General features: G+C 61.6%; 52 protein-coding genes (1 of these 52 cut by a window edge). 21 read left to right on the top strand and 31 right to left on the bottom strand.

Features of this window, described 5'->3' with window-relative positions:
* A protein-coding gene (gene mdoH, locus AC0L21_RS11270) for a glucans biosynthesis glucosyltransferase MdoH (RefSeq protein ID WP_473261269.1) crosses the window boundary here: on the top strand, window positions 1–1,420 show its 3' portion. Its footprint begins 725 nt before the window's first position; only the last 1,420 of its 2,145 coding nucleotides appear in the window; the start codon falls outside the window, past its left edge; its stop codon occupies window positions 1,418–1,420.
* Window positions 1,421–1,509: 89 nt separating this feature from the next.
* On the opposite strand, the gene AC0L21_RS11265 is transcribed toward mdoH, so the two are convergent.
* Window positions 1,510–2,706, bottom strand: coding sequence for a M24 family metallopeptidase (locus tag AC0L21_RS11265; protein ID WP_473261267.1), 1,197 nt, complete (start codon window positions 2,704–2,706; stop codon window positions 1,510–1,512).
* 456 nt (window positions 2,707–3,162) lie between these two features.
* On the opposite strand from AC0L21_RS11265, the gene AC0L21_RS11260 reads away from it, so the two are divergent.
* The 5 genes from AC0L21_RS11260 (at window position 3,163) to AC0L21_RS11240 (ending at window position 10,412) form a co-directional block, all read left to right on the top strand.
* Window positions 3,163–4,182 carry a TRAP transporter substrate-binding protein gene (locus tag AC0L21_RS11260; RefSeq protein ID WP_473261265.1) on the top strand — a complete coding sequence of 340 codons (1,020 nt, stop codon included), beginning with the start codon at window positions 3,163–3,165 and terminating at the stop codon, window positions 4,180–4,182.
* Between the two features lie 15 nt (window positions 4,183–4,197).
* The gene (locus tag AC0L21_RS11255) at window positions 4,198–6,087 is read left to right on the top strand and encodes a TRAP transporter large permease (protein WP_473261263.1); all 1,890 of its coding nucleotides are present in this window, start codon (window positions 4,198–4,200) and stop codon (window positions 6,085–6,087) included.
* A gap of 23 nt (window positions 6,088–6,110) precedes the next feature.
* Window positions 6,111–7,760: an acyl-CoA synthetase gene (locus AC0L21_RS11250; protein ID WP_473261261.1), complete on the top strand. Its 1,650-nt coding sequence runs from the start codon at window positions 6,111–6,113 to the stop codon at window positions 7,758–7,760.
* A gap of 165 nt (window positions 7,761–7,925) precedes the next feature.
* Window positions 7,926–8,618, top strand: coding sequence for a TetR family transcriptional regulator C-terminal domain-containing protein (locus AC0L21_RS11245; RefSeq protein ID WP_473261259.1), 693 nt, complete (start codon window positions 7,926–7,928; stop codon window positions 8,616–8,618).
* Window positions 8,619–9,062: 444 nt separating this feature from the next.
* Complete coding sequence (locus AC0L21_RS11240; protein ID WP_473261257.1) at window positions 9,063–10,412, top strand: NCS1 family nucleobase:cation symporter-1; 1,350 nt, start codon at window positions 9,063–9,065, stop codon at window positions 10,410–10,412.
* 121 nt (window positions 10,413–10,533) lie between these two features.
* On the opposite strand, the gene AC0L21_RS11235 is transcribed toward AC0L21_RS11240, so the two are convergent.
* Entirely contained in the window at window positions 10,534–11,100 is a 567-nt protein-coding gene (locus AC0L21_RS11235; protein ID WP_473261255.1) for a hypothetical protein, read from the bottom strand.
* Window positions 11,101–11,238: 138 nt separating this feature from the next.
* Between AC0L21_RS11235 and AC0L21_RS11230 the strand changes: the two genes are divergently transcribed.
* Entirely contained in the window at window positions 11,239–12,144 is a 906-nt protein-coding gene (locus AC0L21_RS11230) for an AraC family transcriptional regulator (protein ID WP_473261253.1), read from the top strand.
* 193 nt (window positions 12,145–12,337) lie between these two features.
* On the opposite strand, the gene AC0L21_RS11225 is transcribed toward AC0L21_RS11230, so the two are convergent.
* The 9 genes from AC0L21_RS11225 to AC0L21_RS11185 form a co-directional block, all read right to left on the bottom strand.
* A complete protein-coding gene (locus tag AC0L21_RS11225; protein WP_473261251.1) occupies window positions 12,338–13,315 on the bottom strand; it encodes a TRAP transporter substrate-binding protein in 978 nt (325 codons plus the stop codon).
* Window positions 13,316–13,352: 37 nt separating this feature from the next.
* A complete protein-coding gene (locus AC0L21_RS11220; RefSeq protein WP_473261249.1) occupies window positions 13,353–14,666 on the bottom strand; it encodes a TRAP transporter large permease in 1,314 nt (437 codons plus the stop codon).
* 2 nt (window positions 14,667–14,668) lie between these two features.
* Window positions 14,669–15,262, bottom strand: coding sequence for a TRAP transporter small permease (locus tag AC0L21_RS11215; RefSeq protein WP_473261247.1), 594 nt, complete (start codon window positions 15,260–15,262; stop codon window positions 14,669–14,671).
* A 166-nt stretch (window positions 15,263–15,428) separates the two neighbouring features.
* Entirely contained in the window at window positions 15,429–16,226 is a 798-nt protein-coding gene (locus AC0L21_RS11210) for an MBL fold metallo-hydrolase (RefSeq protein ID WP_027517964.1), read from the bottom strand.
* Between the two features lie 13 nt (window positions 16,227–16,239).
* A complete protein-coding gene (locus tag AC0L21_RS11205) occupies window positions 16,240–17,016 on the bottom strand; it encodes a TatD family hydrolase (RefSeq protein ID WP_473261245.1) in 777 nt (258 codons plus the stop codon).
* Window positions 17,017–17,028: 12 nt separating this feature from the next.
* Window positions 17,029–19,068 (bottom strand): methionine--tRNA ligase, encoded by a 2,040-nt coding sequence (metG, locus tag AC0L21_RS11200; RefSeq protein ID WP_473261243.1) that lies wholly within the window; start codon window positions 19,066–19,068, stop codon window positions 17,029–17,031.
* 110 nt (window positions 19,069–19,178) lie between these two features.
* A complete protein-coding gene (locus AC0L21_RS11195; protein WP_473261241.1) occupies window positions 19,179–20,225 on the bottom strand; it encodes a DNA polymerase III subunit delta' in 1,047 nt (348 codons plus the stop codon).
* Window positions 20,222–20,908, bottom strand: coding sequence for a dTMP kinase (gene tmk / locus AC0L21_RS11190; protein ID WP_473261239.1), 687 nt, complete (start codon window positions 20,906–20,908; stop codon window positions 20,222–20,224). Before tmk ends, AC0L21_RS11195 begins: the two co-directional genes overlap by 4 nt.
* Before the next feature lie 2 nt (window positions 20,909–20,910).
* Window positions 20,911–22,173 carry a D-alanyl-D-alanine carboxypeptidase family protein gene (locus AC0L21_RS11185; protein ID WP_473261237.1) on the bottom strand — a complete coding sequence of 421 codons (1,263 nt, stop codon included), beginning with the start codon at window positions 22,171–22,173 and terminating at the stop codon, window positions 20,911–20,913.
* Window positions 22,174–22,324: 151 nt separating this feature from the next.
* Between AC0L21_RS11185 and AC0L21_RS11180 the strand changes: the two genes are divergently transcribed.
* Entirely contained in the window at window positions 22,325–23,281 is a 957-nt protein-coding gene (locus AC0L21_RS11180) for an alpha/beta fold hydrolase (RefSeq protein ID WP_473261235.1), read from the top strand.
* Here the strand turns inward: AC0L21_RS11180 and AC0L21_RS11175 are convergent.
* The 3 genes from AC0L21_RS11175 to AC0L21_RS11165 all read right to left on the bottom strand — a co-directional run bounded on the left by AC0L21_RS11175 (window position 23,275) and on the right by AC0L21_RS11165 (window position 25,573).
* The gene (locus AC0L21_RS11175; RefSeq protein ID WP_473261233.1) at window positions 23,275–24,210 is read right to left on the bottom strand and encodes a septal ring lytic transglycosylase RlpA family protein; all 936 of its coding nucleotides are present in this window, start codon (window positions 24,208–24,210) and stop codon (window positions 23,275–23,277) included. The two genes, AC0L21_RS11180 and AC0L21_RS11175, sit on opposite strands and share 7 nt — an antisense overlap.
* 689 nt (window positions 24,211–24,899) lie before the next feature.
* Entirely contained in the window at window positions 24,900–25,214 is a 315-nt protein-coding gene (locus AC0L21_RS11170) for a hypothetical protein (protein ID WP_473261231.1), read from the bottom strand.
* A gap of 41 nt (window positions 25,215–25,255) precedes the next feature.
* Window positions 25,256–25,573, bottom strand: a complete 318-nt coding sequence (locus AC0L21_RS11165; protein ID WP_473261229.1) for a DUF1476 domain-containing protein — start codon at window positions 25,571–25,573, stop codon at window positions 25,256–25,258.
* 249 nt (window positions 25,574–25,822) lie between these two features.
* On the opposite strand from AC0L21_RS11165, the gene AC0L21_RS11160 reads away from it, so the two are divergent.
* Window positions 25,823–26,047 (top strand): hypothetical protein, encoded by a 225-nt coding sequence (locus tag AC0L21_RS11160; protein ID WP_473261226.1) that lies wholly within the window; start codon window positions 25,823–25,825, stop codon window positions 26,045–26,047.
* A 50-nt stretch (window positions 26,048–26,097) separates the two neighbouring features.
* On the opposite strand, the gene AC0L21_RS11155 is transcribed toward AC0L21_RS11160, so the two are convergent.
* The 4 genes from AC0L21_RS11155 to AC0L21_RS11140 all read right to left on the bottom strand — a co-directional run bounded on the left by AC0L21_RS11155 (window position 26,098) and on the right by AC0L21_RS11140 (window position 29,631).
* A complete protein-coding gene (locus AC0L21_RS11155) occupies window positions 26,098–26,289 on the bottom strand; it encodes a hypothetical protein (RefSeq protein WP_007591059.1) in 192 nt (63 codons plus the stop codon).
* Window positions 26,290–26,418: 129 nt separating this feature from the next.
* On the bottom strand, window positions 26,419–27,114 hold the full coding sequence (locus AC0L21_RS11150) for an endonuclease/exonuclease/phosphatase family protein (protein ID WP_473261224.1): 696 nt from the start codon (window positions 27,112–27,114) through the stop codon (window positions 26,419–26,421).
* Window positions 27,114–29,249 carry a VTT domain-containing protein gene (locus tag AC0L21_RS11145; RefSeq protein ID WP_473261222.1) on the bottom strand — a complete coding sequence of 712 codons (2,136 nt, stop codon included), beginning with the start codon at window positions 29,247–29,249 and terminating at the stop codon, window positions 27,114–27,116. Before AC0L21_RS11145 ends, AC0L21_RS11150 begins: the two co-directional genes overlap by 1 nt.
* Window positions 29,250–29,334: 85 nt before the next feature.
* Complete coding sequence (locus AC0L21_RS11140; protein ID WP_473261219.1) at window positions 29,335–29,631, bottom strand: hypothetical protein; 297 nt, start codon at window positions 29,629–29,631, stop codon at window positions 29,335–29,337.
* A gap of 315 nt (window positions 29,632–29,946) precedes the next feature.
* Between AC0L21_RS11140 and AC0L21_RS11135 the strand changes: the two genes are divergently transcribed.
* A complete protein-coding gene (locus AC0L21_RS11135) occupies window positions 29,947–30,153 on the top strand; it encodes a hypothetical protein (RefSeq protein ID WP_473261216.1) in 207 nt (68 codons plus the stop codon).
* 41 nt (window positions 30,154–30,194) lie between these two features.
* On the opposite strand, the gene AC0L21_RS11130 is transcribed toward AC0L21_RS11135, so the two are convergent.
* Entirely contained in the window at window positions 30,195–30,938 is a 744-nt protein-coding gene (locus tag AC0L21_RS11130) for a DUF7168 domain-containing protein (RefSeq protein ID WP_473261213.1), read from the bottom strand.
* 507 nt (window positions 30,939–31,445) lie between these two features.
* On the opposite strand from AC0L21_RS11130, the gene AC0L21_RS11125 reads away from it, so the two are divergent.
* Entirely contained in the window at window positions 31,446–31,625 is a 180-nt protein-coding gene (locus AC0L21_RS11125) for a hypothetical protein (RefSeq protein WP_456764339.1), read from the top strand.
* Between the two features lie 14 nt (window positions 31,626–31,639).
* The gene (locus AC0L21_RS11120) at window positions 31,640–31,888 is read left to right on the top strand and encodes a hypothetical protein (RefSeq protein ID WP_473261209.1); all 249 of its coding nucleotides are present in this window, start codon (window positions 31,640–31,642) and stop codon (window positions 31,886–31,888) included.
* A 568-nt stretch (window positions 31,889–32,456) separates the two neighbouring features.
* On the opposite strand, the gene AC0L21_RS11115 is transcribed toward AC0L21_RS11120, so the two are convergent.
* Window positions 32,457–32,792: a hypothetical protein gene (locus AC0L21_RS11115; protein ID WP_473261207.1), complete on the bottom strand. Its 336-nt coding sequence runs from the start codon at window positions 32,790–32,792 to the stop codon at window positions 32,457–32,459.
* 781 nt (window positions 32,793–33,573) lie between these two features.
* Between AC0L21_RS11115 and AC0L21_RS11110 the strand changes: the two genes are divergently transcribed.
* The 4 genes from AC0L21_RS11110 (at window position 33,574) to AC0L21_RS11095 (ending at window position 35,867) form a co-directional block, all read left to right on the top strand.
* Entirely contained in the window at window positions 33,574–34,227 is a 654-nt protein-coding gene (locus AC0L21_RS11110; RefSeq protein ID WP_473261205.1) for an acyltransferase family protein, read from the top strand.
* A 39-nt stretch (window positions 34,228–34,266) separates the two neighbouring features.
* On the top strand, window positions 34,267–34,584 hold the full coding sequence (locus tag AC0L21_RS11105; protein ID WP_473261203.1) for a hypothetical protein: 318 nt from the start codon (window positions 34,267–34,269) through the stop codon (window positions 34,582–34,584).
* 655 nt (window positions 34,585–35,239) lie between these two features.
* Complete coding sequence (locus tag AC0L21_RS11100) at window positions 35,240–35,506, top strand: hypothetical protein (protein ID WP_473261200.1); 267 nt, start codon at window positions 35,240–35,242, stop codon at window positions 35,504–35,506.
* A 181-nt stretch (window positions 35,507–35,687) separates the two neighbouring features.
* Window positions 35,688–35,867, top strand: a complete 180-nt coding sequence (locus AC0L21_RS11095; RefSeq protein ID WP_473261198.1) for a hypothetical protein — start codon at window positions 35,688–35,690, stop codon at window positions 35,865–35,867.
* Between the two features lie 965 nt (window positions 35,868–36,832).
* Here AC0L21_RS11095 and AC0L21_RS11090 read toward each other — a convergent pair.
* Complete coding sequence (locus tag AC0L21_RS11090; protein WP_473261196.1) at window positions 36,833–37,474, bottom strand: class I SAM-dependent methyltransferase; 642 nt, start codon at window positions 37,472–37,474, stop codon at window positions 36,833–36,835.
* Window positions 37,475–37,764: 290 nt separating this feature from the next.
* Between AC0L21_RS11090 and AC0L21_RS11085 the strand changes: the two genes are divergently transcribed.
* Window positions 37,765–37,971, top strand: a complete 207-nt coding sequence (locus tag AC0L21_RS11085) for a hypothetical protein (protein WP_473261194.1) — start codon at window positions 37,765–37,767, stop codon at window positions 37,969–37,971.
* 151 nt (window positions 37,972–38,122) lie between these two features.
* On the opposite strand, the gene AC0L21_RS11080 is transcribed toward AC0L21_RS11085, so the two are convergent.
* The 6 genes from AC0L21_RS11080 to AC0L21_RS11055 form a co-directional block, all read right to left on the bottom strand.
* Window positions 38,123–39,133 (bottom strand): M23 family metallopeptidase, encoded by a 1,011-nt coding sequence (locus AC0L21_RS11080; protein WP_473261191.1) that lies wholly within the window; start codon window positions 39,131–39,133, stop codon window positions 38,123–38,125.
* 17 nt (window positions 39,134–39,150) lie between these two features.
* Complete coding sequence (locus AC0L21_RS11075; RefSeq protein ID WP_473261186.1) at window positions 39,151–40,233, bottom strand: helix-turn-helix transcriptional regulator; 1,083 nt, start codon at window positions 40,231–40,233, stop codon at window positions 39,151–39,153.
* Window positions 40,234–40,411: 178 nt separating this feature from the next.
* Entirely contained in the window at window positions 40,412–41,776 is a 1,365-nt protein-coding gene (locus tag AC0L21_RS11070; RefSeq protein WP_473261181.1) for an HlyD family type I secretion periplasmic adaptor subunit, read from the bottom strand.
* Entirely contained in the window at window positions 41,773–43,488 is a 1,716-nt protein-coding gene (locus AC0L21_RS11065; protein WP_473261178.1) for a type I secretion system permease/ATPase, read from the bottom strand. The genes AC0L21_RS11070 and AC0L21_RS11065 overlap by 4 nt, the downstream gene beginning before the upstream one ends.
* A 128-nt stretch (window positions 43,489–43,616) precedes the next feature.
* A complete protein-coding gene (locus AC0L21_RS11060) occupies window positions 43,617–44,918 on the bottom strand; it encodes a calcium-binding protein (RefSeq protein WP_473261174.1) in 1,302 nt (433 codons plus the stop codon).
* Window positions 44,919–45,602: 684 nt separating this feature from the next.
* Window positions 45,603–45,770 carry a hypothetical protein gene (locus AC0L21_RS11055; protein ID WP_473261172.1) on the bottom strand — a complete coding sequence of 56 codons (168 nt, stop codon included), beginning with the start codon at window positions 45,768–45,770 and terminating at the stop codon, window positions 45,603–45,605.
* A gap of 510 nt (window positions 45,771–46,280) precedes the next feature.
* On the opposite strand from AC0L21_RS11055, the gene AC0L21_RS11050 reads away from it, so the two are divergent.
* The 3 genes from AC0L21_RS11050 to AC0L21_RS11040 all read left to right on the top strand — a co-directional run bounded on the left by AC0L21_RS11050 (window position 46,281) and on the right by AC0L21_RS11040 (window position 49,638).
* Window positions 46,281–46,493 (top strand): hypothetical protein, encoded by a 213-nt coding sequence (locus AC0L21_RS11050; protein ID WP_247482871.1) that lies wholly within the window; start codon window positions 46,281–46,283, stop codon window positions 46,491–46,493.
* Window positions 46,494–47,647: 1,154 nt separating this feature from the next.
* Window positions 47,648–49,177, top strand: a complete 1,530-nt coding sequence (locus AC0L21_RS11045; protein ID WP_473261640.1) for an SUMF1/EgtB/PvdO family nonheme iron enzyme — start codon at window positions 47,648–47,650, stop codon at window positions 49,175–49,177.
* Between the two features lie 17 nt (window positions 49,178–49,194).
* A complete protein-coding gene (locus AC0L21_RS11040; RefSeq protein ID WP_473261169.1) occupies window positions 49,195–49,638 on the top strand; it encodes a DUF4399 domain-containing protein in 444 nt (147 codons plus the stop codon).
* Between the two features lie 1,151 nt (window positions 49,639–50,789).
* Here AC0L21_RS11040 and AC0L21_RS11035 read toward each other — a convergent pair.
* Entirely contained in the window at window positions 50,790–51,038 is a 249-nt protein-coding gene (locus AC0L21_RS11035) for a hypothetical protein (RefSeq protein ID WP_473261167.1), read from the bottom strand.
* Between the two features lie 251 nt (window positions 51,039–51,289).
* On the opposite strand from AC0L21_RS11035, the gene AC0L21_RS11030 reads away from it, so the two are divergent.
* Window positions 51,290–51,715 (top strand): hypothetical protein, encoded by a 426-nt coding sequence (locus AC0L21_RS11030; protein WP_473261165.1) that lies wholly within the window; start codon window positions 51,290–51,292, stop codon window positions 51,713–51,715.
* 35 nt (window positions 51,716–51,750) lie between these two features.
* On the opposite strand, the gene AC0L21_RS11025 is transcribed toward AC0L21_RS11030, so the two are convergent.
* The 3 genes from AC0L21_RS11025 to AC0L21_RS11015 form a co-directional block, all read right to left on the bottom strand.
* Entirely contained in the window at window positions 51,751–51,975 is a 225-nt protein-coding gene (locus AC0L21_RS11025; RefSeq protein ID WP_473261163.1) for a hypothetical protein, read from the bottom strand.
* Between the two features lie 1,442 nt (window positions 51,976–53,417).
* Window positions 53,418–53,783: a hypothetical protein gene (locus tag AC0L21_RS11020; RefSeq protein WP_473261161.1), complete on the bottom strand. Its 366-nt coding sequence runs from the start codon at window positions 53,781–53,783 to the stop codon at window positions 53,418–53,420.
* Between the two features lie 757 nt (window positions 53,784–54,540).
* The gene (locus tag AC0L21_RS11015) at window positions 54,541–54,666 is read right to left on the bottom strand and encodes a hypothetical protein (RefSeq protein ID WP_473261159.1); all 126 of its coding nucleotides are present in this window, start codon (window positions 54,664–54,666) and stop codon (window positions 54,541–54,543) included.
* Window positions 54,667–56,050: the final 1,384 nt, after the last annotated feature.

Genomic DNA, 56,050 nt, shown 5'->3' with positions numbered 1-56,050 from the left:
CGGAGAGACCATCGTTCGGCTGGTGGGCGCGATGGAGACGAATCTGCAGGCCGCGCTGATTCAGACGCTTCCGATCGTCGTCAATGCGCGAACCCTGATCAGCCGGCTTCAGCAGTTCTCGGGTCGTTTGTACGGCCCGCTGATCGCGGCCGGGAACGCCTGGTGGCACGCCTCTGAGGGCAACTACTGGGGACATAATGCCATCATCCGGGTACAGGCTTTTGCGCAAGAGGCGGGCTTGCCCGAATTGCGCGGGAGAAAGCCTTTTGGTGGCCATATCCTCAGCCACGATTTTGTCGAAGCCGCTCTGATGCGGCGGGCGGGGTGGGGGATTTTCATGGCTCCAGGTCTCGGCGGGAGTTTCGAGGAGGTGCCACCGTCGCTGCTGGATTTCGCGGCGCGTGACCGCCGCTGGTGTCAGGGCAATCTCCAGCACCTTGCCGTTCTGCCGGCGCGAGGCCTGCACTGGGTCTCCAGGCTTCACCTGTTGACTGGGATCGGCTCCTATCTCACCGCGCCCCTGTGGCTGCTGTTTCTATTGCTCGGAATCCTGATCTCCTTGCAGGCCTATTTCGTCAAGCCGGAGTACTTTCCCAAGGGCTTCTCGTTGTTTCCAACGTGGCCCGCACAGGACCCCGTGCTCGCGGCCTGGGTCTTTGCCGCGACAATGGGGCTGCTCATCGTGCCCAAATTGCTGGCCTACCTCGTTCTGCTCACCAGGCGTGCGGAACGGCAGGCATTCGGCGGCGGATTTCGCGTGCTGCTGGCGGTCGTCGCCGAGAGCCTGCTTGCCGCCTTGATCGCCCCATCCATGATGATCTTTCAATCCACCGCCGTGGCGGAGATCCTGCTGGGGCGTGATGCGGGCTGGCAAGTGCAACGGCGAAGCGATGGCAGGATCACGCGCGATGAAGTCTATCGCAAGTTCACGGTGCCGACCCTCTGCGGTCTGGCCATGGCGGCAAGCGCCTACGCCGTGTCGCTTCCGCTGCTGCTCTGGATGTCACCGGTGATCATCGGCCTGGTTTGCGCCATTCCGATCGGTCTCCTCACGTCGACGGCGCCGCGAATGGCGCACCTGTTTGCGACCCCCGAGGACAATCGCGCGCCGGCACTGCTGCAGCGGGCGAGAGAGCTTGCCAGTCAGGATCGGATCCAGGCACGCGCGGCTCTGATTGAACTTAGACAGAACCCCGCGTTGCTCGGACCGCACATGCAGTCACTCCAAACGCCGCCTCGCAAATCGGGCCAGATCGACATAGATCTCGCGATCGGCCGGGCCAAGATCGAGCAGAGCGACGATTTCGAGGAAGTCGTCTCCAGCCTCAGCGCGCGCGAGACCCTTGCCGTGCTGAAGCACCGACACGCGCTCGAGCAAGTCATGCGAATGCCGCGAGCTACCGCTTCCGCGGAAGGCTAGGTCATCGCGGTGGAGGTGAGGGCGTTGACGATCCGGTGGTGCTCGGGCAGAGGGCGAATGTTGCTTTAAGCGCCACGGGTGGTGCCGGCCTACAGCGCACTGCCCCCCAAATTCCACCCGCGACCACCCTCGCCAAAGATCTCATACCCCGTCGCCGTCACCGCGACCGTATCCTCGAGCTTGATGAATCCGCGTTTCGGATGCTTCATCGTGGTCTCGATCGACACCACCATGCCTGTTTCGAGCGGCAGGCGGGCGTCGGTGTCGTCGTAGGGGATCGGGCCCTTGGCGGTCAGGCGAGGGGCCTCGTGGCTGACGAGGCCCATGCCATGGGCCAAAAACTCCGTGCAGTCGCGCTGGCTGATCTTTGCGAGCTGCCGCTCGGCCGCGACGTAGATGTCGCCGCCCATGGCGCCGGGCCGGACCGCGGCGAAGGCAGCGCGCTGGACTGCCTCGATCTCGGCCAGACAGTCCTTCAGCTCGGCATCGGGATCGCCGAGCACGGCCATGCGCGCGAGGTCGCCGATATAGCCGTGATAATTGCCGCCGGAGTCGAGCGACAGCACCTCACCTTGCTCCCAGCGCTGCGCCGACGGCGCCCGGTTGTGGCTGCTGCCGCAGGCCAGCAGGCAGTATTCGAAGGTCAGCCCGCGATTGGCTTCGGCGATCCGCAAGGCGTCCGACAATTGCTGCTTGGTCGTGCCCGGCCCGTGCCCGACGATCACCGCCAGCATCGAGGCGATCACCAGTTCGGACGCCGTCTTGAGTTTCGCCAGCTCGTCCACCGACTTCACCGCCCGCAGCCGTTCCAGCACCAGCAGCGCGTCCTTGAGCTCGGCACCGGGCAGGGCGTCACTGAGCGCCCGACCCGCATCCATCGGCAGGAACGCCATCTCGACCCCGACCCGCTTCAGGGGCACGCCGGCGCCGCAGATCAGGCTTACGGCCCGCGTGCTGGCGTCGACCGAGCCGTTGGACTCGGTCCGGACCTGCGCTACCCATGGCGGCACAACAGCGCGCTGGTGGGTCTCCAGCCGGTGCCCGACATAGACCGCGTGCTCCGGTGCGCCCTTGGGATAGACCAGAACGGGCAGATAGCGGCTGACGCCCAGCGCATCCATGTAATCGAAGAAGATCGCGCGCTCGGCACCGAGCAGGTACTGCACATTGTGCTTGGAGGTCGCGACCAGGACGTCGAGGCCGGCAGCCTCCATCAGGCGGTCGAGCTTGGCGGCATCGAATGGAATGGCGCGCGAGCGGTCTGCGCGGGCGACGTTCTCCTGCATGACGAACCTCCCATGGTGACGTGAGCATCAACCGCTGCGTCGGTTTGCCCGGGCTTGCTTGGCACCAAGTGTGAGCCGAGAGAGGGGTTCTGGGTAGCTGCGGAATGATCTGGCCTGATCTGTAAAGCCATATCCATGATTCGCATAAGGTATATTATGGAATATATTTATATACAATCAGATCAAATATTTAGCTGGAATTCCTCTCACTGCACCTTCGTTCCTCGTTCTTTTCCGGTCCGGCCGTGGCACGTCGCCCCAGCTTTTGACGGCTACTGTGCATGGGGTTGTTTTCGCGTTTTTGAATCCGACCCATACCTCCGAAAGCCGATATTGCCGCGACGATGTCCGGCTGCAATAAGCGAAGCTTCGCGAGATCGCAGATGACCTTCTGACTTTCCGTCCGTATAGGTTTGCATCTCAGAACAACAACAAACTTTCCGAGGAAGCAGACCCATGAGCTTTTCCCGCCGCACGCTTCTCAAGGCCTCCGCCGCGACCGCGGTCCTGGGCGGCCTCAGTGCGCCCCATGTGGCCCGCGCCCAGAGCGCCGAGTTCACCTACAAATACGCCAACAACCTGCCGGACACCCATCCGCTGAATGTGCGCGCCAAGGAGATGGCGGCGGCGATCAAGGCCGAGACCGGCGGCAAGTTCGACCTCCAGATCTTCCCGAATAACCAGCTCGGGTCTGACACAGACATGCTGAGCCAGATCCGGTCCGGCGGCGTCGAATTCTTCACGCTGTCCGGCCTGATCCTGTCGACCCTGGTACCGGCGGCGTCCATCAACGGCATCGGCTTCGCGTTCCCGGACTACGGCACGGTCTGGAAGGCCATGGACGGCGATCTCGGCGCCTTTGTCCGCGGCGAGATCAAGAAGGCCGGGCTCGAGGTCATGGACAAGATCTGGGACAACGGCTTCCGCCAGACCACGTCGTCGAGCAAGCCGATCACCGGCCCGGACGATCTCAAGGGCTTCAAGATCCGCGTGCCGGTGTCGCCGCTGTGGACCTCGATGTTCAAGGCGTTCGATGCGGCGCCCGCCTCGATCAATTTCGCCGAGGTCTATTCCGCGCTGCAGACCAGGATCGTCGAGGGCCAGGAAAACCCGCTGGCGATCATCTCGACCGCCAAGCTCTACGAGGTGCAGAAATACTGCTCGCTGACCAACCACATGTGGGACGGCTTCTGGTTCCTGGCCAACCGCAAAGCGTGGAGCAGCCTGCCCGAGGATGTGCGCACCATCGTCGCCAAGAACATCAATGCCGCAGCGATCAAGGAACGCGAGGACACCGCCAAGCTCAATGCCAATCTCCAGCAGGAACTCGCGGGCAAGGGCCTGACCTTCAACCAGCCAACCGTCGCGCCGTTCCGCGACAAGCTGCGGTCCGCCGGCTTCTATGCCGAGTGGAAGGGCAAATATGGCGACCAGGCCTGGGACCTGCTCGAAAAAGCCGTCGGCAAGCTGTCGTAACGCGTTGGAGCCGTCATGGCTCATATCGAGGTCGACGTGAGCGGAGTGGCGGGCGAGGCGGCTGTGCAGTCCCCTCGCCGACCTTCGTTGCTGGCCTCGACGGAGCACGCACTCGGCCTCCTCGTCGAAATCCCGGCGGCCATTTTGGTGGTCGCCGAGATCGCGATCCTGTTTGCCGGCGTGGTCGCGCGCTACGGCCTGCACCGGCCGTTGATCTGGTCGGACGAGCTCGCCTCGATCCTGTTCCTGTGGCTTGCCATGCTCGGCGCGGCGGTCGCGTTCCGCCGCTCCGAGCACATGCGCATGACTGCGGTCGTCGGCAGCGCAAAGCCGGCCACGCGGGCCTGGCTCGATCTCGTCGCGACCTGCGCGGCGCTGGCCTTCCTGGCGCTGATCGTCTGGCCGTCCTGGGACTACGCCTACGAGGAAAGCTTCATCACCACGCCGGCGCTGCAGATCTCCAATATGTGGCGCGCCGCGGCGCTGCCGGCCGGCATCTGCCTGATGGCGGTGTTCGCGCTGTTGCGGCTGCTGCGCGCAGCCGATTACCGCATGATGCTGACGGCCGTGGTGTCCGTTGCCGTCGTCGTCGGCTTGTTCTGGCTGGCGCAGCCATATCTGCGGCCGCTTGGCAACCTCAACCTCGTCATCTTCTTCGTGGGCGTCGCCGGCTTCTGCGTCTTTGCCGGCGTTCCCATCGCGTTCGGCTTCGGGCTCGCCATCTTCGGCTATCTGGCACTGACCACGCGCACGCCGGTCATGGTGCTGGTCGGACGGATGGACGAGGGCATGAGCCATCTCATTTTGCTCTCGGTGCCGCTGTTCGTATTTTTGGGGCTCCTGATTGAAATGACCGGCATGGCACGGGCCATGGTGGCGTTCCTGGCGAGCCTGCTCGGCCATGTCCGCGGCGGGCTGCATTACGTTCTTGTCGGCGCCATGTACCTGGTCTCCGGCATCTCAGGCGCCAAGGCGGCCGACATGGCGGCGGTCGCGCCCGTGCTGTTCCCGGAGATGAAGCAGCGCGGCGCCAAGCCCGGCGATCTCGTCGCGCTTCTTGCGGCCACCGGCGCGCAGACCGAAACCATTCCGCCGAGCCTCGTGCTGATCACGATCGGATCGGTCACCGGCGTCTCGATCGCCGCGCTGTTCACCGGCGGCCTCCTGCCCGGCGTGGTGCTCGCGATCACGCTGTGCATGCTGGTGTGGTGGCGCTACCGCCACGAGGACATGAGCCATGTCCGACGCGCCACAGGCGGCGAGATCGGCAAGACCTTCGTCATCGCCCTGCCCGCGCTCGCGCTGCCCTTCGTGATCCGCTACGCCGTGGTCGAAGGCATCGCGACCGCCACCGAAGTCTCCACCATCGGCATCGTCTATGGCGCCCTGGTCGGCCTCCTCGTCTACCGCCGCTTCGACTGGCGGCGGCTGTTCCCGATGCTGGTCGAGACCGCTGCGCTGTCGGGCGCGATCCTGCTGATCATCGGCACGGCCACCGGCATGGCCTGGGGCCTGACGCAATCAGGCTTCTCGCGCTCACTGGCGTCCGCCATGACCGGATTGCCGGGCGGCGCGGCGACCTTCATCGCCGTCTCGATCCTGGCCTTCACCGTCCTCGGCAGCGTGCTGGAGGGCATTCCGGCGATCGTGCTGTTCGGGCCGCTGTTGTTTCCGATCGCGCGTGCGGTCGGCGTGCACGAGGTGCACTATGCCATGGTGATCATTCTCGCGATGGGTATCGGGCTATTCGCCCCACCCTTCGGGGTCGGCTATTATGCCGCCTGCGCCATCGGACGCGTCGATCCGGCCGAAGGCATCAGGCCGATCTGGGGCTATCTGCTGGCGCTGCTGGTAGGATTGATCGTCGTCGCCGTCTTTCCGTGGATCTCGATCGGATTCCTGTAGGCCGGCGCGTAAGGGAGGTGTCGATGAGCGAGCGGCAGAACCAATACAATATCGGCCTCGAGAAGACGCCCGCCAACTACGTGCCGCTGAGCCCGTTGAGCTTCCTTGCGCGCAGCGCCGCAGTCTATCCCGATCACGTTAGCACGGTCTACGAGGGGCGCAGCTTCACCTGGCGCGAGACCCATGAGCGCTGCAAGCGCTTTGCCTCATATCTTGCCGGCAAGGGCATCGGCGTCGGCGACACCGTCGCGGCGATGCTGCCGAACATTCCGGCGATGAACGAGGTGCATTTCGCCGTCCCCATGACAGGTGCGGTGCTCAACGCCCTGAACATCCGGCTCGATGCGCCTTCGATCGCATTTCAGCTCGACCATGGCGGCGCGAAGATCATTCTGGTCGATCCCGAGTTTTCCGGCGTCATCACCGACGCGCTCGCGCAGATGAGTGGCCCAAAACCGTTCGTGATCGACGTCGACGACGACGCCTTCAAGGGCGGCCGGCGCATCGGCGAGATCGAGTACGAGACCGCGCTCGCGCAAGGCGATCCTGATTTCGCGGCGATCCTGCCGGGCGACGAATGGGACGCGATCGCGCTGAGCTATACCTCGGGCACCACGGGGAATCCCAAGGGCGTCGTCACCCATCATCGCGGCGCCTATCTGAATGCCGTCAGCAATATTCTCGCAGGCCAACTCGGCCAGCATCCGGTCTATCTCTGGACGCTGCCGATGTTCCACTGCAACGGCTGGTGCTTCCCCTGGACCATTGCGGCCGCCGCCGGCATCAATGTCTGCCTGCGCAAGGTCGAGCCGACCAAGATCTTCGAGCTGATCAAGCAGCACGGCGTCACCCACATGTGCGGCGCGCCGATCGTCTACAACACGCTGATCAACGCGCCCGACGCACCGAAGGGTGATGCCACGCGCCGCGTCGTCGGCCTGATCGCCGGTGCCGCCCCGCCGGTCGCGGTGCTGGAAGGCGCCGAGAGCATCGGGATCAAGCTGACGCACGTTTACGGCCTGACCGAGGTCTACGGCCCCGCTTCCGTCTGCGCCGAACAGCCTGGCTGGGATGATCTGCCCGCAGCCGAGCGCGCCAGCCTGAAGCGGCGGCAGGGCGTGCCCTACCCGCTCGAGGAAGCCGTCACCGTCATCGATCCGCAGACCATGATGCAGGTGCCGCGCGACGGCGAGACCATCGGCGAGGTCATGTTCCGCGGCAACATCGTGATGAAGGGCTATCTCAAGAACGACAAGGCGACGAAGGAAGCCTTCGAAGGCGGCTGGTTTCACACCGGCGATCTCGGCGTGCTCGACGCGCATGGTTACGTCATCATCAAGGATCGCTCCAAGGACATCATCATCTCCGGTGGCGAGAACATTTCCTCGGTCGAGGTCGAGGACGTCCTCTACAAGCACCCGGCCGTGCTGTTCGCCGCCGTGGTCGCAAAGCCCGATCCGAAATGGGGCGAAGTGCCCTGCGCCTTCGTTGAGCTGAAGGACGGCGCGAGCGCGAGCGAAGCCGACATCATCGCCTTCTGCCGCTCGCACATGAGCGGCTTCAAGACGCCGAAGGCCGTCGTGTTCGGGCCGATCCCGAAAACGTCGACGGGAAAGATCCAGAAATTCCTGCTGCGCAACGAAGCGGGATCGGCGAAGGCGATCTCGGCCTGAGCCGATGCCTTGGGTCTGCCAACGCATTGAGACGTCCCTGCCTTCCTAATTGCTTGATAAAGCTGGACGGGCAAGGCAACGTCCAGCCGGAATCGCCGACAGCAATCCGGCGACCCATCCCGCTCAGCCTTCGCTGGTGAAGGCAAAGCTCCCTATCGAGGCTCTATGGCAGCCATGCCCGCCGACAAGTTGAAGCACTTTCGCATCCGCCGGGCGCCAAAAGGCGGCCGCAAGGCAGCGCCGGGCCCGGACGTCGAAGGAAAAATCCTCGATGCGGCAGAGTTCGTCTTTGGGCATTTCGGCTTTCGCGGAGCGACGACGGCACTGATCGCTAAAAAGGCATCAATCGCGAAACCCCACATTTACTATTATTTCGAAGACAAGGAGGATCTGTACCGCGCGGTGCTGGAACGTGCGATGAACATGTGGGCACGAGACATGGACAGTCTCGACATGACGTCCGATGTCGAGACCATCCTGGTGCGCTACATCAGCAGGAAGGTCGATTTCTCGCGAGATCACCCGCATCTGTCGCGCATCTATGCCAACGAAATCATCAGCGGCGCTCAATTCATCGGCAGCTTCATCGAAAAAGTCTCGACCCCGTTGCTGCTCGACAAGGTCAAGACGCTCGACCAATGGACCGCGAGCGGGGCGATTCGGCCGATCAGCGCTGTCGATCTTTTCTTCTGCATCTGGGCGATGACCCAGGCCTATGCGGATTATTCCAGCCAGATGACCATCATGAAGGGCAAGAGACAGCTCGAAGAGGCCGACTACACCGCGGCCAAGGCGACGATCGTCCAGCTCGTTCTCGGCGGACTTGGCCTTTCAGGCCCTGCCGAAGCTGGCGCCTAGCCTGTTGTTCGGCGGCTCGTTTTTAGCCAGCGCACCTATTTTCCTCATCTCCGCCATTTCGCTCACGCGCAGGACATCCTAGCCAGAACTGCACTGATGTCCGGTCGCAGCGATGCACTTTGCGCCGATAGTCAACGCCGGATCGAAAATTCGTGTTTGTAAAATGATTTTATCGATCGTAAAATCATTTTATCGATCGTTATAAAATGGCATGTCGCTTGCTTCGACCCGACCTACCGCAAAGTGCGAGCACCAATCGCAGGGACCGCGGCCTCCAACGCCGTTGCCCTGCGCCAGCAAATCCGAGGTAGAGGACATGTCATCCAACAGCGGCGACGTTCCCACGCTGATCATCACCGGCGCCCACCCAAAGCTTTACAATCACGACCTCCAACCGCGCCTGAGGGCCGAACCTGGGGTGTCTTCAGCCTGTTTGCGATGTGGATGTCGGACGTCCATTCCGTGGGCGGCTACACCTTCGCGGCGAGCCTGTTCTTTCTCGGCCTGACAGGCTGGCAGGTGCTGATCTCCATGTTGGTTGGTATCACGGCGGTCTACTTCCTGATGAACCTGATCGGACGGCCCTCGCTACGCTACGGCATTCCGTTCCCGGTGGTGGCCCGCATCTCGTTCGGGGTGATGGGCGCCAATCTCGCCGCCATGGTGCGGGGCGTCGTCGGCATTGTCTGGTACGGCGTGCAGACCTACTTCGCCTCGAAGGCGGTGCAAGTCCTGATCGTGACTCTGATGCCCTCGGCCGCCGATCTCACCCACAACAGCATCGCCGGCCTGTCGACGCTCGCATGGTTCAGCTTCCTTTTCATGTGGCTGTTCCAACTTCTCATCTTCCTGAGCGGGATGGAGCGCATCCGCCGCTTCATCGATTTCTGCGGACCCGTAGTCTACGTCGTCATGTTCGCGTTGGCGATCTGGATGTTATGGCAGGCCGGTTTCTCGAGCCTGTCTCTTCAACTCAGCCCGCCGGCCGCCACAACCGCGGCGACGATCGGCGTGATGGCGAATGCCGCGATGCTGATCGTGGCCTACTTCTCGGCGCTCCTGCTCAATTTTGGCGACTTCGCCCGGTTCGGCAAGGATGAGCGAGCCATGAAAACGGGCAATCTGCTCGGGCTTCCCGTCAACTTCCTGGTCTTCTCGATCATTACGGTGATCGTGACGGCCGGTACGCTGAAGGTGTTTGGGGAGGCGATCATGGATCCAGTGCTGATCGTGGAGAAGATCGGCAATCCGTTCGTCGTCATTATCGGATCGATCACGTTCATCGTCGCGACGATGGGCATCAACATCGTCGCGAACTTCGTATCGCCGGCTTACGATATCTCCAACCTGAATCCGCAGCGCATCAATTTCAGGCTGGGAGGCCTGATCACGTCGATCCTGTCGGTCCTCGTCTGCCCCTGGCTGTTCGTGGCCAGCCCATCGGCCATCACGCTGTTCGTCAGCATCTTCGGCTCCGCGCTCGGGCCCATGTTCGGCATCATGATCGCCGACTACTATCTCGTGAAAAAGCAGATCGTCGTGCTGGAGGACCTCTATACGATGTCACCAGCCGGTGAATTTCATTACGACGGCGGCTGGAACTACAAGGCGCTGATTGCACTTGCGGTATCCGGCACTCTGTCGATCGGACTCTCGCTGGCAGGTGCTTATGGGCTGATCTTCAACGTCGGCGACTGGGGATGGCTCATCGGGGCCACTGCCGGCGGATTGATCTACCGAGCCCTCTCGAAGGAGCAAAGGCCGGTTTCCGTCATTGTCGGGGCGGGCGAATGACGTTCGAAGTTGCGGGTCCACCGCCATGTGGGCGGCGGCCGCGCAATATTGTTGGCATGCGCGTTCGGTCGAACGCGCATGCTAGCCAGATACGACGTCGCGATGATCGGTGGCGATATCGTTACCTGCTGCGAGCCCCTTCCCCGGTCTGGACTGGATGCAGGTCTGCAACCGCTTCCTCCAGGATGGTAGCAACCTCCAGCAGCGAGATCACCAAGCGCGGCGTGCGCCTGAGCCTGTCGTCGACCGCGGCGGCGAACAGGTCGTTCCGCTTCCGGCTACCGAGCAAACGCCATCGTCCAAAGGCGATCTTGTGGACGTTCCCGGAAACAAATCCGACCGAGGCCCATAATTGCTCGGATTCCAGCAGGAGCTCGCCTGCCATCCGATCCATCACGGTGACGATCGCGAGCAGATCATCGGTCACGGTCGCCAGACCGAGCGCGCGGCTGCCCGGATTGTCGTCATGTGAACTCCGCTCGATCGAGGGCTTCGATGATTGCCTGGCCTGCAATCCGGCGAGTTTGTCCACAAGCGCAGCGAACCGAGAACGGGCCGCGCGGACGATATCTTCCAGGAAAGACAGATTGGTCTGTGCTGACCCTGACATGACGTGCGGTTTGATCGTCTTAAAATACATCAATGCTCCCGGAGGCAACCAACGTGAAAGCTGAAGTGTTGCCTCCATCTAAGGTCATCCGACCCAAGGTGCTTGAACGTCCTGAGCCGCGATTGATCGAAACCGGCCTGGAAGGAATCAGGCAAGGGCCTCAAAACCGAACGCAGAGTGGGTCGGTCGTGATCGGCCGCGCAGTGGAGACACATCATGAGCGATGATGGCCTCTACGGCGACCGGCTTGCGCAGCTATTTCCAATGATCAGCGAGCCGAGCTCGAGCCTCGTCAAGTCGCTCCAAAAGGGAACGTTCGCCGCGGTGCGGATGGCATATTCCGGACCGGTCGGCGATCCGACGCTGCCGTCGCCTCCGGACGAGGCCCTCGCACTCTGCCTTCGGCTGCAGCATCAGAGAGCCGAGTCGTGGCTGGATGGTCGATACGCACCCAAGGGCGCCTTGAAGGACGAGACCAGCATCTACGATCTGCGATGTGAAACGGTCGTTCATTTCCGCGATCCCTTTGACTTTCTCTACCTGTATCTGCCGCACGGCACGCTAAATGAATTGGCGAACCAGCTTGATCTTGGTCGCGTTGAATATGACGTTGGCGCGGGCGCGAACTTCATGGATCCAGTCATGGCTCATTTGGGTGCTTGCCTTCTGCCGGCGCTCGAAAGACCGCATGAGGCCAACGAGCTTTTCGTGGGCCACGTCGCGATGGCGCTCAACACTCATTTTCTCAAGACCTATGCCATCGGCCAACCTCGCAATCGCTCTCACCGCAGCGGATTGGCGCCATGGCAACTGCGGACGGCGAAGGCGCTCCTTCGCGCAAATCTCGATGGCGAGATCGCGTTGGCCCGAATTGCCGCTGAGTGTGGCGTGTCAGCCGCCCACTTCGCCCGCGCTTTCAGAGTCAGCACAGGAACACCGCCGCATCGATGGTTGATCAATCAGCGGATCGAGCAAAGCAAGAGCCTGCTGGCAAGCTCGCCGCTGTCGCTCACGGAAATTGCCGTCAAATGCGGCTTCGCGGACCAAAGTCATTTTACCAGAGTGTTCTCGGCGGCAACGGGTGCCACGCCAGGACGCTGGCGACTGGTCCGCAAAGCTTAATCCCGGATGACCATGTTCTGAAACGCAGCAGCCGTGTCGCCGGCGCGAGGCTTTCGGCTCGGCGCTCCGTGCGCTCCCACCGGCAAGGCCGTGCTGCGTTACGCCTCGTGATCCTGCCTGGTGGTCAATTGCCGCTGATACGGGAGAGACCTTCCGCCCGCCTCGCGAAGGCGAACGGAAGGTATTGCCGCCCTCACATCTTCTTATAGGCGTCAACCAGAGCCTGGCCGTCGGCTCCCGCCTTCTTGAGCCAGTCGGCGGTGAGCTGTTCGCCGATCTTCTGGAAGCCCGCCTTTAGGGCCGGGCTCGGCGGCTCGACCGTCATGCCTTTGGCCTTGAGCTGATCGATGTACCAGGTGCTTTTGTCCTGCCAGGCCTTCCAGCCGCGGGTTTCCGCGGTCGCGGCGGCTTTGAGGATGGCCTCCTGGGTCGGCTTGTCGAGCGCCTCGAACGCCGCCTTGTTGACGAAGGTGTAGTCCTTCGGGATCCAGGCTTGCACGTCATAGAAGTACTTCAGCGACTCCCATGCCTTCGCATCGTAGCCCGTGCCGCCTGACGACATGAAGGAGTTCACGACGCCGGTGGCAAGCGCCTGCGGCAACTCGGCGGCCTGGATGGTGACCGACTGCGCGCCGACCAGTTCGCCCATGCGCGCAGTACCAACATTATAGGCCCGCCATTTCAGGCCCTTCATGTCTTCGATCGTTGCAAGCGGCTTGTTGACATAGACGCCCTGCGGTGCCCACGGCACGACGAACAGTAGCTTGAGCCCCTGCGCATCGAGCTTCTTGGCAATCAACGGCTTCGACGCCTGATACAGCTTCATGGCGTCCGGAAAGCTGGTCGCCAGAAACGGCACGACGTCGACCCCGAATACCGGATCCTCGTTCTCGTGGATCGACAGCAAGACTTCGCCCATCTGCGCCTGCCCGGTCATCACCGCGCGCTTGATGTCGGGCGCCTTGAACAGCGAGGCGCCGGGATGAACCGTGATCTGGAGCTTGCCTGATGTCGCGGCTTCGACGTCCTTGGCGAACGCGACGAGATTCTCGGAGTGCGGATTGTCGGCCGGATATGCCGCCGGCAGATTCCATTTGGTCTGAGCCAAAGCGGGTGTCGCAGCCAGCACGGCGCCGGCGATCAGGGATGCGCGGATTAAACGAGAGATCATGGGGCTTCTCCTCACAGTCAATTTCAAAACGGTACGCTCAGTCCGGGAAAGCGAGCTTGGGCAAGAACATCACGATCTGCGGATATTCCGTGATGATGAACACGGCCGCGAGCAGCAGGACGAAGAACGGGAACGCCGCCCGCGCGACGGTCAAGGTATCGCGGCCGCTCATGTTCTGGAGCACGAACAGATTGAAACCGACCGGCGGCGTGATCTGCGCCATCTCGACGTGGATGATGAGATAGACGCCGAACCAGACCAGGTCCAGGCCGGCCTGCTTGACCATCGGCAGCACGATCACGGCGGTCAGGACGATCATCGAGATGCCGTCGATCAGGCATCCCAGGATGATATACATGATGCTCAGATACAGCGCGAGCATGCCCGGGGTGAGCTGCTGGCCCTGGACCCAGGTGGCGAGTGCCGCCGGAATTCCCGTATAGGCCATCGCTGCGGTCGTGTAGGCAGCGCCTGCCAGGATCAGCATGATCATGCAGGTCAGGCGCGTCGCGCTCATGATGCTTTCGAGGAAGTTCTTGCGTGTGAGCGTGCGGCTCCACCACGCCAGCAGCAGCGCGCCCGAAACGCCCCAGGCTGCGCATTCGGTTGCGGTCGCAAACCCGAGCACGAGCGAGAGGAAGACCGCCAGGATCAGAAGCAGGCATGGGGCGAGCTTGGCGGATTCTTGCAGCTTCCGGCGAAACGGCATCGGAGGATCGCGCGGCGGAATCTTCTTCGGATTGAGCAGCGACCAGATGATGATGTAGCCGGAATAGAGCACCATCACGAGCACGCCGGGCAGGAAGCCGCCGAGGAACACCTGAAGCACGGAGACGTTCGCGGTGACCGCATAGACCACCATCGGGATCGACGGAGGGATCAGCAGTCCGAGCGTGCCGGAGCCCGCGAGCGAGCCCAGGCTCAAGCCCTTATCGTAGCCCCGCTTGTCCAGTTCAGGCAGCGCGATCTTGCCGATCGTCGCACAGGTCGCCGCCGACGAGCCCGACACCGCCGCGAAGATGCCGCAGCCGATCACGTTGACATGAGTGAGACGCCCCGGGAGCCACTGCACCCAGGGCGACAGGCCCCGGAACATTTCCTCGGACAATTTGGTGCGGAAGAGAATCTCGCCCATCCAGATGAAGAGCGGCAGCGCCGCCAGCGTCCATGACGAGCTTGCGCTCCATGTCGTGGTCGCAAGCACCGAGCCGAGCGGCAGGCTGGTGGTCAGCGCCATCGCCACGAAGCCGACGAGCCCCAGCGAAACCGCGATCCAGATGCCACTTCCCAGCAGCACGATCATGACGCCGAGCAGAATAAACGACAGTTCGATCATGCCGAGATTGGCCATCGTCAACCTCCGCCGCCTTGTGAGATCCGCTCGATGAATTCGTCCGGGGTCTCGTTCGGCGAGCCCTTCTCGTAGCTCGGCCGGTTGCCGCTGATGACACTGACCATTTCATCAATGAGCGCGATCGACAGGATCACGAGTCCGCCGGAAAACCCGAGCTGCGGAATCCAGAGCGGAAGCGCGACGACGCCCTGCGCCACGTCGTTGAAGCGCCAGGAATCGTAGGTCATCTGCACGGCATGCCGGGTGAAATAGAGAATGAAAGCGGCGGCAATACCGAGGGCCACGACCTCCGCAACCTGTTTGGAGCGCCCATGCAGACGCTCCAGCAGCAGGCCGACGCGGATCATCTCGCCGCGCTTAAAGGTGTGAGCGAGGCCGAGGAATGCCATCGCGGCCATGCACCAGGAGGCGAAATCATCGCCGGCGGGAATGTTGACCGCAAACTGGCGCCCGATCGACATGATCATCATGATTGCAAAGATCGCAACCATGAAGGCACCGGCGGCGTAACCCGCACCGAGATAAAGGAGATCCAGCGCGCGTCGCACCGGTCCCCGGCTCGTGACATCGTCCCCTGCCAACGCGATCCCCATCCTCACACGAGGCGATTCAGACGGTCCCGGCGATCGCACGTCGCGCGCCGGTCCTGCATGAATATCGCCCCTGCCCCAGCGCCTGTCTTTCAGACGTTAGATCAACATGATGGGCCCAGCGCAAGCAAGGAGTATGCCGGCTCTCGCCGGAATTTCCACCGCAGGTTCAGCGGGTCTCCAGCCGCAGCCCGTCATACGCGGGCACCACGCCCGCCGGCAGCGACTGCCGGATCACCTCATAATCGACGTCGGCCGTCATGTTGGTGATGACGGCGCGCTTCGGCTTGAAGCGCTCGATCCAGGACAACGCGTCGTTGATGCTGAAATGGCTGACATGGCTGGTGTAGCGCAGGCCATCGACGATCCAGAGATCCAGATTTTCCAGGGCGCCCCAGCTCTCGCGCGGGATGTCGTTGAGATCGGGTGTGTAGGCGGCATCGCCGATGCGATAGCCTAGCGCGGGAATGTTGCCGTGCTGCACCAGGAAGGCGGTCATCGTCACCGCGCCGCCCTTTCCCTGGATGGTCTGGCTTTCACCGGCCTCGATCGACTGCGCCGTCAGGATCGGCGGGTAGTCGCTGCCCGCCGGCGAGACGAAGCAATAGGAAAACCGCGACATGATGTCGTTCGCAGTCGACTGATTGAGATAGGTCGGAATCCGCCGGCGCATGTGCATCACGACCGAACGCAGATCGTCCATGCCGTGGGTCTGATCGGCGTGCTCGTGGGTCAGGAATACTGCATCGATGTGGTCGACATTGGTCGAGAGCAATTGCTCGCGCAGGTCCGGCGAGGTGTCGATCACGATACGCGTGGTGCCCTCGCCCGATGTCTGCTCGACCAGCAGCGAACAGCGGCGACGGCGGTTCTTGGGATTGTTGGGATCGCAGGCACCCCAGCCGAGTGCCGGGCGCGGCACGCCGGCGGAGGAGCCGCAGCCCAGGATCGTCAGCGTCAGCGTCATGCGGCTCCCAGTTCTAAGCTTTCACCCTGGAGAACAGGCGAAAGAAGTTTTCGCTTGTCTGGCGCGAGATCTCGTCAAACGACACGCCGCGTGTTTCGGCGAGCACTTTTGCGACCTCGACCACATAGGCCGGTTCGTTGCGCTTGCCCCGGAACTTGCCCGGCGCAAGGTAGGGCGAGTCTGTTTCAACCAAAATACGGTCGGACGGCAGTTCGGCCGCAAGCGCGCGCAGGGCCTCGGACTTCTTGAAGGTCAGGATGCCCGTGAAGCCGATATAGAGCCCGAGCGAGACCGCCTTCAGCGCCAGCTCGCGCCCGCCGGTGTAACAATGCAACACGGCGCGAAACGATCCTTTGGCGGCTTCCTCTTCAAGGATGCGGCCGCAATCCTGGTCCGCCTCGCGGGTGTGGATCACCAGCGGCAAGCCGGTGAGGCGGGCGGCGGCGATGTGGGCGCGAAAGCCCCTCGCCTGCGCCTCCGGCGAGCCGTTGTCGTAGAAATAATCGAGCCCGGCTTCGCCGAGCGCGACGACCTTGGGATGCTGCGTCAGCGCGATCAGCTCGTCCGGTGCGATGCCGTCTTCCTCATCCGCGTTATGCGGATGGGTGCCGACCGAGCAATAGACGTCGTCGTAGCGCTCGGCGATGGCCAAGAGCTGGTTCAGCCTTTTCACCCGCGTCGAAATCGTGACCATGCGGCCGATGCCGGCCGCTCGCGCCCGCGACACGATCCCGTCGAGATCCTCCGCAAAGTCCGGAAAATCCAGGTGGCAGTGGCTGTCGACCAGCATGGTGCGAGCGCCTTACGCCGCCGGCTCGATGTAGCGCGGGAAAGCGGGCGTCGGCGCCGGCAGCGTCGTACCGGGCGCGATGCGCGTTGCGCCGCCGAGCGCGGCGAAGCTGCGCTCCCCTTCGGGGATCCCGAGGCTGTCCAGCAGCAATCCCGAGGCCGTCGGCATCGCAGGCTGGGCCAGGATCGCGATCTGGCGCACGACTTCGGCGGTGACGTAGAGCACCGTCCTCTGCCTGACAGGATCGGTCTTGGCGAGCGCCCACGGCGCTTCGCCCGCGAAATAACGGTTGGCTTCCGCGACCACAGCCCACACGGCGTTGAGCCAGTGATGGATTTGCTGCGTCGCCATCGCTTCGCGAGACGCCGCGAGCATGCCGTCAGCTTGCGACAGGATCGCCTTGTCGTTGTCGCTGAATTCGCCGGGCTCCGGGAGCACGCCGCCGAGCTGCTTGGCGATCATCGACAGCGAGCGTTGCGCGAGATTGCCGAGATCGTTGGCGAGATCGGCATTGATGCGCGCGACGATGGCCTCGTGATTATAGTTGCCGTCCTGGCCGAACGGGACCTCGCGCAGAAAGAAATAGCGCATCTGGTCGACGCCGTATTGGTCGGCGAGGTTGAAGGGATCGACCACGTTGCCGACCGACTTCGACATCTTCTCGCCCCTGCTGAACAGGAAGCCATGGGCATAGACCCGCTTCGGTAGCGGGATCCCGGCCGACAGCAGGAAAGCCGGCCAGTACACCGCATGGAAGCGGATGATGTCCTTGCCGATGATGTGCACGTCGGCAGGCCAATAACGCCAGTTGTTGTCGCTCTCGTCGGGGAAGCCGACGCCGGTGATGTAGTTGGTGAGCGCGTCGACCCAGACATACATCACGTGCTCTTCGTCCCCGGGCACCTTGACGCCCCAGTCGAACGTCGTGCGCGAAATCGAAAGATCGCGCAGGCCGCCTCGGACGAAGCTCACCACCTCGTTCTTGCGGGAGTCGGGGCCGATGAAATTGGGCTGCGTCTCGTACAGCTTGAGCAGCCTGTCCTGATAGGCCGACAGGCGGAAGAAGTAGCTCTTCTCCTCGACCCATTCGACCGGCGTGCCCTGCGGTCCGAGCCGCACGCCGTCGTCGTTCAGGCGCGTCTCGTCCTCGGCGTAATAGGCTTCGTCGCGCACGGAATACCAGCCGGCATAGATGTCGGCATAGATGTCGCCGTTCGCTTCCATGCGCCGCCAGATCTCCTGGCTGGAGCGGTGATGCTGCTCCTCGGTGGTGCGGATGAAACGGTCGAACGACACGTTGAGGCGCTCGTCCATTTGCTTGAAACGGCCGGCATTGCGGGCCGCGAGCTCCGAGACGGACATTTTTTCGCTGGCCGCGGTCTGAACCATCTTCTGGCCGTGCTCGTCGGTGCCGGTCAGGAAGAACACATCCTTGCCGTCGAGTCGCGCGAAACGCGCCAACGTATCGGTCGCGATCGCCTCATAGGCGTGGCCGATGTGAGGACTGCCATTGGGATAGGCGATCGCGGTCGTGATGTAGAAGACGTTGTCCCGCGCGGGCACGGCCACGGGCGTGGTGGCCTGCGGCGCTGCGACGGACTTCGGTGCGCGCGGGGCCTTGGGCTTCGATGCATTGGGCTTCACAGCCTTCGGCGGCGTGGCGACAGGAGCTAGTGTGGTGGTCACGGCAGGCGCAGCCACCCTCGCCGTCTTGGCTATCTTCTTCGCCGGGGTCTTGTTCTTCGCCGTAGCCTTGTTTTTTGCCGAAGTCTCGTTCTTCGCCGAAGCCTTGGCTGGCTTTTTGGTCGCTGTCTTCACCGTCTTCTTGGCAACGACCTGCTTCTTCGCTGCCTTCTTTGCCGTCTTCGCGGTGCTCTTCTTCCCGGTTTTTTTGGCAGCCGTCTTTTTGGTCTTCGTGGCTTTCTTGACGCTCTTGGGAGCTTTGCGCGCGCGCGCCTTCACGGCCTTCTTCGTGGCTTTCTTGACGGCTTTTGTGGCAGCCTTCTTCTTGCTGCTCTTGCCCTTGGCGGTTTTCTTAGCTCGCGCTGCCACGACGAATTCCTTTACCGGCTTCTCGAAATTTGGAAACGAACCTGCGTTAGTTTATTGTCTTGAGCATGATCCCATCGGGAAAACCGCTGCACACTTTTCCGGATCATGCTCTAGCGTGTTGCGTCCGCCAGCCAGCCAAACACCGAGAAAACCAAGGGCTTCCGCTCCAGATTGTAGGTTTCGGTGTCGCGCGCGGCGCGGACGATCTTTTCCCATACCTCAGCTAGGCGCGCAAGGCGCGGCAGGTTCTGGTTGGCGTCGGCCTCGTCGGTGTGCAGGCGTTCCGCGATCCAGCGATCGATGCCGTCGATGAAGGCGGCAAGCGCAACGCGGTCACTGGTGCCGAGCGATTCGCCGAGCGTATGCAATTCGCGCGGATCGACCTGCGGCAGTCGCGCCAGCAGCGCGGCCGTGCGCTGCTGGAGCTTCAGGGCGTCACCGCCGAGCAGCGTCAGCGCCCGCGCGACGCTGCCCTCGGACGCCTCCGCCGCCTCGCGCAACGCCGGATCGTTCGGGTCGAGATCGGCGGCGGTTGCGGCTGCAGCAATCACGTCGTCGGTTGCGAGCGCGCGCAGGCGCAGCTTGCGGCAGCGCGACTGAATCGTGGCGAGCACGCGCGCCGGCGCGTGGCTCACCAGCAGGAACAGCGATTGCTGCGGTGGTTCCTCGAGAATTTTCAGCAGCGCGTTGGCGGCATTCGGATTGAGCTCGTCGACAGTGTCGACGATGCAGACGCGCCAGCCTTCGGCCGCTGCGGTCGAGCCGAAGAAGCCGATCGTCTCGCGCGTCTCGTCCACGGTGATGACGGTGCGGATGACGCCGCGGTCGTTGGCGGTGCGCTCCAGCGTCAGCAGGCCACCATGCGAGCTCGCCGCAACCTGCCGCGCCACGGCGTCATCAGGATTGATGGCGAGGTCTTCGGCGCGCTGCACCGAGGGTGCCAGCGGCTGGCTGTGAGCGAGCACGAAGCGCGCCATCCGATATGCCAGCGTCGCCTTGCCGATGCCTTGCGGCCCGCCAATCAGCCAGGCATGCGGGATGCGCCCACTGCGATAGGCGGCGAGCAGCGCGGTCTCGGCCTCGCGATGGCCGAACAGAACGCCCGTCTCGCGCGGATGAGACATGGCAGTTTCGCGCTCGGTCTGACGCGGGCTCATATGGACACCACCGATGCCGGCGTCGGAAGCAGGCGATCACGCAGCGCAGTCCAGATGCGTCCGGCAACCGTGTCGGGATCGGAATTGGCGTCGATCAGCACGCAACGCGCGGGATCGTCCGCCGCGATCTTGCGATAGGCCTCGCGCAGGCCCTGGTGGAAACCGAGCTTCTCGGCCTCGAACCTGTCTGGCGTGCCGCTGCCGCGGCGTGCGGCCGCGCGCTGCAAGCCGATCTCGACCGGCAGGTCGAGGATGATGGTGAGGTCCGGCTTGAGATCGCCGATCGTGACCCGCTGCATCGCGTTGATCAGCGCCGCCGGCACCTGGCCGAGGCTGCCCTGATAGGCCCGCGTCGAGTCGGCGAAGCGGTCGCACAGCACCCAGGTGCCCTGGTTGAGCGCGGGCTGGATCAGGGTGCGGACATGGTCATCGCGGGCCGCCGCGAACAGCAGCGTCTCGGCTTCGGGTCCGAGCAGCTTGCCCATGCCTGACAGCACCAGATGCCGCATGATCTCGGCGCCCGGCGAGCCGCCCGGTTCGCGCGTGACGAGGATACGCATCCTCGCCGCCTTGAGGCGATCAGCGAGCTTCTTGATCTGGGTCGACTTGCCCGTGCCCTCGCCGCCTTCAAAGGTGACGAAACGCCCGCGTCCGGACGGCCACTTGACCGCACTTTCACTCATGATCAGAGCTTCTCGGCGCCCGCACGGAACATGCCGATCACAAGCTCGCTGGCGCCGTCGATCGCACGGCGCACGGTCGAGCCGGTGCCGATCGCGTCAGCGGCATAGACCGGCGTCTCCACCGCGATGTTGCCGCTGCGCCAGACCCTGACCAGCCCGACCTTCTGGCCGGCCTCGACCGGCGCGCGCACCGGACCGCTATAGACGACGCGCGCGATCAGCTTGTCGCTGCCGTTCTTGTGCACCATCACTTTCACGGGCGTCTTGGCCACCAGTTTCACCGAGCGGCTCTCGCCGCCGAACACCTTGGCGTAGCCGACGGGCTGATCGGCCGCGATCAGCGTGCGGGTCTCGAAATTGCGAAAACCCCATTCCAGCATCTTCTTGGCTTCGGTCGCGCGATCTTCGGGGTCTTCCAGCCCGTTGATGACGACGATCAGCCGCGTGCCGTTCTGCACCGCTGAGCCGACCATGCCGTAGCCACCTTCCTTGGTGTAGCCGGTCTTCAGACCGTCGGCGCCTTCCATGGAATTGAGCAGCGGATTCCGGTTGGGCTGGCGGATCTTGTTCCAGGTGTATTCCTTCTCGCCGAACAGTTTGTAGAATTCGGGGAAGTCGAGAATGATGTGCCGGGCAAGGATGCCGAGCTCGCGCACCGTCATCTTGTTGGCGGGGTCGGGCAGACCGTTGGAATTGCCGAAGGTCGATTTCGTCAGGCCAAGCTCACGGGCGCGCTTGGTCATGAAGTCGGCGGCGAAAATCCGCTCGTTGCCCGCCATGGCTTCGGCGAGCGCAATGCAGGCGTCGTTGCCGCTCTGGATGATCGCCCCGTGCAGGAGGTCGTCGACTGTGACCTTGCTGTTAATCGCGGCGAACATGGTTGAGCCGCCGGAGGGCGCGCCGCCCCTGCGCCAGGCGTTCTCGCTGATCCGGTATTCGTCGGTCAGCTTGATGTCGCCCTTCTTGATGGCGTTGAAGACGACCTCCGCAGTCATCAGCTTCATCATGCTGGAGGGCGCGCGCAGCTCGTCGGCGTTCTTCTCGAACAGCACGCTGCCGCTGGAGGCCTCGATCAGGATCGCGGTCGGGGCGTCGCCGTCGAAGCCGGAATCATCTGTTTTCTTGGCGCCCTGGACGCTCTGGTTGGCCGCGTAGAGCGCTCCGCCCCAGCCGATGGTCGCCACCAGAGCCGTCGCGATCAGCCCGCGCGCCAGCGCTCCGGCGGTGAGCCGGGTGCGCGCAAACGAGGAAAGATGAAATTCCATGGCCAAGCCCTGAGAGCGGCGTTCTAACAGTTGGAGCCGGTGCGAACAACACGGGGTGGCCGCTTGTCCCGAGATTGCACGATTCTCGTCCGGCCCCTATCGTGGCACCTCAGATTTTCTGACCAAACCCCTGAAACAAGGCGGAAAAGCGATGTCCTCCACCCGCGTGATCAAGGCCAACGGGATCGACCTGTTCATCCGCGAAGCCGGTCAGGGGCCGCTGGTGGTGCTGTGCCACGGCTGGCCGGAACTCTCCTACTCTTGGCGCCACCAGATCCCGGCGCTGGCGCAGGCCGGGTTTCGCGTCGTCGCCCCCGACATGCGCGGCTATGGCCAGAGCTCAGCGCCGCCCGAAGCGACGGCCTATTCGATCTTCGACACGGTCGGCGATATCGTCGGCCTCGTGCAGGCGCTTGGCGAGACCAAGGCCATGGTGGTCGGCCACGACTGGGGTGCACCGGTGGCCTGGCACGCGGCGCTGTTCCGGCCGGACATCTTCACGGCGGTCGCCGGCCTAAGCGTGCCGCCGCCGTTCCGCGGTCGCGGCAAGCCGCTCGACCTTCTGCGCCAGGGCGGCATCACCAATTTCTATTGGCAGTATTTCCAGGCGCCCGGCGTTGCCGAAGCCGAGTTCGAGCGTGACGTCGCGCGCACCATGCGCATCGTGCTCGGCGGGCGCGGCCTTGCCGATCCCTCTGCGGCCATGTTCGTGCAGGAGGGCAAGGGATTCCTCGGCCACGGCAACCCGGAGGAGCCTTTGCCGGCCTGGCTCACCGAGACTGACCTTGCCTACTTCACCGAAACCTTCCGCAAATCCGGTTTTCGCGGCGGGCTGAACTGGTATCGCAACCTCGATCGCAATTGGGAGCTGACGGCGCCGTGGCAGGACGCGCAAATCCACCAGCCCTCGCTCTTCATTGCCGGTTCGAAAGACGCCGTCATCACCGGCCTGATCGGAGCCAAGCGCGTCAACGAGCTCGTGCGCGTGCTGCCCAATTTGAAGCGAAAGCTGATCATCGAGAGCGCCGGCCATTGGGTCCAGCAGGAGCGGCCGGACGAGGTGAATGCGGCGCTGGTGACCTTCCTGAAGGAAAGCGCGGCTCAGTAGAGGCCGCGGCCGCTCAGGATGCCCCGGGCCTCGGCAGCGCCGTCCGAGGCGTAGGCGCCGGACGGTGCGCTCTCGGTCGCATAGCGGCCGTCCCCGTCATAGGACACGGCGTGGGCGTTCTGAAGCGCCCGGCCCCGGTTGCGGCTCGAGGCCGACATTTCCGAGGTCGCACTGAGTGAAGCCATGTCGGCGGAGGTGTTGCCGAGATTATAGGGCCGTCCCTCCGGCGTCGGAACTTCGCCGCGCATGGCGCCGCGGTTCGACGACGGCAGCTCCGGCACGAAGGGTCTCGCGGAGGCGACCCGGACCATCGAGGGTGACGGCGCCGGGGTCCCGGTGCGCAAGGTGGCCATCAACTGGCGGTCGTCGGAGCCTTCCAGCGGCGCCCGGCCGACATATTCGACACGAACCTTGGCAATGCCATTGCCTTTGAATTCAAGCAGTTCGGCGGCCTTGTTCGAGACGTCGATGAGCCGGTTGCCGTGATAGGGCCCGCGGTCATTGACGCGGACGATCAGCGACTTGCCGTTCGAGACGTTGGTCACCCGCGCATAGGACGGCATCGGCAGGGTCGGATGCGCCGCGGTCAGCGAGCCCATGTCGAACACTTCGCCATTGGCGGTCAGGCGGCCGTGGAAGTCGTCGCCGTACCAGGACGCCATGCCCTCGGCACGGTAGTTGACGTCCTCTTCGGGCACATAGGTCCGGCCACCTACCACATAGGGCTTGCCGACGCGGTAGGCGCCGCCGCCCTTCGGGACCGGATCACCCAAAGCCACGACCCGGGGGCTCGAGGACACGCCGTATTTCGGATCGACCCGGCTGGCGAATTTGTTGGAGGACGCGCAATTGGCGAGCGCAAGGCAGGTCGCGACCGCCGCAGCAGCGCGCGCGGCCCGCAAAACCGAATCTGAACGTCGGATCCCCATTCGCCCCAAATACCACTTTGCCGGAGGCGTACCTAACCCGCTTTGGCTACGGGGCAGCGCTATCCGGTCCTTTGCTCCGAGGCGGCCCACCACCGCATCGGAAGTGGTAACGATAACGCAACCCGAACACGGCGGAAATGGGGAGCGCACAGCGTTCACGCCGGGATGGTAAACGGGGCGTATGCGTTCGCCCCGTTGAACTACGGGGCGCGGGCGCCCTGCTCCGTGCCACGGCCGGACATTCTGTTGCGCCAAATCCTCACTCCACCCCCATTGTCGCGCCGCTCACTGGAATTCTTTTGACTGTGCAAGGCCGCCCGCGTTTTCTCGCGTGCAGGGCGGAATGGAATGAGACGATGATCGAGACGGTTTCGGCACTAATGGGTTTGGTAAGCGCGGGGATCTTCCTGGCCCATGCGTTTGAAGGTTACCGCACGAGGGCCTGAGGCACTCGCGCGGACGGCAAGCATCACCCTTTCAAGACGGCGCGTTCGGACATTTTTAATCGATCCGATCGAGCATCGCAGACGAGAGCGGCAGGTGTCCCATGCGCAACCATGACCTCGTATCCCATGACCTCGTATCCGGCGGCTTCCTGGCATTGACCGCCGGCGGTTTGGTCCTGCTGTGCTCCAGCCTCGTGGCATTGGCCTTCGCCTGAGCAGCCCGGCACTTCCCGACAAATACGCTTACCGCAGTCCAAGCAGCGAGCGCCGATAGAGACTGTCACGGGCTTCGCTCAGGCAGACGAAGCTGCCGTCAAAACCCTGGCCGTACCGTTTCTGGCCTTTGCCGTAGTAGATGCCTTTTCTGAAATCGAGCCAGACCACCCGGTCGTGCGGGCAATGACGCTGCGCCTGCGCCTCGTAGCGAAATGGCGTCAGCGGCGTGGCCGATACCTCAGCGGCGCTGCAGCCGACCAGGATCGCAGCAGCGAGCGCGATCACGCCGGGCCATTTGCCGAGGCTGCTGCAAGATACTCCGCAGGATAGTCCGCAAGCCACCACCCGCCTCCCGATCCCAGCCGTCGAGGGCCGGCTTTGTTTCACTTATCCGCTTCGAGCTGCTGTAACACGTGGTGCATGCATTCCTGAAGCTTGGCTGCGACCTGGTCGCGCGCGACGCCTTTGGCGGCAAGATCGCCTGCCACCTTGTCGAGGATCTCGTCCATCGACTGGTTCTCGAGATGGTCCGTCACCAGCGCCGTCGCGTAGCCGGCTGCGGCATCGCCGCCGAGGCCGAGCTGGGTTGCGGCCCAGAGCCCGAGCAGCTTGTTGGACCGGGCCGTCGCCTTGAACATGAGCTCCTCGTCGTGGACGAATTTGGCCTCGAAGCCCTGCTCGCGCTTGTCGAACGTGGTCATGGTCAGCTCCATTGTCGTTTTCGCTGATCGGGATCGGACTGGCTGGAAGCGAACGTCTCCGCGGTTCAAATCAGGATCATGTGAAGCTTCCGGCGGAAGCCAAATGCCGTCAAGCCCGCTGGGCGTGCCGACCGGGCGTGCGCAGGACACAGACCAGCTCCACGCCAGCCAGTTCTGCCAGGCAGGGATGTTTACCGTTCATTAAGCAGACTCAGCGCCGCATGGCCGGGGGACATCGAGAGCTGACGCATGAACAAAGAACTGCGGGAGTTTCGACGGCTTGAACGGGTCTGCCTGGAGCAGGCAGCCCTCTCCACCATGGACCTCGCGCGAAGCGGGTTGCTCAAGGTCGCTGACGATTGTCGCGTCGCAGCCGAAGCGATTGAGGCGCAATCGCCTCGCAGACCTTTCGCAACTGCCGTTCAGGCGCTGAAGCAGGCGTTGAGCGTGACGCGCGTCCCTCACCGGCACTAAGGACAGCGCTCGCGGGCAAGGACATCTTTGAGGGGGGCGACCGCGTGCGGTCAGCCCTTCGCTTCCGTCTGTTCACGTGCCAACCGTTCGGCCCTCAGCCGTTCCTTGTTGGCATAAAACGCCTTCTGCGCCGCCTCATGATCGCGCATGGCTTTTTCGGCTTCGATACGGCGTGTCGCATCGCGCGCCTGCCGCTGTTCGGGGGTCAAGGGCTTGCGCCGGTAGGAAATGTCTTCCGTCATGGGCAGACAACGCGGAGGTCAGGAAAGGGTTCCCCTTGGTCCCGCCGGGCGGCACGTTGGGCCGACTGTACAAATGTGCGAAAACAACCCCATGCACAGTAGCCAAGTGCTTCTGCAGACAGCACTTTTTTATCGCGCTGACGGTGCGTTCGACTCGGCTGGGATCTCGATGTCGGCAATAACAGGTAAATGGTCTGAATAGGCCCTCGCCCCTTCGTCGGTCCAAACCTTCCCGATCGGGCTGTCGGACGTTGCATAAATCCGGTCAAGCCGCAGCAGCGGCAGATGCGACGGGAAAGTTCGCAGCCGCGTACGGTTCGGGCAGACCTGCGCGAGCACGCGCCGCACCGATTTGATCCAGAACCAGTCGTTGAAATCCCCGAGGACGACGGTCCTTGCAGGTTTCACCAGGCTCACCAGCGCCCGAGCTTGCGCGTGGCGCTCGTGGATGCTCAAGCCGAGATGCGTGGCCACCACACGGACATCGCCGACCGGCGTCAGCAGTCCCGCGGCGATCGCTCGGCGCGGCTCGCGCTCACGATACGATACGTCGACGATCTCGGGGGGGCCGGAGAATGGGAAGCGGCTCAGGAGCGTCTGGCCGTATTCGCCATCGGCCGTGACGATCGACTTGGCGTGAACACGGTGATCGCCGACGACACTCGCCAGCTTCGCAAACGGATCGTCCGATCGGGATCGCGAATCCACCTCCTGAAGCGCGACGACATCGGGAGCCCATTTGCGAATGATGGAACAGATACCCTCGAGATCGAATTTCGGATTGAGATTGAAGGTGCCATGCACATTCCATGTCATGAAGCGCATCAGCGCCTCCCGGCGAGCCACGTCGCGACGAATTGCGCGCCTGCGCAGATCGCGAGCCAGCCCAGGAACGCCAGTGCGAGCAGCAATATGTTGAGCCAAGACGCATTCCTGGCGAGATCTGCGATCTGAGCACCCAAAACGGCCATGGCGAGAATGCCGGGCGTCATGCCGAGCAGCGTTCCGACCAGGAAGTCACGCAGCGGCAGCGTGCTCGCGCCAGCCACGACATTCACCACCGAGAACGGCGCGATCGGAATCATCCGGATGATGACGACAGCCAGAATGCCCTTGCCGACAACACGCTCCTGGATGCGCGCGATACGTCGTCCGAGCAAACGCTGGAGGCGTTCGCGGCCGAGTGCCCGACCAATTGCAAAGAGGACAAAGGCGCTGAGCACGACGCCCGTCATGGCGGTGACGAAGCCCAGCCACGGCCCCAGTGCGGCAGCAGTTGCCGCAATGAGCACGAGAACCGGAAACACGACCAACCCGCCGACGACGAAAGCTGCAATCGCGAATGGCGGCCCCCAGACGGACTGCGAGTAGGCAGACAGCAACGTCGACATTCGGCCGGCGTCGGCAAAATCGCTCAAGGACGTGTATGACCAGGCCATCGCCAGTCCAAAAAGCGCCACGGCTATCGATACCATCCCGATGATCGTCTTCGTGTTCCACATGCGAGATGCCGCCCGCTCCAGATGAAGAGGCCGCTCAGGATCCGCCACGGGCTGAACCATTGTGGCCAGAGTGCTGGTCAGCACCGAGGATTCCACGTCCCGCAGGGCCTTCGTCCCGCTGGCCTTAGAGACGTCGTCCAGGAGCGCAAAAAGACGATCCTCGTTTTGCGCGACGACCTGTTCATCGAGACCGCAGAAATGGCCGATGAGGCGACGGCGGACCGAGGCGATGAAATTTCGATGCTCGTCTGAGGCGGCTTCAAAGATCAGGTCACACTCGCTGTCGGCGCCCATCGATCGATTGTTCAGATTGGCCGAACCGATCCTCAAGATCCGATCGTCGACGATCATGAGCTTGCTGTGCACCATCACGGCCGCTTCCGTGTTCCCATTCCGCGACACCGGGTAGACGAAGCGGATGCGATCGGCGACGCCGGCCGAACTGAAGCAGTCGATGAAGGTGCCGCGGCCGTTCTGCATGGCCTGGGATTCCAGCCACGAGGAATGCAGTTTCGGCGTGACGACCACAACCCGAAGCGAAGGCACGCGCAGCATCTGCTCCGCCAATTCGCGCGCGATCTTGGTGGCGCTGGTGAACTGGTTCTCGATGTACACGAAGCTCGTCGCGGACCGGATCGCCGCGATCAACGAGCGTTCGACCTCATGAGTGCCAGCACCTGCGGGAAAGACGACCTCGGTCCTGGCGATACCCACGGGCAAGTGCTCGGCCTGCACCGGCACCGTCTCCGGCCACCGAATGCCCTTCCGCACGCGCCGATCATCAGGCTGTCGGCCTGCCGCGCGCCAGCGTTGCTCCACGAGTTCGAACAGCCACGCCGCCGCGTCGCCGTCCACCAGGCATTGAACATCATGAAACGGCAGATATGGCTTGCCCTGGGGATCACAGCGCGAGGCGTGAGCGGCGCGATGATCACTGGTGTCCCAGCGCCTGATCGTCAGATCGAGCCCGCCGACGAACGCCAGTGAGCCGTCGACACAGACGATCTTCTGGTGTTGGGCGGACCCGAATGGAAGCGTGGCATCCAGGTGAAACCGGACGCGGCCATCTGTATCGGGGGTAAACTTGGCCGCGGAATTCCATTCCCTCTCGGAGGCGTAGAACGATACGAAGTCCCAGACGAGAATGTTGATCCGCAAGGTGGGACGTCGTTGGACCAGCGCGCGCAGCAATGGGCCGAGCTGTTCCGGCAAGCCATCCTCCGCTCGCCCGAACTCGCCGACCAGCCTGGTCTCACTATGGATATCCCACCCGACGATATAAACGAGATCCTGCGCCTGCAGCAGGGCCTGCCGCAGGGCCGCGAAATAAGCGGCGGCATCGTTCAGAACCGCCACACGCCGCGCCTCGCAGCGCCGCCAGACGGTGTCGCCGGGGATCAGGGTCGATGAGCTCTGAAGCAGGGAGACCTCGCAAATTGCGTTCGCGTTGAAACGCATTGAACGCGCAAGGAGTTCCCCAACTCAGACCCGGGAGACACTGTTCAGTATGTGCTGATTCCGGCTCCACAGTCTCCCCTCGCCGCTACTTGGTTCTGACAGTCTTTGCACCTGCGCCCTTCAAGGCGTCTGCAATCTTCTCGGGCGCATCGCCGTGAAAGTCCACGGAGACCTCGATCCGACCTTCCAGCTTCTGATGTCCCTCCGGCGCAGGCGCGGCCTTGGCGTCAGGACCGGCCGGGCGTGTCCCCGATGTGTTCGCGCCACCGACGGCCTGGACGAAGACGTCGCTTCGCGGCACGCCGCATTCCTGCACGACATGCTCAACCGCAAGCTCGGCGCCGCGCCGCGTGTCGAATTCTCCGATGATCGTGCTTTCCAAGGGCGCCCTCCGTTGCTGGACCAGCGAACAACAGGCCAGCGAGGGCGAGGTTCCTGAACGCGCGAGCGTTTAGAACCGAACGATCCCCAACATAAAAAGTAGCGCGAGAGTGATCAATCCGGAGACCAGCAGCGAGCCGAGGCATCCCAGCCGGTTCGAGAAAAAGAAGAACATGCGTTGCCCATCCCATAGCTTCGTGCCGGGCTAAGTTCTCCCATTCGACAGCGTTCCTGGCGGCGTTTTGGGACGCGCGAACAAGAATCAATCCAAGGACCAATCCAAGAACCAATCATTGCGCGCGACGTTGAGTCCGCGATGTCAGACGCTTTTGATTATTTCCGAGCGCATGCGGTCCGGGCCCTTTGCAAGGCCCGGGCGATGCCGCGCGGACGCATGAAACATCTGCAAACCATCGTGGCCCGGATCTACCACCTGCTGACCAAGGAGGCTGCGTACGGGCCGAACCTGCAGCATATGGACGACTTCCGGGCCGCCCAGAAGCTCGAGAAGTCCATCGACTGAACTGCGATGACGGTGACGCTGCACGGCCTCGCCCGACGCGTTCAACTCCGTTTGCAAGCTGTCCCCGCCTGCGACTCGCCAAGCCCGGGATTGATGGCGAGCGACGCTCCGGCGGCGCCGCCGGCTTCATAGGCGGTCATCGACACCATCCGGCTCGCGCTGCGCTGGGTCCGCATCTTCAGGTCGAGCTTGTCGAACTCCGCATCGACCACCGAGGTCTTGAGAACCACCAGCCCGCGGCCGGTGCTTTCGTTGACCTGATCGCGACCGGCCTTGATCGCCATCAGCCTGTCCGCGACGGACGCCACCATCCCGAGCGCGAAGGAGGCATTGGCCAGATGCCGCTCCTGGTGCCGGAACCTGCTGTACTCGACCGAGGTCTTGAAGCGGCCGAGTTCGGCGCGCACGGCGCCGTCGATCAACTCGGCCAGATAATGCGCGACCTCGATGTCCGCGCCGAGACCGAAGAACACATAGTGGTTCTCGCCGGCCGCGTTCTTCTCGCGCCAGACTCGACAATCGCAGAAACGAGCGATTGCCCCGATGCAGTCGTCCAGCGGAATTCGCTTCTTGCGAAAAGTCTCGTAGACCCTCCGTTCGCACGGCGACGCGCGCAGCTCGACGTCGGTGAGCGACAGATCGTGGCGATCCAGCAGCTCGGCGACCTTGGCGGCGGCAGACAGCGCCTCGTCCTCGGTGCAGCCATTGGCGATCGTCTTGGCCCGCAACGCCTGAATGCGGAGCTTCAGCTTGTCGAGTGCAGCCGGATTGGATGTCTGATTCACCGATCACCTGTCCGGGTAAACCCGACGGATAGACCGGCGGAAGGGGTGTCTTGTCAACTGTATTGATCTTCGACGCTTTTTCGAACGGACCTCGCTCTCCTTCTACCGTGCGGTGCACGACCTCGCCGCACTTGATCGTAACATGCAGAGACGAGGCTTCACTCCAATCGACGCTCTCGCTCAAATTCTACCGCAACTGACAGATCACCGTTCGGAAGCAGACCACCACAAGCCGAACGAGGTTGCGCCTGGTTTTGGCGGCTGCGTCGTGTTCACAGTATTTCGAGCTTGCAGTCAGCGGGTTTTGATCCCTGCGCTTGCTGAGGTTAGTCGCGGCAGACTGGTGCATTGAAAGACGCAGTGATCAAGGCCGTCGATCGGTTTGTGCCGCGACACATTCCTGAAGGAATTAGCTTCGCTGTTAAGGTTTAGCGGTCAGGTTAACTCCAGCGAACGTTTTGCTGAGAGCGTCCAATTCGATATGACCTCGAGCAGAGGAATATTCGAATGTCCACTAGAACCGCATTTCAAACTGCAGATGCAGACGAGCCCCACAACTTTTTCGATATCGCCATTCCCCTCACCTTCAGCGCTGTAGCCGTCCTGGCCACAGCTGTTTCGCTGGAGGCGATTGGGTTCATCGCTTGGCAGCCAGCCACCTTTTTGGTTGCCTATATCTTTGGCTGACGCGATTGGCTGGCATGAGCGAGTTCGAAGGCCTATCTGACCAGTTCATTCTGCGGATGCACGAGTTCATCCGCCAAGAGGTGCAAGCAGATAGGCTAGCCGGCACGCGTTTTGTCGGATTGCCAGCGAGGCTGCGCGCGGAGGCTCTTGCACGCGAAATCGAGCGGCGCGGTTTGCTTTGCACGGCAATTGACTGGCCTCAGCATCTTGAGCCTGGAGCGGACAAATACGCGCCGACCATTGGACACCGGAAGACGATCTAAAAGGCTCTCGCCTAGCGGCCTCTGTCTAACCAGTCCCCGGCCCCTCTGAGCCGGGGCCGTCTCTCCATGAGACTACCGCTAGGTTGGCGCCTCGCGCAGCTAACTCCCGGTCCAAATCTTTCAGGCGCCGGAGCAGGTTCTCGACGATCTCCATGCAATCGGAAGGTCCCAACGATTGCACGCCGCGCGCCGCTAGCTCGCGCTCCAACATGGCGGCTATAATGATTTGAATGCTCACAAATTCTCCGCCGGCTTCGCCCCAGAGACGGTACGGCTCAACTTAAAAATGGGTTTCGCTAAAGCGAAAGGCCGCAGGGTGGTTCCAGCCCCCACTGCGGCCATCCCTGGCAAATTAGAAACTGGTACTTAAATCTCGCCGGTGTTCTCACAGTAGAACACCGTGTTCCGAATAAGGATTCCGTAAGACTACCGGAATTCCAAGCGGCCCGGATTGTCACCCGGATGAGGAAATGGCACCGGTTCCTTACCAGCCCCATGCTCCCGGCTGCGGATCAGAGCGCCGGGAGCGACGCTAGGCGGTACGTAGACTTCCCATATTCCAGGGTCCCTACCGCCACAGCCGGCGCGTGATGTTGAACAACGCCGCAAGCGGGACGCCCACCAAGACACCCAGCATGCCGTACGACGTGACCAGCAGCGCAGCACCAAGCGGCCCCGCGCTTGTCGCAAATCCATAGGCTGCGCCTAAGCCTCCCAGCGTCCCGGCAAAGACGACCATGTTGCGGTCGTTGCGCGCCTCGACGTTATAGATCGGGGGCCTTTTGCGGTGAAGAATGGGAGGACCGAACGGCACCTTCGAGCCGCAATTTGGACAGGCCGCCGCACTCGCTGACACCGGGTGGTCGCAGTCGCAGCAATCGATCAGCTTTTTGGTCCTTCCCATGCTGCAAATCGTAGCGGCGGGGCGGCCAGTCCACAAGTTCGGCAGCTACTCCCAGCTCACGTCCTGCATGAACACTGCAGGGCCGCTCTGATCCCCTCGCATTCCCCGCGTTTGAGCGGCGTTGAAAACCTGCGCGCGCGCACGGAAGGTTGACCAGCTCGGGACCTTTCTCGCCGACCATGGCATGTCCACTCGGCGCCGAACTGGTGCCGCTTGCGAACATGGGAATGGAGTGGCCGCCCGTTCTGGCGCCGAGAGCGGCACCAGACCACGTGGGCACGCTGCCCGGAGCCCGCGCTGCCACCAAGCGCAAGCAACGAACCCAGCCGTTTTAGATCAAGCGCTTCTTCGACACAAAAAGACGTATCAGGACACCGTCGGACTAGGAGGTGGCAGAAGGGGCGCCCGATCAATCGTCTTGAAATTGCTCGACTCTTTCGAGCGCGTCGCGAGCGATCTACGGTCCTATCCACGGCGAATTTCGCAGCCTCACGACCGTAGTTTTCGGCCATCTCAAGCAGTGCATCGGCCTCGCCGGGCACCCTGCTCTCCTCCGCCAGGTCGCGACGCAGACGCTCCATGTACGCGAGCTCGTCGACGTCGTGCTGATGGCGACCCATGCGGCCGATCAGACTTCGGCCGGTTCCTGTTTGCAAGTGGGCGGCGCTATCTCAACGCCTTGTCACGCGCCGCGTTCAAGCTCGGTTCGTCAAGAAGGAGCGAAGCCCTGGAAAGACGTAGGAGGCTTGATCGATCGCACCGACATCTGTAGCCAGTCATCATGGGGAAAGAGCACAAGCTTGAGGGACTACAGGCCGCTCGGGCGCTCGCCGCGCTGTCCGTGGCTTATTTCCATTCCTACGTCGCGGTGCGCGGAGCGTTTCCGGAAACCGCGTGGATGCCCATCCCATGGCTCAAGCAGTGGGGCTTCCTCGGGGTGAACCTGTTCTTCGCGATCTCTGGCTACGTGATTTGCCTAGTCGTCGCAAAACCCTCGTTCACGGTCGCGAGCTTCGCACTGAAGCGCGCCTTCCGTCTCTATCCGATGTACTGGATCGCCATTGCGGCCGTGCTGGGGTTGATTGCCTGGGGCAAATACGCGCCCCAAGCCGCATCGCACGTTCTGTATTCGATGACGCTGCTGCCACAGGCCGGCGCATCGGCCTACGACCCGAGCTGGACACTCGAGCGCGAGATCGTGTTCTATGCGCTGGCTGCTGCAGTCGTCCCAATTGCGGGCGTCGGCGGACTGGCGACCGCGCTCGCAACGCTCGCCGCGACAGGCTGGTACCTTGGCAATCCGTGGTCGTTTCATTTGGTCTCGACGACGCAGGCGGACTTCCTAGCCGGTGTCGTCGTTTTCCTCGCCCGCGGCGTGGTCGTCCGCGCCGGAAGCACGCTGCCGCTGATCGCGGGCGTTGCTCTGCTGATCTGAACGCGCAGTCACGATTTCATATTTTCGGTGCCGCTCTCGATGGCGCTGATCCTTGCTGGTTTGGCCACTCTCGAACTGCCCTGGCGCCGACGCCCGCTCAGCTGGCTAGTTGCTGCAGGCGACGCGTCCTACTCGATCTACCTGTTGCACTACATCGTGTTCCTGACGGCCTCCATAGTCGGCGGCCAGTGGTTACCTTTCGCTTTGCCGGCGTGGAGCTGCGAAATCTGGCGCTTCGCGACTCTGCTCGCCTGCTGCCTTATTTCATATTTCACATGGATAGCAATCGAGCGCCCGATGATCCGTCTGAGCGAGCGGTTGAGCAAACCGCGGGTTTTGACCGAGCAGCTTGCGTAGTTTGGTTGGCGCGTTGCCTCGCTTTCGACACCCACTACGCGCAGTGGCTCGCGACCGCCTCGACCTACTAAATCGATTATTTGCGGAGGACTTACTGACGGCGCGGTCATATCGTCTCACAGCGTCGCGATGCTCGACGATACGGACGAACGTCGGGTCCCCGCTCCGCGCGGGCGTGAGGTACATCCGGCCGGCATAGAGCACTTGGACCGGCTGCTTCCCCGCTCGCTCCTCCGGAGTGCCGTTCTTGGAGCGGCGGGGCTTCCTGGAGTGGGCCCCGCGGGTGACGCTGTACGGAAGCGCCTTCACCTCGGCCACGTTCTCAGGAGGCAAGGCCGGCGAACCACGGTGCGCGTGGGAAGTGCGATGATGTTGGAGATGGTAGTGGTGCTCGCGGTTTGAACCGGCTTCTGAAGGCCGGGCGCCAGCGGGATACAGAGGGAAACAATGTCCTGGCGGAAGGGGTGTCTCGTCAACCTTATTGATTCCACTCCATTTTTCATGCTCTTCGGAAAAATAGCTACGGTGTTTGCAACGGTCGCGTCAGCACTTTTTTAACCGTAGTTTTCCCAATGAGCGAGTGTTGCGACCTGCTCGCTTCCAGGCAAACGGTCGCGGAGCGCAAGCATGGGCGCTTGAGGTTTTGATTCCAGCGATGAAGCACGTCACCGAACGCCCTTTTGCCGATCCCGTAGTCGCCGCGCGTCAGCTCGTTCAGCTGGCTTCGGGCATCAAGGCAGTAGAGGACGGCAGAATCCATATCGAGAAGATCAACTACCCATTCCTCTACACGCTCAAGGCAAGCGGCGCGGAGTTCGGCGCCGGCATCAGGTGCGCTGTCGAGAAGGGCTGGCTGGAGCTGCATGAGAGCGGGACATACGTGCGGCTCTTGACGCCGGGTGAGGATTCGCTTGGTCAATAGATCAGCGTGAAGGAGAACCACGCCGCGAGTGACGCGCAAAGACAAATTCCAAGATAAGGCAATGCAAGGCGCATCGGGCTTCCCTCCGAAACGCAAATATAGATCATCATGTCATGCTGGGACCACAACCACCAGGAATCAGGGGTTGTAATCGCGCGCCTTCCGGCAGGCTGCGCTTGACGTGAAATGGCCCCGCTCCTTCGACGAGCCCATACCGCTGCCCGATGGCCGCAAGCTGGTGACGCTGCTCGATGCCGGCGAGTACATCAGCGCTCTGCCGAAGATGGAGCATCAGGCGCCCGAATGGCAAGCCGCGATGGAGACGTTGATCATGGTCGAAGAAGCGGCGGCCCGACGATGATCTCCCGCATCGGCGTCATGCGGGCTTTGAACCGGCACCACGTCGTCAAGTTCAACCGGAAGGGCAAAAAGCCGTATTGGGGTCGGCGCAAGCTGAAGAGAGATGAGTGAAAGAGGCCGCCAACTGAGGCGGCCTCTGGGCTGGATTCAGCGCTCGCTTAAACGCGGGCGGCGATTTCATCCAACGTAGCACTCCGGGGCTGGCAAGAGCGCTAAGCCGGTACGGCTCTCGCGCATTAGGTTCTGTGAATGTGTCCTAAATCCAACTGATCGGAGTAAGAGAAAAACCGAATTCGCATTGTTGAACCTGACGCGCCCGCGGCGGCATCGGCCAAGGCCGCTGTCCATGTCAGTTTCGCTGTCATCCATTCTGCAACAGTTCGCCAGTTCCGTTAATGGAAACAACGATTTATGTTGCGCCAGAAGCACGCGGGCATAGCATCGCTGAAGCCGGGGCTGGTTCATATTCCACCTATTTATTTAACCCGGCGGGGCCGCAGCGCCGATAGGTGCTGTGGCCCTTTTTGCGTCATGTCGCCAGCGGCTTCCCGATAACGCCTTGGTGAACGAAACCGTTTGCCGCCTTGCGCGAAGCACTCCCGAAATGGTCCGGGTCTAACCTCCGCTCATTGACGAGGGGATTTCAAAATGATGACGCTCAAAGCAATTGCGCTTGTTGTTGGTGCCGGATTTATCTTCGCGATGTCTTCAGGTGAGTTGGGCGCGGACGTGGTTCTCGCCGTCGTCGCTTGCCTCTCATAACGAGAAGGCCCGCCAGCGCGAGCCGGCGGGCCCTGGGAATGGGTCACTGCGGAGGCTTCTTCGTCGCGGTTGGCGGCTTCGCTGTGCCGCTCTTCGGGGTACCATAATTCGCTGAGGTACGAGAGCCATAGCCCCAAGCTTACCAGCGTCGAGCCGAAGTATCGGCCTCCGGGCCATCTCCAATGCTCCAAGAACCGAGGTCAACTAACAGATAAACTCGTATATGCAAGTGGTGCCGTACGGCGCTTCTTCCCGCCGCCACCTAGGTTGGATCGTTCTAACCTTTCGCCACTTGCCCGTCGCAAGGAGCGCTCCCTCCTCCACGGGATTGTAGTAGATCAGGCGAATGCGCCTGGGTGCACGTTCCAGCGAACGAGCTGTGCTTGAAAACACATGCTCCAAAATCTTCCCGCGAACGGGATTGTTCATGTACATTACGGTCACGTCATCGGGGATTTCGAAATCCCGCAGGTCAGCACAAATCAGTTCAACTTTTGCAGCGCGCAATCTATCTGCAACGGATGCCAAATTGCTCTGAGCTATGTCGTGAAAGTCCCTTACGAACTCCACGCCGATCACCCGCGCAAATGGGTAATCCTTTGCGGCGACAAGAACAGCTCGCCCCTTTCCAGAGCCGATATCTAGAAACACGTCTTGCGCATTAACGGAGTTGCTGGGGAGCGCCCAACGTAGCTGACGCCAATTCATCGGCGTATAACAGACGTTTTCTGCGTCGTGTTTGTCCAATATCAAACGTCCGCTTGTGCGAACGCCGTAGCGTCTTTCGTAAACTAGATCGCTTACCCAATGCTTCGCAGACGCAATCCCTTTTGAAACCGCCGACATTCCAAGCTCCCGTTAAGGCGCCTATCGCTGTTTCGGCAGAGTATCAAGAACAACCCGCACGTCATCTAGCGCATGTTAAATCGGGGTGCGCCACGTTGACGCCCCTGATTACCCTCTCGGCTTGAAGGGGTGACGATGCGCAGCAGTTCGGATTCGCCTCAACGCCCCCGCAGCCGTTGTTCCTTTCTCGGAACAGGAAAAAATGGCAAAAAACTTAGCGTAGGTTATTTCCCACTGTCGCGATCCGGCGAAGCATCAGGACCCTTCAGTGGCGTTCTGGGGAGCTTCACATGTCAATCAAGAGCACGATTATTGCTGCACGCCTCGAACTCCTCAGCGACCGAATCCGGCGTCTTGCCATCAGATCGCGCATTGAGGAGCAATACGACGAGGTCCTCATTCTGAGAGAGACACTTCGGATCGCCAACACCAGCGAGAGGAGGCGCCGGCCGCTGCGTGCGAAGGACGCGGACGGTAACCTTGCTGCGTTACCTTAAGCCCAGCGCACACTTGCAGGTCGCCTGACCACCGCAGCAGTATCGCTGTGCCAGTCGTCTGACCGCGTATAGCGGGGCGGGCCGTTCCGGCAACCAATCAGACTTTCAAAAGGCCCGTGGCGTCGGGGCGCTCCCGAGCACAGGCGCGGCGCTAGAGCATGAGCTCCAGGTCCTTCCTGAGCACGACCTGGCCATCCCGCTCGACAACATAAGTGGCCTTGTAGGACCCGCGTTCCCAACCCCCAGGGGGTCGCTTCTTCCCCGCAAAGAGCATGAATTGCGCCTTGTTGGCCTGAAGCGGCCCAGACCGATTTTCCGCAATGACGTTCTCGAGAGGATCCGTGATGACCAGCCATTGCGCATCGCCTGCCTTGAGCCCGATAGCCCGCACGAATGCGACAATCGCCATCGAACTGGCAGACGGCATTTGCCTCTCGGCACTACCGTCCTCGATGAGTTCCATCGTGACCGGACCCGTCGTAAAGCCGGCGTTGAGGATGGCTCGTTCCTGATACTCGAGTTTCGGGCGCAAGGCAGTAAGCCAGAGGGATTGACCGCCTTGGCAAGACTCGGGACGTACGCCATACGCAAATGGATCGACGACCGCGCCATTGTGCCTCACCGTGAAATGCAGGTGAGGATACTCCGTGAGGCCGGAGAGACCGACACGGCCGATCGGCTGTCCAAGTTCGACCTTGTCTCCAAGTTTGACCAACACACTTCCGGCGGCCAGGTGGCAGTACTGGGTTTCCCACTGCTCCGGGTGTTCGATGACGACGCCATTGCCGCATTCAGCCTCGCGCACCGCTTCGCGCCCCGATTTTGTAAAAGTCCCGTCTGGAGCGTCATTGCGGATACGAAGAATGCGGCCGCCTGCCGCTGCGCGCACTTCCACGCCGGCCTTTTGCATTGCCAGTGAGGGCAAGCGAAAGTCGGTGCCGTTGTGTTCGTCATAAGTCAGCGTGCCGCACTTGTAATCTCGCGCCGACCGAGACGGATCGAGATCCGTGTAATTCTGGATATAGCAGGTACGGCCAGGCTCGCAGGCAACAGGAAGCGCCAATTGAATGCTCTGGGCATCGGCATGGAAGCCGACCCCAACCAATACCAGGGCGGCAAACGCCCGGTGGAGCAAACCTGCGCAGCTCATGCGATTCGACATCGCGGAGACCCCCGTACTCAGTCAGGCGAATGCTTGCCAACCCGCCGCAATCGCATCGAGCCCTCTTCATCCAATCGACGGTCGGAGACCAGCCGGCTCACCGAGTTCTCCCGCCTGCCAGCGCCAAAAGGCGACTGGGTGAGATGATACAGAAGAAAGAATTCCGACTGTCGATTGATCCCTAGTTTCAGCATGATCCTCTTGGTGTAGGTTCGCACCGTTGCCTCGGTCAGCCGAAGCTCGGCTCCAATATCGCGAGGGCACTGGAATTGAAGAATCCGGGTGACGATTCTTTCCTCAGCCCAGTTCAATCGGAAGGCAGATGCAATGCAGTGCGCGCCCTGCACGTCGTCGAATTGCGGCACGACAATGAGGGCCTTTCCCAGCTTGTCATGCGTTGGAACAACGCCGATCTTGGCGAAGGCGAACTGCTGACGATCCATCGAGAGCGGTACCGTAGTATTGAATGATCCATGAGTCCCGCTCTCGATCAGCACCTTCCCGACTGCCTCCCGCAAGCTCTCGGTCACGGAGCCGCATGAGCCCGCGAGCCTGCCTCCGTCCATCCTTAGCAGCTGGCGCTTGGCAAGCAGTACTCGTCCACCACGATTGACTGCGTAAATGTGCAGGCTCTGGTCCGCGACGATGGCGGGAAAAGTCAGCTCTTCGAGCCAGAGTTGCGCATCGACATGCCCCGGGGTTTGCCGGGCAAGTGAATGAGCGGCGTTCCATAACGGGCGTACGGTATGCGCCAAACCAGGAATCTCGGCTGACGCAAGCGCGGTCGGTCGCCATCCGGCCACGAATACGACCGTGGCTCGCTCATCGGAAGCAAACCTACCAATGACTGAATGACTCTTTACTGGGGGTTCCGCACCGATCAACTTGCGGACGAACCAGGTCCGGGAATTGATCGGCTCGAGCGAGGCGACGTCCTCAGGGGTGCCCGTGCGCGCAATTCGCTCAACCATCGTCGTGCATGACGGATCGGTTTGGGCGTCTCCGATTCTGACTTCTTCAAGCCCGGAGGAGGATATCATCGCTACGTAGCAGCTCCGGCAACCGAGCAATTCCGCCATGGCCTTCGCGAAATATTCCATTGCGATCTGTTGCGGGCGTGGCTCCGGACAAGGCCCTGATAGACTACATCCGTCATTGCCTTGCTTCGAGGCGCGCTCGACGCAACCGGAACGAAAATCATCCTGTGCGGACGGTAGTGCCTTACTGCACTCATGCACGGTCGCCTCCCTCGTAGGCCGGCCCACCCCTCACCAGCTCTTAATTCTCCCTGAACGCACGGTTGATCCGTAGCGTCATCGGCTGCAAAAGATATTCCGCAAAGGTTCGTTCCCCCGTCTCGACAAATATCTCGACAGGCATTCCAGGCATCAATGTGGAGATGTAGGAGGCTGTCGGCGCGTTGGGGTCCAGCTCAACCTCGGCCAAATAGGAGCTCTCGCCGGAACGGGTGTCGGTCAGCGCGTCTGCCGCAACGCCGACGACCCTTCCCTCGAGCATCGGCCGGCGACGAACGTTCAGCGCGTGAACCCGCACACGGGTGATCTGTCCGACATAGACCTCTTCCCGATCGGCAGGCTTCAATGTCGCCTCGATGACAAGCCGATCCTGCGTCGGAACGATTTCCAAAAGTGTTTCCCGAGGTCCAAGCACGGCATTGAGGTCCCTGCTGTTGAGGCCTACGATCCTTCCACTTTCCGGGGCACGCAATTCGGACCGGACAAGCTGGGCACGCAAGGCGGCAATTCGATGTCTGAGGTCACCGATTTCCTCGCTCGTCGCATGCCGCTGCTTGGCGATATCCTGATTTTGGTTGAATCCTAGCTGCCGGCGTCTGTCCTGCAACTCCGAGATCTTGCCCTGCATCTCCGAAATTGACGCGGCATTGCGATCGACCTGTCCGGCAGCCTCGGCTTCCGCGCGTTGCAACGCCAACACACGTGGTTTCCGGGCGAGGCCCTTTGCGAGGAGATAGCTCGTGTCGGCTATCTCTTCTCGCAGCAGTTTGAGTTGCTGTTCAAGTCCTTGAGTGTTGCTCTCCAGGCCACGGATGGCGTCCGCGTTTTGGAGCATCTGCTGATCGATCACCTTGCGCTCGTTTTCAATCGCGGCCAGTCGCGCGGCAAATTCAGCCTCCTGGGTTTGAATGGCGATACGTGCGGAGAGACGGGTCGCACTTTCCCGCAATTCGTCCGGAAACCGGATTGACTTCGCGGCATCTTGCTCCGCCGCCAGCCGGGCCTCCATCGCTAGGTCAGCAAAGAACTTGGTTTCGAGGGAACCAAGGGTCGCTTCAATCTGCGCGGTGTCGAGCCGCGCAATGAGTTGACCGGCTTCGACGTGATCGTTCTCCCGAACATAGATCGATTTGATGATTCCGCCCTCCAGGTGTTGCACCGCCTTGCGCTTTGAATGGACCTTGATGAATCCTGGTGCCACGACGGCGCCGCGGAGCGGAACCGTGGTTGCCCACAAGCCGAAGCCGCAAAATTGCAGGACGAGCAGCACACACCCCCAGACAATGATCCGTCGCATGTCGGATCGCGGTTGCTCCATCGGCCACGTCTTCGAGCCGAGGCCGGCAACAGGCGCGGAAATCGCGGAGGCATGACCGGTCTGCGTCATGGAAGGACCCTCCTGCCTGGCAGCTTCTGAGGTTCGACATTGCGAGGGAGCCCAGGCGAACCCGGTACCGGTGCCGGCCGCTGGGCGCGAAGAACTTCAAATGGCGGTCCGAAGGTGATCTGGTTGCCGTCCCTCAACAGCAGCACAGCATCGGCGATGGTCAACAGCCGCGGTCGGTGGGTGACGATCACCGATGCCGCGCCGCGCGCTTTGGCTGATTGAATGGCGGAGCACAACGCTTCTTCGCCGTCCGGGTCGAGATTGGCATTGGGCTCATCCAACAGGATCAATTTGCGATCGCCGAAGAAAGCGCGTGCAAGTCCAATGCGCTGACGCTGGCCGCCAGATAGCCTGCTGCCGTCGCGGCCGATCTCGGTCTGATAGCCGGCCGGAAGGGACAGGATCATTTCATGCGCCTGCGCGAGCATGGCCGCGGCGACGATAGCCTCGTCCCGTGCGCATTCATCAAACCCGGCAATTGCTTCGGCCACCGTTCCACCCAAGAGCTGCACGTCCTGGGGAAGGTAGCCGATGAATTGCCCAAGCTGATCAGGATCCCAGGTATGGAGTGCTGCGCGGTCCAACCGGATTGTACCGCTGCTCGGCCGCTCGAGGCCTGCCATCAAGCGCAGCAATGTGGATTTTCCAGCGCCGGTCGGTCCGATCACGACGACAAGTTCGGATGGCCGGCATTGAAATGATATGCCCGCGAGAACGGGACGCTGCGTTCCGCCAATCCGGAATGTCACCCGTTCGACCTGGAGAATGCCGGATGGCGGCGGAAGCAATGTCTTCTGCGCACGTGCAAGAACCGGCATCGCAGCGTTGCTGACTTGCGTCCAGGCGTCCTGCGCAGATGCCAACGCGCGCCAAGCCGAGACCAACCCTTCCATGGGCTGCAATGTGCGAGCTATCAGGATTGAACTCGCGATCAGACTGCCGGAGAGCACCTCGTTCCGGAGCACGAGCCAGGCACCGGCGCCGATGGCGGCAATCTGCAGAATCGTCCTAACCATTCGCGCGGCTGCCGCAATCGTGTAGATTCGTTCGCTAGCCCGCACCACCGGAGACAGGGCTTCGGCATTGAGGCTCATGAAGGCGCGGATGGCGCCTGGGGTCCAGCCCATCGCCCGCACCACGCTGGAGTGACGGACAATTCCATCGAGCATCGCCTGCGTCTTCAACGCGGCTTGCGAAGCCTGCGCAATTTCCCCGCGCGCGATCCAGTGGCTTGCAACACCCATCGCCAACAGGACCCCCACCCCAATCAGGGCTATGACGCCATACCAGGGGTGCAGGAAGAACAGGATAAGAATGAACACCGGGAGGAATGGAGCATCTATCAGCGATGTGACCGTTCCGCTCGACAGGAAACTTCTCAACTCGCGAAGCTTGACGAGATCGTGCTGCCGTCCGTCGCCCGGCGCCGTGCCGACGATGCTGCCCTCAAGGATGATCGGAGCGAGGCAATGCTCGAACCCAACCGCGAACCGACTCAACAGTCGGTTACGAAACGTGTCGAAGGCGGCGCTGAAGGCGAGAGCGCCCACAGCGATGACGGTGAGGCCGACAAGCGTCTCAACGCTACCGCTGCTGAGCACACGGTCGAACACTTCGATGGAATAGAAAGGTACGACCAGCAGCAGCATGTTTACGCACACGCTGAAACACACGATCCACATCAACGCGAATCGTCCCGGAATCAAGGTCACCAGCAATCTTTGGCCAGATGCTGGGATCGCACCACGGTTACGAGAATACATAACGGGCCGACACTATCACTGACTGAAAACATGCAGACGGCGGGGCGGCCTGACTGCCGCCCCGCTGCTAGTCGGCGCTAGACAACTTCGATCGCCGTATAACCGGCGGCATTGTTGATGTCATCGATCGACTCGAACGGTGTCGCACCGCCCGAGACGCCGTCGAGCTGGATTGTACCGAAGCCGAAATCCAGCACGGTGTTGGTGCCGTCGTCGTCCACGACGACCGTGGCCGGGTCAAAGCTGGGCGGAGCATCGACATGAACGACATCGCCGTCCGCAGCACTGAGATCGGTGACCTCATCATTGCCGAAGTTGGTCGCCGTGCCGTCACCGAAATTGTGCGTATCGGTACCTGCGCCGCCCGTCAGCACATCGTCGCCAAGCCCGCCGCTGAGGACATCGGCGCCGTTGCCGCCGCTCAACTCGTCATCGCCGGCATCGCCATTCAGGGTGTCGTTGCCGGCCCCTCCCGACAGTGAGTCGGCCCCATCTCCACCATTCAGGACGTCGGTGCCGTCGCCGCCGGCCAGCGTATCGTCTCCGGCGTCGCCGTTGAGCGTATCGTTGCCGGCTCCGCCGCTGAGTTCGTCATCGCCATCACCACCGTTCAGGATGTCGTTGCCCGCACCGCCGGCCATGACGTCGTCTCCGGCATCACCGAACATCGTATCGTTGCCCGCGCCGCCATCCATGAGATCATCACCGGCATCGCCGTGCATGGTGTCATTGCCGTCGCCACCGTTCAGCGCATCGGTGCCGGCACCACCGTTCAGGATGTCGTCGCCCGCACCGCCATTCAACAGGTCATTGCCAAGTCCGCCGTTCAGCGTGTCGTTGCCGGCGTCGCCATTCAGAGTGTCATCCCCGAGGCCGCCGTTGAGTACGTCGTTACCACCGCCGCCGTTCAATACGTCATTGCCGGCGTCGCCGCTCAAGGTATCGTCGCCGGCGTCGCCCCACAGGGCGTCGGCACCCGCGCCGCCATGGACGTCATCGTTGCCGTCCCCGCCGTGAATGCTGTCGTCGCCGGCGTCACCAAAGAGGTGATCGTCGCCGGTTCCGCCATCGATTGCATCAATGCCCGCGTTTCCATGGATGGTGTCCACGCCGGCATTTCCGCTCAGCGTATCGTTGCCCGCGCCGCCATTGATCGTGTCATCGCCATCGCCACCGGTGATCGTATCGGTACCGGCATTTCCATCCAGGGTATCATTGCCGGCACCGCCATCTATGACATCGTTGCCCGGGCCGCCGCTTACGGTATCGTTTCCGTCGAGAGCGCTGATGGTGTCGTTGCCTTGCAGGCCGTTGATCTGATCATCCGCAGCCGTGCCAACCAGTGGATCGTCGCCTGCTGTTCCATTGATGAGTGCCATGGTCTCCGCTCCCTTTGCATGGAAATGCGCGACGCGGGTCCCATTGCGACCCGTCATGGACGTCGCAGATTTCGGGTTTGGCTTGATGCCCATCACCGATCGATGTGGGCTCCGATCAGGCAACCTTCTATGAAAGGAGAGCGATGCCGCAATCCCCATTTGGGGACAAAAGAATACGGCAAGCTGGTGGACCCAATGACGTGGCACCGAATGAGTCCGTAAGGTGCCGTCGGCGTGAGTGCGAGCGGAGATGCCGCCGTTAATGTCTGGCATGTACGCACTCGCGGCCCGACGCGTCCTTGCCCATATCAAACTGCGCTCGCCCCCGCTCCAAAATGAACTTCCGGACCAACTTGCTGCGCCAAAATGTAATCTGACGAAAAACGTCGCTGTGCGCGGAAGTTGATTTCTCACGGAAAAGCCGCAGCGTGGTTCCAGCCCCACTGCGGCATTCCCGGAAACTTGAAATTGGTTGGTATTTAAATCGCCCCGGTGTTCTCACAGTAGAACACCCCGTTCCGAAAATGGACTCCGGACAACTACCGGATTCCGGTTTTGTACGCATTGTCGATATAGGGCGAACGTGGCATCGCTTGGTTTCCAGCCCCCAATGCTCCCGGCAGCCGATCCAATTGCGGATTAGAGCGCCGGGAGTGCTAGGGCCGCCAGCGTGACCGGCAGCCCTTAACCCCGCAGTTGGAGGCCAAAGCTTCCCGCCACACGCTTCAGCGATGCAACGTATCTATCCAACGCACTTGCAATCTGGACCGCGCCGGCGCCTTCGCGCGACAGCGCGAGCAGAAGTTGCACCTCTGCATCGGTCCATTCTTTGGGTTTGTCGTTTCTCTTCATCCGCGCAATGCTTTGATGATTAATCAGACTGGTTTCGAAAAGGAAGAAAGCCCGCCAGGTGCGTTAGCTAGCGGGCTTCCAGCCGGAAGTCGCAGCGAGTTCACCATTGCGACCGACGAATATGAACGGAACAAGGTTTACACTTTGTTAGCGGCGGCTGCGTACCGTGTTGCTTGGGACGGGGCCGTGGGGGACATACGCGGCCTTGTGCTCGGGGTGAGAGCCCGCCAGCTAGCCAGCCCCGGCGGCGCTCTCCCTCAGCATAGATGGTTCGGATTCATTACTAATTTGAATTGTGATTTAGATCATATTTCCCTTGCCCATAGCCCGCTATGATGCCTCCACCGGGGCTGGCTCCATATTTCACTTAGATCTTTTTCACCCGGCTTTTTTTGACAATGAGGCCGCAGCGGGGCTCCTGCTGCGGCCTTCGTTTACGGTGCTTAGCTCTAGGATCAACCCGGCTGGCGCCATTTCATACCAGTGCTGATTGCCCTTGGAGAACGGATTGTGCCCAAAGCAAATTGCCTGATCGTTCGTGCTGCCGGAAGACAACTGGACCTTTTACGCGGCGAAGCCTCCCGCATCGCGAAAGGCAATAACATCGATTGGTGGATTGATCGCGCGGAGGTCGGAGCTCGTTTCTGCTTCGAGGATGCAAAGGCAAAAGAGTCATTCGCTCTCGCGTGTGACAACTTCGGTATCTCCTGCCAAGACGGCTAGCCCACAGTCCATGCTGTAAGCCGATCGCAGTCGGAAACAATCATAGAAGTCAGCGCTAATTCGGCCCCGCACCTGGAGGTCCGCACCTTCGATCCAAAGCACGGGAGCCGAGCGCGTCGGCGCCGCCGCCGACAGCGGCTTATGAAGCACGCAACTGTGAAGGGAGCAACAGAGTTGGCGTAGTTCGATCAGCGGTCGAGCAGCCATTGCCCCAGCGGTGCCTTGCTTTTCTCGATGCTGGAGGTATGCGGTCTCTAGCTCGTTCGCCAATGACATGCGGACGCCTACCAGCTAACGAGAAGGCCGCCCTCTGAGGCAGCCCCTCGCTTCCGCTCTCAGCCTAGTTGCACGGCTTTCCCGACATCTGCACGGCGCGCCTAGCCTCCGGGCCAATCGTACATCCGGACGCCGTGAACTACGCTGGGGCGGTGCTACGAGGCGACGGTGGAGGCAAGAAGGGCGCGCGACGAGCGGCACCACCAGGAAAATGGATGGGTCCAATCCCGACACTCTGTAGCTGAGCGACGGCCGCTAGGGGCAGCTTCGTAGCTAATCACCGTAGCAATTTGCCCGCAGCTTCACTGAAGCGCCAAGAAGCGTTGCCTTCACAGCATCTTGCGACCCATGGTGAGGAGGAGTGGATATCCTCCACTTTCGATAGCTTGTCCCCGCGAGTTCCTCGATGTCGTACTCAGGTCGCCCCATAGCGACGACAGACGCGGGCGATTGATATGCCGTCAAGAGCGCCTTTTGCTTACGGACCACTCGGCGCATTCTTCCTGAGGTAGCTCAAGCGGGGTATTTCGTTCCACGGTCGTCCTCGTCCCGGTCGGCTTCGTCGAATTGCTGCAGCATCTGACTACTACTTCTGCACGGGCCTGAAGGTGTCGCCTTGAAAGTAACACCGACGCACGGCAAAACACTTTAGCGACCCGCACCCTGCTTGTGTTCCTCTGCTGGACAGCAAAAAAGATGCCCTGTCGAATGCGCTAACGGCGAAGCTTAGTCGGTGCCCAAGGTGAAAAGGTTCATGTGTGCGTTAGTTGGCTGAAAAACCCTTCGACATTGTCTCCGTCCATCGATCTAATTTCTTTACACGTGCTCTTTTATCGGTCGTATGCTGGGGGTGCTATGCAGCTTTGTGGGTCCCCGCTATGGGCGAAATTCGGAACTTCCGATCCGGGAACAACGGTGAACCCCCTTCACATGGTATCGGGCCTCGTCGTCTCGCAGCCATCATTGTCGGTGACATCGCTTCCTACAGCCGGTTGATGCAGGCCGACGAGGAGGGCACGCACGTCCGCGTCAAACGGATCGAGCGGGATCTCATCCAGCCCAGCATCATCGAGCATCATGGAAGTCTAGTGAAAACGACGGGCGATGGCTTCATCGCGATTTTCGACAGTCCGGTCGAGGCCGTGCGATGCAGCATCGTCATCCAGCAGAACCTCATCGGGCGCAACGCCTCGCTCCCCAAGGATACCCGGATCGAGTACCGGATTGGCGTGAATCTCGGTGACGTCATCGTTGAGTCTGACGATATCTACGGCGACGGCGTCAACATCGCCTCACGCATCGAGGGTATCGCGGAGCCTGGTCAGGTTTACATTTCGGGGGCGATCTACGAGCAGATCAAGCACAAGGTCGTGTGCGGCTACGAGTCGCTCGGGGACCGCAAAGTCAAGAATATTACCGATCCCGTGCGCGTCTATCGCGTGCTGCCGGATGCAGATGCAGTCGGCAAGACCAAGGGCCGGCGCGAGAATATCTTGATCTTCCTCCTGAGCCTCACGCTGCTGGTCATTGCCACCGGCGTGCTGTGGTACCTGCTGACGCAGGCGCCGGGCAAGGTGAGTGAGCAGGCCGCCCTGCCCGCCGCTTCTCCGGCCGCATCGCTAAGCCCGCAGCCGCCGCCGCGCGAAGCGGCGACGCAGACGCCGCAGCCTTCTCCCTCCCCGGCTTCATCATCTCCGTCGCCCGCTCCGGCGCCAAATCAATCGGCAACGGCCGTCCGCCAACCCGAGATGGTCGCCATTCGCGGCGGCAGCTTTGCGATGGGAAGCAATGACGACCCGACCGAGCGTCCTGTCCATCAGGTGACGGTCAAGCCGTTCTCGATCGGCAAATATCCGGTGACCGTGCAGGAATGGAACGAGTGCGCCGCTGCAAAGGCGTGCGGCTTCACGGCCATCGGCAAGGACGATGCGCCGGTCAGCAATGTGAGCTGGACCGACGCGCAGCAATATGCGGCCTATCTCGCTCAGGTGACGAAGAAGACCTATCGGCTTCCGAGCGAAGCCGAATGGGAATATGCCGCGCGGGGCGGAACGCAGACCAAATATTGGTGGGGCGACAAGCTGCAGCCGGGCATGGCCGGTTGCAAGGATTGCGGTGATCTCGCCGCCGAGCAACCGGCGAAGGTCGGCAGCTTCAGGCCTAATCCGTTCGGGCTCCACGACATGGGCGGCGGTGTCGATCAATGGGTCGAGGACTGCTGGCACAAGACCTATCAGGGCGCGCCCACCGACGGCTCGGCATGGAGCAGCGGGGACTGCAGCGCTCATGTCCTGCGCTCGGGCTCCTGGAAGAACGATTTGAGATATGTGCGGCCGTCCAACCGCGACGGCTACGACACCAATGTTCGTTATCCGACGCACGGATTCCGTGTGGCGTTCGGTCCTTAAGTGGTGGAGTTGGTTTGATGCAGATCCTTCGTTGCGCCGCACTGGCGGCGGCGCTCGCATTGCTTCCGGGGGCAGCCTTTTCGCAAGGCAAGGCAGCGCCCAAGGACGCCAAGCTCTATTTCATCACCCCGCATGACGGGCAGAAGGTCCGCGGCGGATTCTGGGTCCGTTTCGGCTTGCGCAACATGGGAGTAACCCACGCCGGCGACGAATATCAGAACGCCGGTCACCATCATCTGCTGATCGACGTCAACGACCCCATCGATCCCAAGGAGCCGATCCTGCAGGACAAATCGCATCTGCATTTCGGGGCAGGACAGACCGAAACATTGCTTGAGCTTCCGCCCGGAAACCACACTCTACAACTCGTCCTCGGCGACGCGAGGCACTATCCCTTCGAGCCGCCTGTCGTATCGGAAAAGATCACCGTCCGCGTCAAACAGCCGACGACAGCGAAGTAATTGTCTCTCAAGAACAGACGTAACCAGGACGATGACGCCGAGCTGCCGCACGAAAAGCTGCGAGAGATTGAGCCCCTCTTGAGAGGCGCTGCTGATCGCGGATGGGCTGCGCGAGGTACAGAGGTGAGTGGACAATCAAAGGCGCACGCCGACGGAGGCTATTCAGTGAGCAGGACTTGCGAAGAGCAGCTATGAGCAATTTCCTTGGAAGTCCGATTGGCGTGACGCTGACCGCGAGGAATGGACCACTATCATTCTCGTGATGACGCGCGGCCAAGACAGCCTCTCAGGCCGGGGCGAAAGCATTTACAAGTTCGCCATCGAGAAGACTGGCGGCGTCTGTAACGCCTCAGACCAGCATGCCCAGGTCTTACGCCGGGCCTGCGCCTGGTTAGCGCCGATTAACTCCTGTCATCTACCGTGCTTCCTCGGCAAGTCGTGCGCCTAGCTTTGCTCTCTGTTTCGTTTTGCCAGTTCCTGGTCCAGTTCCTTCAAGCGAACGAGTAGGTTTTCCACGATCTCCATGCAATCGGAATGCCGCAATGATTGCACGCCGCGCGCTGCCAGCTCGCATTCCAATATAGTCGCCACGATGCTTTGGATGCTCACTATTCGCCCCGCAGAAAACATTTGCGCCGTCAGATACGGCTCACCAAAGAATTGGGTTCAATCAACGGAAAGCCGCAGCGTGGTTCTAGTCCCACTGCGGCATTCCTGGACAACTTGAAACTGGTTCGTACTTAAAACACGCCGGTGTTCTCACAGTAGAAAACCCCGTTCCGGAAATGGACTCTGTACAACTACCGGTAGCGCCTTGTCACTTTAGACGGCTCGCTCACTATCCAGCCCCCAATGCTCCCGGTTGCCGATGCAATTGCGGACTAGAGCGCCGGGAGTGCCGCTGGGACCCGCCTCGTACCAGACTTCAACCCCAATCGGAGCGGCTGACGAACCGGCTGAGCCATTCTTTTGGAATCCGCGCTGGCGGCCGTATCTCCAGAGTACCGCAGTATGCGTATACTCATTTGCCCTCGTTTGCATAAGACCCTACTTGGTCTTGGAGGAACTGGGGCGCGCACGGCTTAGGCTGCGCTCGGCCCGAGACTGACGAGCAGGACAACAATCACGAGACGGTGCTGCGTGACTCAATGTCAGACCTCTAGAGCTATCCCGTCACTATCTTCGTTTTCAACCTCATTGAGGGCTGGTCGCCGGGATGCGACCAGGAGATCGCCGGATGCGTCGCCGACCGAGCTGCTCGGGAGACGGTAGACCTCTCGCCACGCACGTATCTTCCCAGCTCTTTTGGCTATCTGAGAAATGGGACCATTCTCGCTTGCTAGCTTGAGCAGCAGTTGGACCTCTTGCTCGGTCCACTCCTTGGGCTTGTCAATTTTCATCACCCGTGGCTCCGATATTCGGCGGTTCCGATTTGAAACAAAAATCGTGATCGAAAAGAAAAGTGGGCCAGTGCGTTAGCCGGCGGAAATTCCAGTCATACTGGTCGCTCGATATGAACAGAACAAGGTCTAGGCTTGATTAGCCGAATTGTTGCTCTGCGGGAGCGGGGCCGATGTGCGCGCGGCGTTGTGCTCATGTCGAGGATCATCCCTCGCCCGACCAGTCCCAGCGGGCGCTGGGAGCCGAGATAATGGGCCGTCTTTCGGCTCGCGCCAGAGGCGCGCAGTTGCGGCGTTATTTTTTGCTAGCTTTTCCCGCCCGACAGCTCCAAGCTTCTCCTATTGACAAATTTGATTTCAAGGGACATGCGATGACAAAACGCGCTGTTTCCCGTAACGCTTTTCGTGGGCTGTTTGCCCTTTATGCGGCCAAGGCCCACCATGATGGTAGTGGCATAGCTGAAGACCGGCTGCTGAAGCTGTTCGGGTCGAGCAAAGACATTCCCGACGATCTGTTGGCACGGTGGTCAACCCGCGCGGGACTGATCGGCCCGGAGGCCGTCGGCAACAAGCTGTCTCCGCTCGCACATCAGATCGTGGACGGCAGTGCGCAATACGATCACGCTAGCGATTTTCTTCATCGACTGCTGCGAGAGCTAGAGCGAAGCGTTCACTGACGGCGTTCGACGGGGGGCGCTGTTTGGAGCATCGGCTACGGTGGTGTAGGATCGCCGATGTCAAATGCGCCCAGGCGATAGTCTTCGCCGACCGACTGTTCAGAGGTGGGCCGCGAGATCAAGGTGAAGGTGGCGTGCGGAAATCGGGTCCACACTTCGATGTCTTCTGAGGTGACGGTCAGATAGCCGAAAAAGCATCTATATCGGCCCGGCTCCGTTGCGCGGTCGATTTTATCCCAAGTGATCTTGTTGACGCGCATTTCTATCGATCAAAACAGAAACCCACTCGCCCACGCCAGCAGGTCCCTCGTGCTCATGCGATTGCGCCAGTCCGGCGTCGCCTCATACCCTAGCTCTGATTGGTTTCGTTCCGGTTAGCGTAAGTGGCAGTTGAATGGGTGCTAGATCACGGGATCACTGTGGCTCCTTTCATCCGAGCATATGGTCGCAGCGACAGGTCCACTCTCCGAAGACAAAGCGGCGCGCATGATGATCGCGCTTCGTGCCGGCAAGCCCCCCTGACCTCCTCAGGGAGGCACAGAACCTCACCGACTTGCTTGTCGTTTTCCTCGCGGGTCCCGACGCAGAAACCGCCATTGATGGGATGCACCAAGTAGTGGTCGAAGCCAGCGATCGCCTCGCTCTGATTAAGGAGAGGCTGGAATGCGCCTGATCCAGCTTGTGACTTGGACCATCCGGCTCAAGGTTTACCGCTATCTGCTTCGAGCGAGCTCGCGATGCTTGCCAAGCGGTTTGAGCCCTAAAAACCAAGGAGAGCGCTGCCGGGCTCGAAATGCCAGTCCCCCCGGCAGCGCTCTTGTCTCAAACTGGGCTCTGAAATCCCAGTCCGGCTTCAACAGTGCAATGATTATGCCACAGGTTGATGACAGCGCCTTGCTCCCCCGCCGGTTCACGCTGGCGGGCCCTTCAAGAACCCTGGGATCAGCGCTTCGGCGGGGGAGCTTGGGCCCGCTCGCGGATGATGTAAGTTCCCATGCAAATCCCTAATGATTCGAGGGAGCCGTGGGTACTTTACTACTGTTACTCGCGGCGTGCGTTGTTGGTGTTCTTCTCCTACTGGCTTTCCGCCGATAGGGCCGACTGCGGACGCAAGAGTTGCCATGAATCCTCAGGCCAACGCCAAATTAAGCTTCCTGGCGGGTTGTTTTTGACTGTGCGCGATTGAGCGCGTTCAACTCCATGATGGAGACGAACGTGATCACTTGGCTGCTCGTAATCGTAGTCGCGGTCAGCGTTGCAATCCTGATTGCCCACGCGATTGACGCGATACGTTCCTGAAGCTCAGCGCAGCGACGCGAGCTACTGGGTACCGTGTGGCCCGCTCGCATCAGCCGGCCGGTTCACGCTGGCGGGCCTGTTTCATTCACGTGGAACGGTCCAATCCGCGGACCGTTGGAACATGGCCTCGGGCTTCGTTTCGCGTACGGACCTGAGGCAGAGGGAAGGTAATCCTCGGCCTCAGGTCCGCCCCCGTCCTGGGGCCGCTTTTTTGGCCAGCCATTCCGTCACAGATTCACAAAGTGAAATGCAGAGGCTCCGAAAGTGCGGGAGGATCGCGAGGTCGCGGGTTTGGCGCTGGCAGTCTACCGGATGCCCCCCATCCCACGGAGCCAGCTAGCGCTGGAGTCGCGGCCCTCCCAGTGCTCCCGGGGCGGCCTCCCCACAGGCCACCGGACCCCGGTCAATCGAAGTCGTGGCAAGACGGCACTTTACGCGCGATCCGGCCATAACCCACGACAAGGGCCGGCTCTTTCATTGATCCTTTTTCAGCTTGCGTCGCCCCCAATGCGGCTCCTTTGCCCCGGGGGTTTAACGCTGGGACGTAGTGGCGGTTCAGTGCCCGCATGACGCCGATCCGGGCGAACATCGTTGGACCGCCACCTTCCGCCACTAAGATTAGCGCCTCCATTGCAGTTTGCCATTCCGGCGCGCTGTGCTCTTTCTTCGGCAGCGCCGCGATGTACTCACCGGCATCGAGCAGGGTCACCAACCTGAGGCCGGCCACCTCAATCGGATCTTCGAACGGCCGCCCCCAGCCTTTGTTCATTCCGTTTTTCGATGGCGAGCCATCTCCGCTCGTGCGAGTGCTCTGGCCTGCTCAAGCGCTTCTGCCCCGGTCAACAGGTTCGGCGACAGCCGCCGCCCCGGGACATCGTCCCAATAGAAGTAGGCGCTTGCCCGACCGTCGGCGAAGCAGACTTCGTAGCTACCGGTCTGAGACACAGCTTCGTGCTTACGGATGCGAACGGGGACGGACATGTCGCATCGTAATCAGCGCGCAACCGGTTCACGCTGGCCGGTTTCCCCTTGGGGATTCCTCGTCTGCAGTTGGTACTTTTCGTGGTGGCCTAGTTCCATGCTGTTGCTGTAGAGTCCCATCGTTCTGAATTAGCAACTTTAAGGAGCGACCAATGAAAATTGCGACTGCTCTGGGAATTGCCCTGCTAACCTTCTCTGCCCTTCCGGCAGCAGCCGAGATACAACTGGCTCAGGCCAAACTCTGCAAACCCTGCGAATCTTCAGGCGAAAGATGCTGCGGCCTTCAACCAACCGTCGCAGCATGCATTCAATGTAGCTTTGGGTACGGCTTCAAAAACCCAGAGCCGTGGTGCCGAAAGAATCAACCGTCGTGCAGTAAGCGGTGAAGTAGCGGGGCCGCCTCAGTGGGCGGCCTCTCGTTCCGGAATGCAATCAATGCAGCGTCACCTGGGCCGACATGCTCGAAACACGTAGCCGAGCCTGGCATGCGTCAATCTCGGACTAACGGGGCGCGGGGAGCTCATCGACTCTATCCGGCACTTCGATCAATTCCGATAGCCAAGCAGGGCTTGTCGCGGGGTGCTGGAGCGTGCCGCTCGCTGGCTCTTCATGCCGGGGATCGAGGCTGAAATGACACCGCCGTAGATCGCGTCCAGAAGCATGTTCAGCATGATCGCCATCCCGTTATTGGTTGGCAACCTTGCTGCGTTAACTTAAGCCCAGCGCACACTTGCAGGTCGCCTGACACCACAGCAGGATCACTCTCGCCAGTCGTCTGACCGCGTACAGCCAGAATCTCAGAGCTGGCAAGGGCCGCGAGTGGATACTGGTTGGAAAGCTCGCGGCCCACCTTTCGGGAAGGAACTCCCGCCAGTGATCATCCGTTGTCGGGTAAATCACTGGAGCGCGAAGCCATGATCCGGCAATCCCTTATCGTAGCAGTCGCGTGCGTTGCGCTGGCCTCAACCGCCCTCGCTCAAGGCGGCGGAGGTGGTGCTGCCGGCGGCGCCGGGGGCGCTGGAAGCGGATCATCAGGCGCTGGCAGTGCTTCGTCCAGTTCCGGTGCATCATCCTCAGGTGCGTCCGAAACGGGTGGCTTATCTCCTGCAGGCGGCCGGTCGGGCGCACCCGTTGCAACGTCTAAAAATCCGACCTTTTCTGGTCAGGGCACTTCCACCTCGCCGACAACCACCAGCGTAAATCGCCCCGGAGCGACCACGACCAATCCATCAATGGTCGGCGCCGCGGGCCCTCAAACCAACACCACCGGCCGAGGCGCGGGCACCGCTCCGAATGGTCTCCCGATCGGCAGTCCCGGATCTGGCAAGGGCTCGCCCGAAAACCCGTGGTGAACCATCTCGGGCGTCGGCAGCGCCGGATCCTGTGCAGCAGGATCGTCCTGGCCGTGATCAACCAGCGGCGGCCACAGCCTTGAAGGGAGTGGACTACGCCATTAAGCTTGCTCAGTGAGGTTAATATCAGCGGCCGGTTGTCGACGTCATCCCCGACCCAGATAGTCCTCATCTGAAGCTGAGGACTTCCGAGTGTCAGACGCCCCGGCAGACCCAATCTCAAGTGATGCCGAGCCGCGAAAGTGGGCTGACATTGCCTTCCCGCTCGCATTCGGTGTCATTGCTCTCATCGCAACACTCGTCTGGCTTGCCGCAATCGGATGGTTGGTTTGGCAACCTGTCGCTCTCTTGATCAATTGGATTTTCGCGTAATCAAGATGGTGCCCCCTGGGGGAGCGAACGTCAGCTGGCCAGATTTACTGGCGGGCTCTGCGCAAGATCCTTCGCTTTCGACCCGGCCGACTAACCGAGCCGCCCTAACCTGCGCCAAAGGCGCTACAAGCACATCGTGCATACCCGCTTGCGGTTCTATCACCTTCGTGGCCGGCGGATCTGTGATGCAAGTTTTGGGTGGCGAAGCTTGGCGTCGCTTCCGCTAACGCATCTTATGGCCAGGCGCTCGCACAGTACGCATACGACGAAGGCCGCCTGATTGACAAATGCGCGCGAGCGCGGCGAGTTCTACGATGGCGTTGCGTGAAGG

It is taken from the genome of Bradyrhizobium sp. WSM4873 (assembly GCF_055811355.1).
The sequence above is the reverse complement of the archived record's forward strand: the minus strand, read 5'-3'. Positions and strand labels throughout refer to the sequence as shown.

What these genes read in the sequence shown, in the direction of transcription:
- AC0L21_RS11155 (WP_007591059.1), bottom strand. Translation starts at nt 26,289, where the DNA reads ATGACGGAAGACATTTCCTACCGGCGCAAGCCCTTGACCCCCGAACAG.
- AC0L21_RS11085 (WP_473261194.1), top strand. Translation starts at nt 37,765, where the DNA reads ATGTCAATCAAGAGCACGATTATTGCTGCACGCCTCGAACTCCTCAGC.
- AC0L21_RS11245 (WP_473261259.1), top strand. Translation starts at nt 7,926, where the DNA reads ATGGCAGCCATGCCCGCCGACAAGTTGAAGCACTTTCGCATCCGCCGG.
- tmk (WP_473261239.1), bottom strand. Translation starts at nt 20,908, where the DNA reads ATGAGTGAAAGTGCGGTCAAGTGGCCGTCCGGACGCGGGCGTTTCGTC.
- AC0L21_RS11110 (WP_473261205.1), top strand. Translation starts at nt 33,574, where the DNA reads ATGGGGAAAGAGCACAAGCTTGAGGGACTACAGGCCGCTCGGGCGCTC.
- AC0L21_RS11015 (WP_473261159.1), bottom strand. Translation starts at nt 54,666, where the DNA reads ATGCTGAACATGCTTCTGGACGCGATCTACGGCGGTGTCATTTCAGCC.
- AC0L21_RS11035 (WP_473261167.1), bottom strand. Translation starts at nt 51,038, where the DNA reads ATGAAAATTGACAAGCCCAAGGAGTGGACCGAGCAAGAGGTCCAACTG.
- AC0L21_RS11210 (WP_027517964.1), bottom strand. Translation starts at nt 16,226, where the DNA reads ATGACGCTGACGCTGACGATCCTGGGCTGCGGCTCCTCCGCCGGCGTG.
- AC0L21_RS11075 (WP_473261186.1), bottom strand. Translation starts at nt 40,233, where the DNA reads ATGGAATATTTCGCGAAGGCCATGGCGGAATTGCTCGGTTGCCGGAGC.
- AC0L21_RS11125 (WP_456764339.1), top strand. Translation starts at nt 31,446, where the DNA reads ATGTCCACTAGAACCGCATTTCAAACTGCAGATGCAGACGAGCCCCAC.
- AC0L21_RS11070 (WP_473261181.1), bottom strand. Translation starts at nt 41,776, where the DNA reads ATGACGCAGACCGGTCATGCCTCCGCGATTTCCGCGCCTGTTGCCGGC.
- AC0L21_RS11055 (WP_473261172.1), bottom strand. Translation starts at nt 45,770, where the DNA reads ATGAAGAGAAACGACAAACCCAAAGAATGGACCGATGCAGAGGTGCAA.
- AC0L21_RS11025 (WP_473261163.1), bottom strand. Translation starts at nt 51,975, where the DNA reads ATGCGCGTCAACAAGATCACTTGGGATAAAATCGACCGCGCAACGGAG.
- AC0L21_RS11235 (WP_473261255.1), bottom strand. Translation starts at nt 11,100, where the DNA reads ATGGAGGCAACACTTCAGCTTTCACGTTGGTTGCCTCCGGGAGCATTG.
- AC0L21_RS11260 (WP_473261265.1), top strand. Translation starts at nt 3,163, where the DNA reads ATGAGCTTTTCCCGCCGCACGCTTCTCAAGGCCTCCGCCGCGACCGCG.
- AC0L21_RS11135 (WP_473261216.1), top strand. Translation starts at nt 29,947, where the DNA reads ATGTCAGACGCTTTTGATTATTTCCGAGCGCATGCGGTCCGGGCCCTT.
- AC0L21_RS11215 (WP_473261247.1), bottom strand. Translation starts at nt 15,262, where the DNA reads ATGGGGATCGCGTTGGCAGGGGACGATGTCACGAGCCGGGGACCGGTG.
- AC0L21_RS11045 (WP_473261640.1), top strand. Translation starts at nt 47,648, where the DNA reads ATGGGCGAAATTCGGAACTTCCGATCCGGGAACAACGGTGAACCCCCT.
- AC0L21_RS11250 (WP_473261261.1), top strand. Translation starts at nt 6,111, where the DNA reads ATGAGCGAGCGGCAGAACCAATACAATATCGGCCTCGAGAAGACGCCC.
- AC0L21_RS11160 (WP_473261226.1), top strand. Translation starts at nt 25,823, where the DNA reads ATGAACAAAGAACTGCGGGAGTTTCGACGGCTTGAACGGGTCTGCCTG.
- AC0L21_RS11080 (WP_473261191.1), bottom strand. Translation starts at nt 39,133, where the DNA reads ATGTCGAATCGCATGAGCTGCGCAGGTTTGCTCCACCGGGCGTTTGCC.
- AC0L21_RS11225 (WP_473261251.1), bottom strand. Translation starts at nt 13,315, where the DNA reads ATGATCTCTCGTTTAATCCGCGCATCCCTGATCGCCGGCGCCGTGCTG.
- AC0L21_RS11115 (WP_473261207.1), bottom strand. Translation starts at nt 32,792, where the DNA reads ATGGGAAGGACCAAAAAGCTGATCGATTGCTGCGACTGCGACCACCCG.
- AC0L21_RS11100 (WP_473261200.1), top strand. Translation starts at nt 35,240, where the DNA reads ATGAAGCACGTCACCGAACGCCCTTTTGCCGATCCCGTAGTCGCCGCG.
- AC0L21_RS11230 (WP_473261253.1), top strand. Translation starts at nt 11,239, where the DNA reads ATGAGCGATGATGGCCTCTACGGCGACCGGCTTGCGCAGCTATTTCCA.
- AC0L21_RS11165 (WP_473261229.1), bottom strand. Translation starts at nt 25,573, where the DNA reads ATGACCACGTTCGACAAGCGCGAGCAGGGCTTCGAGGCCAAATTCGTC.
- AC0L21_RS11240 (WP_473261257.1), top strand. Translation starts at nt 9,063, where the DNA reads ATGTCGGACGTCCATTCCGTGGGCGGCTACACCTTCGCGGCGAGCCTG.
- AC0L21_RS11105 (WP_473261203.1), top strand. Translation starts at nt 34,267, where the DNA reads ATGGCGCTGATCCTTGCTGGTTTGGCCACTCTCGAACTGCCCTGGCGC.
- AC0L21_RS11030 (WP_473261165.1), top strand. Translation starts at nt 51,290, where the DNA reads ATGGGCCGTCTTTCGGCTCGCGCCAGAGGCGCGCAGTTGCGGCGTTAT.
- AC0L21_RS11185 (WP_473261237.1), bottom strand. Translation starts at nt 22,173, where the DNA reads ATGGAATTTCATCTTTCCTCGTTTGCGCGCACCCGGCTCACCGCCGGA.
- AC0L21_RS11180 (WP_473261235.1), top strand. Translation starts at nt 22,325, where the DNA reads ATGTCCTCCACCCGCGTGATCAAGGCCAACGGGATCGACCTGTTCATC.
- AC0L21_RS11220 (WP_473261249.1), bottom strand. Translation starts at nt 14,666, where the DNA reads ATGGCCAATCTCGGCATGATCGAACTGTCGTTTATTCTGCTCGGCGTC.
- AC0L21_RS11195 (WP_473261241.1), bottom strand. Translation starts at nt 20,225, where the DNA reads ATGAGCCCGCGTCAGACCGAGCGCGAAACTGCCATGTCTCATCCGCGC.
- AC0L21_RS11090 (WP_473261196.1), bottom strand. Translation starts at nt 37,474, where the DNA reads ATGTCGGCGGTTTCAAAAGGGATTGCGTCTGCGAAGCATTGGGTAAGC.
- AC0L21_RS11265 (WP_473261267.1), bottom strand. Translation starts at nt 2,706, where the DNA reads ATGCAGGAGAACGTCGCCCGCGCAGACCGCTCGCGCGCCATTCCATTC.
- AC0L21_RS11255 (WP_473261263.1), top strand. Translation starts at nt 4,198, where the DNA reads ATGGCTCATATCGAGGTCGACGTGAGCGGAGTGGCGGGCGAGGCGGCT.
- AC0L21_RS11020 (WP_473261161.1), bottom strand. Translation starts at nt 53,783, where the DNA reads ATGAACAAAGGCTGGGGGCGGCCGTTCGAAGATCCGATTGAGGTGGCC.
- AC0L21_RS11150 (WP_473261224.1), bottom strand. Translation starts at nt 27,114, where the DNA reads ATGCGCTTCATGACATGGAATGTGCATGGCACCTTCAATCTCAATCCG.
- AC0L21_RS11120 (WP_473261209.1), top strand. Translation starts at nt 31,640, where the DNA reads ATGAGCGAGTTCGAAGGCCTATCTGACCAGTTCATTCTGCGGATGCAC.
- AC0L21_RS11175 (WP_473261233.1), bottom strand. Translation starts at nt 24,210, where the DNA reads ATGGGGATCCGACGTTCAGATTCGGTTTTGCGGGCCGCGCGCGCTGCT.
- AC0L21_RS11145 (WP_473261222.1), bottom strand. Translation starts at nt 29,249, where the DNA reads ATGCGTTTCAACGCGAACGCAATTTGCGAGGTCTCCCTGCTTCAGAGC.
- AC0L21_RS11040 (WP_473261169.1), top strand. Translation starts at nt 49,195, where the DNA reads ATGCAGATCCTTCGTTGCGCCGCACTGGCGGCGGCGCTCGCATTGCTT.
- AC0L21_RS11205 (WP_473261245.1), bottom strand. Translation starts at nt 17,016, where the DNA reads ATGCTGGTCGACAGCCACTGCCACCTGGATTTTCCGGACTTTGCGGAG.
- AC0L21_RS11060 (WP_473261174.1), bottom strand. Translation starts at nt 44,918, where the DNA reads ATGGCACTCATCAATGGAACAGCAGGCGACGATCCACTGGTTGGCACG.